The sequence below is a fragment of the Clavibacter michiganensis genome (assembly GCF_021216655.1).
Lineage (GTDB): Bacteria > Actinomycetota > Actinomycetes > Actinomycetales > Microbacteriaceae > Clavibacter > Clavibacter michiganensis.
Genome location: NZ_CP080437.1, coordinates 2883884 through 2938436, shown reverse-complemented (window position 1 = coordinate 2938436; position 54553 = coordinate 2883884). Strand labels below are relative to the sequence as shown.

General features: G+C 73.4%; 62 protein-coding genes and 3 tRNA genes (2 of these 65 cut by a window edge). 25 read left to right on the top strand and 40 right to left on the bottom strand.

Annotated elements, in window-relative coordinates:
- On the top strand, positions 1 to 85 hold the 3' end of the coding sequence (locus K0V08_RS13950) for an o-succinylbenzoate synthase (protein ID WP_079531542.1). 899 nt of this gene lie to the left of the window's left edge; the window shows 85 of its 984 coding nt (coding positions 900–984); the start codon falls outside the window, past its left edge; it ends in the stop codon at positions 83 to 85.
- A gap of 29 nt (positions 86 to 114) precedes the next feature.
- Here the strand turns inward: K0V08_RS13950 and ccsB are convergent, their stop codons facing one another.
- From ccsB to K0V08_RS13925, 5 genes are read right to left on the bottom strand one after another with little or no spacing between them, the layout of a single operon-like run.
- Positions 115 to 1140: a c-type cytochrome biogenesis protein CcsB gene (gene ccsB, locus K0V08_RS13945; protein WP_079531540.1), complete on the bottom strand. Its 1026-nt coding sequence runs from the start codon at positions 1138 to 1140 to the stop codon at positions 115 to 117.
- On the bottom strand, positions 1137 to 2783 hold the full coding sequence (resB, locus tag K0V08_RS13940) for a cytochrome c biogenesis protein ResB (RefSeq protein ID WP_079531539.1): 1647 nt from the start codon (positions 2781 to 2783) through the stop codon (positions 1137 to 1139). Before resB ends, ccsB begins: the two co-directional genes overlap by 4 nt.
- A complete protein-coding gene (locus K0V08_RS13935) occupies positions 2767 to 3507 on the bottom strand; it encodes a cytochrome c biogenesis CcdA family protein (RefSeq protein ID WP_079531536.1) in 741 nt (246 codons plus the stop codon). The genes resB and K0V08_RS13935 overlap by 17 nt, the downstream gene beginning before the upstream one ends.
- Positions 3508 to 4116, bottom strand: coding sequence for a TlpA family protein disulfide reductase (locus K0V08_RS13930; RefSeq protein ID WP_079531534.1), 609 nt, complete (start codon positions 4114 to 4116; stop codon positions 3508 to 3510).
- Positions 4116 to 4760: a histidine phosphatase family protein gene (locus K0V08_RS13925; RefSeq protein WP_079531531.1), complete on the bottom strand. Its 645-nt coding sequence runs from the start codon at positions 4758 to 4760 to the stop codon at positions 4116 to 4118. Before K0V08_RS13925 ends, K0V08_RS13930 begins: the two co-directional genes overlap by 1 nt.
- Before the next feature lie 315 nt (positions 4761 to 5075).
- On the opposite strand from K0V08_RS13925, the gene K0V08_RS13920 reads away from it, so the two are divergent.
- From K0V08_RS13920 to K0V08_RS13905, 4 genes are all read left to right on the top strand, one after another.
- Positions 5076 to 6119, top strand: coding sequence for a sigma-70 family RNA polymerase sigma factor (locus K0V08_RS13920; protein WP_079531529.1), 1044 nt, complete (start codon positions 5076 to 5078; stop codon positions 6117 to 6119).
- A gap of 231 nt (positions 6120 to 6350) precedes the next feature.
- Complete coding sequence (locus tag K0V08_RS13915) at positions 6351 to 6563, top strand: hypothetical protein (protein WP_043560512.1); 213 nt, start codon at positions 6351 to 6353, stop codon at positions 6561 to 6563.
- 107 nt (positions 6564 to 6670) lie between these two features.
- A complete protein-coding gene (locus K0V08_RS13910; protein ID WP_011931786.1) occupies positions 6671 to 9160 on the top strand; it encodes an excinuclease ABC subunit UvrA in 2490 nt (829 codons plus the stop codon).
- Between the two features lie 119 nt (positions 9161 to 9279).
- On the top strand, positions 9280 to 10107 hold the full coding sequence (locus K0V08_RS13905; protein ID WP_079531526.1) for a DUF2510 domain-containing protein: 828 nt from the start codon (positions 9280 to 9282) through the stop codon (positions 10105 to 10107).
- Positions 10108 to 10158: 51 nt separating this feature from the next.
- On the opposite strand, the gene K0V08_RS13900 is transcribed toward K0V08_RS13905, so the two are convergent.
- The 3 genes from K0V08_RS13900 to K0V08_RS13890 are packed head-to-tail and all read right to left on the bottom strand — an operon-like array spanning position 10159 to position 12523.
- The gene (locus tag K0V08_RS13900; RefSeq protein WP_079531524.1) at positions 10159 to 11076 is read right to left on the bottom strand and encodes a 5-oxoprolinase subunit C family protein; all 918 of its coding nucleotides are present in this window, start codon (positions 11074 to 11076) and stop codon (positions 10159 to 10161) included.
- Positions 11073 to 11693 (bottom strand): 5-oxoprolinase subunit B family protein, encoded by a 621-nt coding sequence (locus tag K0V08_RS13895; RefSeq protein ID WP_079531519.1) that lies wholly within the window; start codon positions 11691 to 11693, stop codon positions 11073 to 11075. The genes K0V08_RS13900 and K0V08_RS13895 overlap by 4 nt, the downstream gene beginning before the upstream one ends.
- Positions 11690 to 12523: a LamB/YcsF family protein gene (locus K0V08_RS13890; protein WP_079531517.1), complete on the bottom strand. Its 834-nt coding sequence runs from the start codon at positions 12521 to 12523 to the stop codon at positions 11690 to 11692. The genes K0V08_RS13895 and K0V08_RS13890 overlap by 4 nt, the downstream gene beginning before the upstream one ends.
- A 112-nt stretch (positions 12524 to 12635) precedes the next feature.
- On the opposite strand from K0V08_RS13890, the gene aspS reads away from it, so the two are divergent.
- From aspS to K0V08_RS13860, 6 genes are all read left to right on the top strand, one after another.
- A complete protein-coding gene (gene aspS / locus K0V08_RS13885; protein ID WP_079531514.1) occupies positions 12636 to 13946 on the top strand; it encodes an aspartate--tRNA(Asn) ligase in 1311 nt (436 codons plus the stop codon).
- A 175-nt stretch (positions 13947 to 14121) separates the two neighbouring features.
- Complete coding sequence (locus tag K0V08_RS13880; RefSeq protein WP_079531512.1) at positions 14122 to 15357, top strand: LCP family protein; 1236 nt, start codon at positions 14122 to 14124, stop codon at positions 15355 to 15357.
- The gene (locus K0V08_RS13875; protein WP_011931779.1) at positions 15350 to 15760 is read left to right on the top strand and encodes a hypothetical protein; all 411 of its coding nucleotides are present in this window, start codon (positions 15350 to 15352) and stop codon (positions 15758 to 15760) included. The genes K0V08_RS13880 and K0V08_RS13875 overlap by 8 nt, the downstream gene beginning before the upstream one ends.
- Before the next feature lie 177 nt (positions 15761 to 15937).
- Entirely contained in the window at positions 15938 to 16270 is a 333-nt protein-coding gene (locus K0V08_RS13870; protein ID WP_079531509.1) for a DUF7882 family protein, read from the top strand.
- 79 nt (positions 16271 to 16349) lie between these two features.
- On the top strand, positions 16350 to 16565 hold the full coding sequence (locus K0V08_RS13865; RefSeq protein WP_011931777.1) for a hypothetical protein: 216 nt from the start codon (positions 16350 to 16352) through the stop codon (positions 16563 to 16565).
- A 79-nt stretch (positions 16566 to 16644) separates the two neighbouring features.
- Entirely contained in the window at positions 16645 to 17280 is a 636-nt protein-coding gene (locus K0V08_RS13860; protein ID WP_079531507.1) for a DUF6518 family protein, read from the top strand.
- Here K0V08_RS13860 and K0V08_RS13855 read toward each other — a convergent pair.
- The 6 genes from K0V08_RS13855 to K0V08_RS13830 all read right to left on the bottom strand — a co-directional run bounded on the left by K0V08_RS13855 (position 17277) and on the right by K0V08_RS13830 (position 22470).
- Entirely contained in the window at positions 17277 to 18518 is a 1242-nt protein-coding gene (locus K0V08_RS13855) for a GDSL-type esterase/lipase family protein (RefSeq protein WP_079531504.1), read from the bottom strand. The two genes, K0V08_RS13860 and K0V08_RS13855, sit on opposite strands and share 4 nt — an antisense overlap.
- Positions 18515 to 19354: an alpha/beta hydrolase gene (locus K0V08_RS13850; protein ID WP_231689084.1), complete on the bottom strand. Its 840-nt coding sequence runs from the start codon at positions 19352 to 19354 to the stop codon at positions 18515 to 18517. Before K0V08_RS13850 ends, K0V08_RS13855 begins: the two co-directional genes overlap by 4 nt.
- Positions 19351 to 20664 (bottom strand): MFS transporter, encoded by a 1314-nt coding sequence (locus tag K0V08_RS13845; RefSeq protein WP_079531501.1) that lies wholly within the window; start codon positions 20662 to 20664, stop codon positions 19351 to 19353. The genes K0V08_RS13850 and K0V08_RS13845 overlap by 4 nt, the downstream gene beginning before the upstream one ends.
- 112 nt (positions 20665 to 20776) lie before the next feature.
- Positions 20777 to 21808, bottom strand: a complete 1032-nt coding sequence (locus tag K0V08_RS13840; RefSeq protein ID WP_079531498.1) for a LacI family DNA-binding transcriptional regulator — start codon at positions 21806 to 21808, stop codon at positions 20777 to 20779.
- A 61-nt stretch (positions 21809 to 21869) separates the two neighbouring features.
- Positions 21870 to 22172, bottom strand: a complete 303-nt coding sequence (locus K0V08_RS13835) for a Dabb family protein (protein WP_011931771.1) — start codon at positions 22170 to 22172, stop codon at positions 21870 to 21872.
- Between the two features lie 34 nt (positions 22173 to 22206).
- Positions 22207 to 22470, bottom strand: coding sequence for a glutaredoxin family protein (locus tag K0V08_RS13830; protein WP_011931770.1), 264 nt, complete (start codon positions 22468 to 22470; stop codon positions 22207 to 22209).
- Positions 22471 to 22547: 77 nt separating this feature from the next.
- On the opposite strand from K0V08_RS13830, the gene K0V08_RS13825 reads away from it, so the two are divergent.
- Entirely contained in the window at positions 22548 to 23300 is a 753-nt protein-coding gene (locus tag K0V08_RS13825) for an HAD family hydrolase (protein ID WP_167435182.1), read from the top strand.
- A 127-nt stretch (positions 23301 to 23427) separates the two neighbouring features.
- Here K0V08_RS13825 and K0V08_RS13820 read toward each other — a convergent pair whose 3' ends face one another.
- The 3 genes from K0V08_RS13820 to K0V08_RS13810 all read right to left on the bottom strand — a co-directional run bounded on the left by K0V08_RS13820 (position 23428) and on the right by K0V08_RS13810 (position 24509).
- Complete coding sequence (locus K0V08_RS13820) at positions 23428 to 23526, bottom strand: 30S ribosomal protein bS22 (protein WP_003792170.1); 99 nt, start codon at positions 23524 to 23526, stop codon at positions 23428 to 23430.
- A gap of 72 nt (positions 23527 to 23598) precedes the next feature.
- Positions 23599 to 23838, bottom strand: a complete 240-nt coding sequence (locus K0V08_RS13815; RefSeq protein ID WP_011931768.1) for a helix-turn-helix domain-containing protein — start codon at positions 23836 to 23838, stop codon at positions 23599 to 23601.
- Between the two features lie 122 nt (positions 23839 to 23960).
- A complete protein-coding gene (locus K0V08_RS13810) occupies positions 23961 to 24509 on the bottom strand; it encodes an ArsR/SmtB family transcription factor (protein ID WP_011931767.1) in 549 nt (182 codons plus the stop codon).
- A gap of 79 nt (positions 24510 to 24588) precedes the next feature.
- On the opposite strand from K0V08_RS13810, the gene K0V08_RS13805 reads away from it, so the two are divergent.
- Together K0V08_RS13805 and K0V08_RS13800 are read left to right on the top strand one after the other, a co-directional pair.
- Complete coding sequence (locus tag K0V08_RS13805; protein ID WP_011931766.1) at positions 24589 to 26013, top strand: TrkH family potassium uptake protein; 1425 nt, start codon at positions 24589 to 24591, stop codon at positions 26011 to 26013.
- Between the two features lie 62 nt (positions 26014 to 26075).
- Positions 26076 to 26744, top strand: a complete 669-nt coding sequence (locus tag K0V08_RS13800; protein WP_011931765.1) for a potassium channel family protein — start codon at positions 26076 to 26078, stop codon at positions 26742 to 26744.
- 46 nt (positions 26745 to 26790) lie between these two features.
- On the opposite strand, the gene proC is transcribed toward K0V08_RS13800, so the two are convergent.
- Positions 26791 to 27666 (bottom strand): pyrroline-5-carboxylate reductase, encoded by an 876-nt coding sequence (gene proC / locus K0V08_RS13795; protein ID WP_079531493.1) that lies wholly within the window; start codon positions 27664 to 27666, stop codon positions 26791 to 26793.
- A 131-nt stretch (positions 27667 to 27797) separates the two neighbouring features.
- Here proC and K0V08_RS13790 point away from each other — a divergent pair, with 131 nt between their 5' ends.
- Positions 27798 to 28715, top strand: coding sequence for a cation diffusion facilitator family transporter (locus K0V08_RS13790; RefSeq protein WP_079531490.1), 918 nt, complete (start codon positions 27798 to 27800; stop codon positions 28713 to 28715).
- Here K0V08_RS13790 and K0V08_RS13785 read toward each other — a convergent pair.
- On the bottom strand, positions 28712 to 29605 hold the full coding sequence (locus K0V08_RS13785; RefSeq protein WP_079531487.1) for a phosphotriesterase family protein: 894 nt from the start codon (positions 29603 to 29605) through the stop codon (positions 28712 to 28714). The two genes, K0V08_RS13790 and K0V08_RS13785, sit on opposite strands and share 4 nt — an antisense overlap.
- On the bottom strand, positions 29602 to 30009 hold the full coding sequence (locus K0V08_RS13780; RefSeq protein ID WP_011931761.1) for a carboxymuconolactone decarboxylase family protein: 408 nt from the start codon (positions 30007 to 30009) through the stop codon (positions 29602 to 29604). The genes K0V08_RS13785 and K0V08_RS13780 overlap by 4 nt, the downstream gene beginning before the upstream one ends.
- Before the next feature lie 52 nt (positions 30010 to 30061).
- Here K0V08_RS13780 and K0V08_RS13775 point away from each other — a divergent pair, with 52 nt between their 5' ends.
- Positions 30062 to 30595, top strand: a complete 534-nt coding sequence (locus K0V08_RS13775; RefSeq protein ID WP_011931760.1) for a CGNR zinc finger domain-containing protein — start codon at positions 30062 to 30064, stop codon at positions 30593 to 30595.
- Between the two features lie 27 nt (positions 30596 to 30622).
- Here K0V08_RS13775 and tadA read toward each other — a convergent pair whose 3' ends face one another.
- Entirely contained in the window at positions 30623 to 31072 is a 450-nt protein-coding gene (gene tadA / locus K0V08_RS13770; protein ID WP_011931759.1) for a tRNA adenosine(34) deaminase TadA, read from the bottom strand.
- A gap of 68 nt (positions 31073 to 31140) precedes the next feature.
- Between tadA and upp the strand changes: the two genes are divergently transcribed.
- The 3 genes from upp to K0V08_RS13755 all read left to right on the top strand — a co-directional run bounded on the left by upp (position 31141) and on the right by K0V08_RS13755 (position 33731).
- The gene (upp, locus tag K0V08_RS13765) at positions 31141 to 31779 is read left to right on the top strand and encodes a uracil phosphoribosyltransferase (protein ID WP_011931758.1); all 639 of its coding nucleotides are present in this window, start codon (positions 31141 to 31143) and stop codon (positions 31777 to 31779) included.
- 392 nt (positions 31780 to 32171) lie between these two features.
- A complete protein-coding gene (locus K0V08_RS13760; protein WP_011931757.1) occupies positions 32172 to 32966 on the top strand; it encodes a winged helix-turn-helix domain-containing protein in 795 nt (264 codons plus the stop codon).
- Between the two features lie 321 nt (positions 32967 to 33287).
- Complete coding sequence (locus K0V08_RS13755) at positions 33288 to 33731, top strand: MarR family winged helix-turn-helix transcriptional regulator (protein WP_231689083.1); 444 nt, start codon at positions 33288 to 33290, stop codon at positions 33729 to 33731.
- Here K0V08_RS13755 and K0V08_RS13750 read toward each other — a convergent pair.
- Positions 33728 to 35113, bottom strand: a complete 1386-nt coding sequence (locus K0V08_RS13750) for a glycosyltransferase family 2 protein (protein WP_079531485.1) — start codon at positions 35111 to 35113, stop codon at positions 33728 to 33730. The genes K0V08_RS13755 and K0V08_RS13750 overlap by 4 nt on opposite strands.
- 146 nt (positions 35114 to 35259) lie before the next feature.
- On the opposite strand from K0V08_RS13750, the gene K0V08_RS13745 reads away from it, so the two are divergent.
- Positions 35260 to 36786, top strand: coding sequence for a cryptochrome/photolyase family protein (locus tag K0V08_RS13745; protein ID WP_011931754.1), 1527 nt, complete (start codon positions 35260 to 35262; stop codon positions 36784 to 36786).
- Between the two features lie 42 nt (positions 36787 to 36828).
- Here the strand turns inward: K0V08_RS13745 and K0V08_RS13740 are convergent, their stop codons facing one another.
- Positions 36829 to 37920, bottom strand: a complete 1092-nt coding sequence (locus K0V08_RS13740) for a YihY/virulence factor BrkB family protein (RefSeq protein ID WP_011931753.1) — start codon at positions 37918 to 37920, stop codon at positions 36829 to 36831.
- A 230-nt stretch (positions 37921 to 38150) separates the two neighbouring features.
- Here K0V08_RS13740 and panD point away from each other — a divergent pair, with 230 nt between their 5' ends.
- On the top strand, positions 38151 to 38567 hold the full coding sequence (panD, locus tag K0V08_RS13735) for an aspartate 1-decarboxylase (RefSeq protein WP_079533642.1): 417 nt from the start codon (positions 38151 to 38153) through the stop codon (positions 38565 to 38567).
- A gap of 319 nt (positions 38568 to 38886) precedes the next feature.
- Here panD and K0V08_RS13730 read toward each other — a convergent pair whose 3' ends face one another.
- The 6 genes from K0V08_RS13730 to K0V08_RS13705 all read right to left on the bottom strand — a co-directional run bounded on the left by K0V08_RS13730 (position 38887) and on the right by K0V08_RS13705 (position 43622).
- A complete protein-coding gene (locus K0V08_RS13730) occupies positions 38887 to 39654 on the bottom strand; it encodes a lysophospholipid acyltransferase family protein (protein ID WP_079531482.1) in 768 nt (255 codons plus the stop codon).
- A gap of 96 nt (positions 39655 to 39750) precedes the next feature.
- Positions 39751 to 40785: an aldo/keto reductase gene (locus K0V08_RS13725; protein WP_079533640.1), complete on the bottom strand. Its 1035-nt coding sequence runs from the start codon at positions 40783 to 40785 to the stop codon at positions 39751 to 39753.
- A gap of 17 nt (positions 40786 to 40802) precedes the next feature.
- Positions 40803 to 41333 carry a hydophilic protein gene (locus K0V08_RS13720; RefSeq protein ID WP_227266963.1) on the bottom strand — a complete coding sequence of 177 codons (531 nt, stop codon included), beginning with the start codon at positions 41331 to 41333 and terminating at the stop codon, positions 40803 to 40805.
- Positions 41334 to 41457: 124 nt separating this feature from the next.
- A complete protein-coding gene (locus K0V08_RS13715; protein ID WP_079531480.1) occupies positions 41458 to 42366 on the bottom strand; it encodes an alanyl-tRNA editing protein in 909 nt (302 codons plus the stop codon).
- Between the two features lie 64 nt (positions 42367 to 42430).
- Positions 42431 to 43198, bottom strand: a complete 768-nt coding sequence (locus K0V08_RS13710; RefSeq protein WP_011931747.1) for a YidC/Oxa1 family membrane protein insertase — start codon at positions 43196 to 43198, stop codon at positions 42431 to 42433.
- Between the two features lie 103 nt (positions 43199 to 43301).
- Entirely contained in the window at positions 43302 to 43622 is a 321-nt protein-coding gene (locus K0V08_RS13705; RefSeq protein ID WP_174239472.1) for a DUF6412 domain-containing protein, read from the bottom strand.
- 142 nt (positions 43623 to 43764) lie between these two features.
- On the opposite strand from K0V08_RS13705, the gene K0V08_RS13700 reads away from it, so the two are divergent.
- The 3 genes from K0V08_RS13700 to K0V08_RS13690 are packed head-to-tail and all read left to right on the top strand — an operon-like array spanning position 43765 to position 45517.
- The gene (locus tag K0V08_RS13700; protein WP_011931745.1) at positions 43765 to 44181 is read left to right on the top strand and encodes a PadR family transcriptional regulator; all 417 of its coding nucleotides are present in this window, start codon (positions 43765 to 43767) and stop codon (positions 44179 to 44181) included.
- Positions 44178 to 45254: a hypothetical protein gene (locus K0V08_RS13695; RefSeq protein ID WP_079531477.1), complete on the top strand. Its 1077-nt coding sequence runs from the start codon at positions 44178 to 44180 to the stop codon at positions 45252 to 45254. The genes K0V08_RS13700 and K0V08_RS13695 overlap by 4 nt, the downstream gene beginning before the upstream one ends.
- Complete coding sequence (locus tag K0V08_RS13690) at positions 45251 to 45517, top strand: response regulator transcription factor (RefSeq protein ID WP_375232097.1); 267 nt, start codon at positions 45251 to 45253, stop codon at positions 45515 to 45517. Before K0V08_RS13695 ends, K0V08_RS13690 begins: the two co-directional genes overlap by 4 nt.
- Before the next feature lie 100 nt (positions 45518 to 45617).
- Here K0V08_RS13690 and K0V08_RS13685 read toward each other — a convergent pair.
- A tRNA-Arg gene (locus tag K0V08_RS13685) sits at positions 45618 to 45690 on the bottom strand.
- Positions 45691 to 45891: 201 nt separating this feature from the next.
- Here K0V08_RS13685 and K0V08_RS13680 point away from each other — a divergent pair.
- On the top strand, positions 45892 to 47247 hold the full coding sequence (locus K0V08_RS13680; protein WP_158218992.1) for an alpha-amylase family protein: 1356 nt from the start codon (positions 45892 to 45894) through the stop codon (positions 47245 to 47247).
- A 39-nt stretch (positions 47248 to 47286) separates the two neighbouring features.
- Here K0V08_RS13680 and K0V08_RS13675 read toward each other — a convergent pair whose 3' ends face one another.
- The 10 genes from K0V08_RS13675 to serS all read right to left on the bottom strand — a co-directional run.
- Positions 47287 to 47652 (bottom strand): hypothetical protein, encoded by a 366-nt coding sequence (locus K0V08_RS13675; protein WP_011931742.1) that lies wholly within the window; start codon positions 47650 to 47652, stop codon positions 47287 to 47289.
- Between the two features lie 91 nt (positions 47653 to 47743).
- Entirely contained in the window at positions 47744 to 48820 is a 1077-nt protein-coding gene (locus tag K0V08_RS13670; protein WP_079533636.1) for a Gfo/Idh/MocA family protein, read from the bottom strand.
- Between the two features lie 17 nt (positions 48821 to 48837).
- Positions 48838 to 49536, bottom strand: a complete 699-nt coding sequence (locus tag K0V08_RS13665) for a ThuA domain-containing protein (protein ID WP_079531473.1) — start codon at positions 49534 to 49536, stop codon at positions 48838 to 48840.
- Positions 49537 to 49705: 169 nt separating this feature from the next.
- Positions 49706 to 50773 carry a LacI family DNA-binding transcriptional regulator gene (locus K0V08_RS13660; protein WP_079531470.1) on the bottom strand — a complete coding sequence of 356 codons (1068 nt, stop codon included), beginning with the start codon at positions 50771 to 50773 and terminating at the stop codon, positions 49706 to 49708.
- Positions 50774 to 50834: 61 nt separating this feature from the next.
- Positions 50835 to 51380, bottom strand: coding sequence for a hypothetical protein (locus tag K0V08_RS13655; protein WP_227325020.1), 546 nt, complete (start codon positions 51378 to 51380; stop codon positions 50835 to 50837).
- Between the two features lie 68 nt (positions 51381 to 51448).
- Positions 51449 to 51540 (bottom strand) — tRNA-Ser (locus tag K0V08_RS13650).
- Between the two features lie 400 nt (positions 51541 to 51940).
- Positions 51941 to 53197 carry an LCP family protein gene (locus K0V08_RS13645; protein ID WP_079531468.1) on the bottom strand — a complete coding sequence of 419 codons (1257 nt, stop codon included), beginning with the start codon at positions 53195 to 53197 and terminating at the stop codon, positions 51941 to 51943.
- A 16-nt stretch (positions 53198 to 53213) separates the two neighbouring features.
- Positions 53214 to 53298 (bottom strand) — tRNA-Ser (locus K0V08_RS13640).
- Between the two features lie 173 nt (positions 53299 to 53471).
- A complete protein-coding gene (locus tag K0V08_RS13635; protein WP_079531466.1) occupies positions 53472 to 54293 on the bottom strand; it encodes an HAD family hydrolase in 822 nt (273 codons plus the stop codon).
- Positions 54290 to 54553, bottom strand: the final stretch of a protein-coding gene (gene serS, locus K0V08_RS13630; protein ID WP_011931735.1) for a serine--tRNA ligase. The gene runs 1017 nt beyond the window's last position; only the last 264 of its 1281 coding nucleotides appear in the window; the start codon falls outside the window, past its right edge; the stop codon is at positions 54290 to 54292. Before serS ends, K0V08_RS13635 begins: the two co-directional genes overlap by 4 nt.

Here is a 54553-nt window from a genome sequence, read left to right as displayed (position 1 = left end):
GGACGCCCACGCTGTCGACGCGGACCGCCGCGAGTGGTGGCTCGACCGGATCCGCCGCACGCACGCCGTGCTCGCCGGCGCCTGACGCGGTGGACGTCAGCCGGCCGGAGCGGACTACAGGCCGCTGTAGGTGTGCAGGCCCTTGAAGAACACGTTCACGACGCCGAAGTTGAACATGACGGCCGAGAACCCGATGATGGCGAGCCACGCCGACCGCGACCCGCGCCAGCCGCGCGTGGCCCGCGCGTGGATGTACCCGGCGTAGAGCACCCAGATGATGAAGGTCCAGACCTCCTTGGTGTCCCACCCCCAGTAGCGGCCCCACGCGCGCTCGGCCCAGATGGCGCCGGCCATGAGCGTGAAGGTCCAGAAGATGAAGCCCACGATGTTGAGGCGGTAGGCCATCGACTCGAGCGTGACGGAGTCGGGCAGCGTGGCGAGGAAGCGCATCTTCGCGGCCCGCGCGTCGGCGGCCAGCGACTCCCGCCGGAACTGCAGGAGCTGCACGCCGGACAGCGCGAAGGCCAGGGCGAAGAATCCCGTGCCGAGCGCCGCGACGAAGACGTGGATCACGAGCCAGTACGACTGCAGCGACGGCGGCAGCGGCGCCACCTCGACGCGGTACTGCACCACGGCGATGCCGAGCAGGATGAGGATGAGGCCGGTGACGAAGGTGCCGAGGAAGCGCAGGTCGCGGCGCGTGAGCACGATGAGGTAGACGCTGAGGATGAGCAGCGTGCCCGTCATCGCGAACTCGTACATGTTGGCCCACGGCACACGCGAGGCGGCGAGGCCCCTGAGCACCGTGGCGACCGCGTGCGCGACGAACCCGATGCCGAGCAGCACCATGGCGACGTTGAGGCTGATCGAGCGGCCGGCGGCGACGGGAGCGTCCGGACCGGAGACGACGCCGTCGCGACCAGACGACGCGGGCTCGCGCTCGATGGTGGCGGTGCCGCCGCGGCGGGCGGCGGTGGCGCCGACGGCGGAGGGCTGGCGTGCCGCGGCGGTGGCCGCGTCCGCCACGAGCGCGGACCGCCGCGCGAGGTCGAGGGCGAACGCGATGAACGCGGCCGCGTAGAGCCCCATCGCGACGAGGAGCGCGATGAGGGAGACGTCGTCGAGCATGGCCGTGTTCACGAGTGGAGCCTAACTTCTGCATCTGACACCGCGCCCGGCGCGAGGCCGGCCACGTGCTTGTCCGCCAGGGCCGCGACCGCGGCCTCCAGCGTGGGGTCCTCGCCGCGGGCGAGGCCCGCGTACTCGAGGGTCGTGGATCCGTCGGCCTGCGGCACGGCCTTGACCCACACGCGCCGGCGCGGCACGAAGAGGGACGTGAGCAGGCCGCCGAGCACGAGGATCGCGAACAGCAGCACCCAGCGCTGCGTCGGGTCGTGGTGCACGTCGAACGAGACGAAGCGCGGCACGGAGTCGAGGCTCACGCTGCCGAGGCCGTCGGGCAGGTCCATCGTCTGGCCGGGGGCGAGCTCGATGGACTGGACGCCCGTCTTGCCGCCGGTGAGCTGCGTGAGGTCCCCCGTGTCGAGCGTGTACACCGAGGTGGGCACGCCGCCGTCGATCCCGAGGTCGCCCGTGTAGACGTTGAGCGTCAGCAGCGGGTTGTCGAGGTCCGGGTAGGAGGAGAAGAACGGCGCCTTCTCCGCGCCCTGCGTCGGGTAGAAGAAGCCGAGCATGCCGACCTGCTCGCGCAGGCCGTCCGGCACCTTGACGACGCCGAGCGAGGTGAGCTTCGCGTCCTGCGGGAGGAACGGCACGTCGGCGCTGTAGACGACCGTGCCCGCGGGATCCCGCACCGTCACGTGCGGCGCGTAGCCGTTGCCGAGCAGGTACATGTCGGTGCCGCCGATGGCGAGCGGGTCGTTGACCTTGACCTCGCGCTCCTGCGGCTGGCCGCCCGGCACGTCGGCCGTCACGTCGGCCGTGAAGTCGAGCGGCTGGCCGATGGCGTTCGGGTTCTGCTGCTCGTACTGCACGTGCAGCGCGTTGAGCTTCACCCGGTAGGGGGTGAGCGACGAGTCGTCGAAGAACCGGCCCGGGTTGAACGAGTCGAAGGTGGAGAGCGTGTTGACGAACGACTGGCCCTCCACGAGCACCTTCTGCCCGGAGTAGCCGAAGCCGCCGCCGATGCCGACCGTGATGAGGATCCCGACGAGCGCGGAGTGGAAGACGAGGTTGCCGGTCTCGCGCAGGTAGCCGCGCTCGGCCGAGACCGAGAGCACGCCGCCCTCGGCCGACGCGTCGTCGACGAGGACCGTCCGGTAGCGCTGGCGCTTGAGCAGCGCCCGAGCCTGGCGGATCGCGTCGACCGGATCAGCGGTGGTGGTCCGCGTCGTGTACCCGGCGAGGCGGGAGAGCCGGGCCGGCGTCTTGGGCGGTGCCTGGCGCAGCGCGTCGAAGTGGTGCTTGGCGCGCGGCACGACGCAGCCGATGAGGCTGATGAACAGCAGCAGGTAGATGGAGGAGAACCACACCGAGCTGTAGGTGTCGAACACCTGGAGCTTGTCGAGCACCGGGTAGAGGTCCGGGTTGTCGGCGCGGAACTGCGTGACGCCGTTCGGGTCGGAGCTGCGCTGCGGCACGAGGGATCCGGGGATCGCCGCGAACGCGAGCAGGAGCAGCAGGAACAGCGCCGTGCGCATGCTCGTGAGCTGCCGCCAGAACCAGCGCAGCGTGCCCAGGAAGCCGAGCTTCGGCTGCGCGATGGGCGCCCCCTCGCGCGGCGCCTGCCGTGGGGAGTCGACGTGGTCAGATGGCCGGGACATACGAGGCGATCACCCCCTGGAGCTGGAGCATCCACGCCGACCAGAGCCCGGAGACCATGAGCACGCCGGTGATGACCAGCAGGGCTCCCCCGACGAGGTTGACGGTGCGGATGTGGCGGCGGAGGAACCCGACGGTGCGCGTCATCCACCCGAGGCCGAGGGCCACGAGGAGGAACGGCACGCCGAGCCCGATGCAATAGGCGACGCCGAGCAGCACGCCGCGGCCCGCGTCGGCCGACGTGAGGCTCATGGAGATGACGACCGCGAGCGTCGGGCCGATGCAGGGCGCCCAGCCGATGCCGAAGACGATCCCGAGCAGCGGAGCGCCCGCGAGCCCGGTCGCGGGGCGCCACGAGCTCTTCACCTGCCGCTGCAGGAACCCGAGCCGGCCGGTGAACACGAGGCCCATCACGATGAGGACGACCCCGAGGATCCGCGTGATGACGTCCTGCCAGCGCATGAGCCAGAAGCCGGCCGTGGCCGAGACGAGAGTCGTGACGATGAAGACCGCCGAGAAGCCGAGCACGAACAGGGCCGTGCCGAGGAGCAGCCGCCGACGCGTCGCGGATCCGCCCTTCGCCTCCGCCATGCCGCCGATGTACCCGAGGTAGCCGGGCACGAGCGGCAGCACGCACGGCGACGCGAACGAGACCAGGCCCGCGAGGAGCGCGAGCGGCACCGCGACGAGGAGCTGGCCGGAGAGGACCCCCTGGATCTGGTCCACCTACCCCGCCGCCTCGGCGACGGTGTCCTTCACCAGCGTGCGGAGCACGCCGGGGTCGATCTGCCCGAGCACGCGGGACGCCACGCGGCCCTGGCGGTCGAGGACGATGGTGGCGGGCACGGCGTTCGGCGCGATGGTGCCGGCGAACGCGAGCTGCATGGAGGTGTCCTCGACGTCGAGGACGGACGGGTAGGTGATGCCGTACGTCTTGTCGAAGGAGTCGACGTTCGGGCGCTGGTCGCGGGTGTTGACGCCGAGGAACCTCACGCCGTCCGCCGCGTGCTCCTCGCTCGCGGCCTGCAGGTCCTTCGCCTCGAGGCGGCAGGGCGGGCACTCGGCGTACCAGAAGTTGAGGACCGTGACGGATCCGCGGTAGTCGGCGGAGCTGATCTCCGTGCCGTCCGACAGCGTGCCGGAGAAGTCGACGGGGGCCGCGCGCTCGGCGAGCGGGATCTCCGTGAAGGTGCCGTCGCCGGCGATGTAGCGCTTGTTGTCGCCGGCCTTGAACTCGGCGGCCAGCGGATCCTCGGTGCAGCCCGAGAGGGCGACCGCGGCCAGCAAGGACGATGCGGCGGCGGCCAGGATGCTGCGACGGCTGACGCCGGGCATCAGACCGCCCCCTGGTCGACGGCGTCCGCGGCGAGCCCCGCGGCCGCGTCGATGTAGCCCGTCTCGACGAAGCGGTCGCCGACGCGCTCGACCGTGGTGATGCTCGACAGGGCGCAGCGGCGCTGGCGCGGGTCGTGGAAGAGGCGCTCGCCCGCGAGGGAGAGGTGCACCATCCATATGGGCAGCTGGTGGCTCACGATGACGACGTCGCCGTCGGGCACGGAGCGGTACGCGGCCTTCACTGCCTCCGCCATGCGCGCGGCGATGGAGCGGTAGGACTCGCCCCAGCTGGGCTTCACGGGGTCGACGACCAGCGGCCAGAGGCGCGGCGAGCGCGCGATGCGCGCGGGCGACGGGAACTTGGATCCCTCGAAGCGGTTGGTGGGCTCGATGACGCGCTCGTCGATGGCGACCTCGAGGGCGAAGCGCTCGGCCCAGGGGGCGGCGGACTCCTGCGCGCGCTGCAGCGGGGACGCGATGACCCGGTTGACCGGAGCACCCTCCTCCTCGAGCGCGCGCGCCGCGGCGTCCGCCATGCGGTGGCCGAGCTCGGAGAGGCCGTAACCCGGGATCCGTCCGTAGAGGACTCCGTGCGGGTTGTGCACCTCGCCGTGACGGACGAGATGGATTCGTGAGGCGACCACCCGTCAAGTGTAGGTGGCGAGGAGATGTACAACCGCCGAGGATCGGGCGCAACCCCCTGCGCTAATCATTCGTCCCCAATACGATCGGGTACACCGGTGGGGGCCGGCCTCTCGGGACCGGTGCCGACCGGATGTTACGTGCGTATACGAACGTTTGGGCCCCAAAGGAATCGCGCGCTAAGTTAGGCGCTCGAGGTCGTGATCCGGCCTCGGGCGGGAGCCCCGTGGAGCACGGGACCTCGCAGAGACCCCCGTCGAACGGACGCGGGCCCGCATGACGATGCCGTCCGCGACGGCACGGAAGGAACGGGCACCATGACGATGACACCGACCAGGCCCACGGCCGCCGAGACCACCTCCGACACCGAGCTCGACCAGGTCGAGTCCGTCCGTCCCGTCGATCCGTACGCGGACTCCGACCTCCCCGAGCCGTCGCTCGTCACCCCGGGCGCCAGCACCGACGCCGTCAAGGACTACCTCCGCCAGATCGGCCGCGTGCCGCTGCTCACCGCCGAGCAGGAGGTGACCGTGGCCCGCCGCATCGAGGTGGGCGTCCTGTCGCAGGAGGTCATCGACACCCGCACCGACCTCACGCCCGCCGAGCGCCGCGAGTACCAGACGCTCGCCCAGGACGGGATGCGCGCGAAGCAGCACCTCGTGAACGCCAACCTGCGCCTCGTCGTCAGCATCGCCAAGCGCTACACGGGCCGCGGCCTGCCGTTCCTGGACCTCATCCAGGAGGGGAACATGGGCCTCGTCCGCGCGGTCGAGAAGTTCGACTACCAGGCCGGCTTCAAGTTCTCGACCTACGCCTCGTGGTGGATCAAGCAGTCCATCACCCGCGGCATGGCCGACACGAGCCGCACCATCCGGATCCCCGTGCACACCGTCGAGCACATCAACCGGATCAACGCCGTGCAGCGCGAGCTCGCGGTGGAGCTCGGGCGCGACCCCTCCATGGAGGAGATCGCCCGCGAGTCGGACACGCCCGTCACCAAGGTGCGCTACCTGCTCGACCGCGCGCAGGAGCCCATGTCGCTGCAGGTCCTCGTCGGCGGCAGCGGCGGCGACGGCGACACCGAGATGGCGGACCTCATCGAGGACGCCGACGTCACGCAGCCCATCGACGTGGTGACGCAGCAGCTCATGGCCGCGCACGTCATGCGCCTCATCGACGGGCTCGCCGAGCGCGACGCCGAGGTCGTGCGGATGCGCTTCGGCCTCGCCGGCCTCGAGCCGCGCTCGCTCGCCTTCGTGAGCCAGCAGCTCGGCGTGACGCGCGAGCGCGTGCGCCAGATCGAGAAGAAGGTGCTCGCGAAGCTCCGCATCCCGGAGCTGGAGACGTACATCCGCGGCTGAACCGCCGCGTCACGGGAGGGCCGTCAGCGTGAGCGCGGGCGGCCCTCCGTCGTGCGCGGACGGGGCGGATGTCCGCGGGCGCCCCGCGATCCTCCGGATCCGCCCGGAAGAACGCCCACTAGTCGTTAGTGCGCATACAGTCGAGTTCCACCGAACGACAGGCGCCGGACGCGCATCCCCGTCCCGGCGACAGCACGCGGCTCGACGACGAGCCGCGGAGAAGGAGGAGCGATGGCTCTCACGCAGACCGCACCCGGCCAGACCGACATCCCCGGGATCAGCTGGTCCCCCGTCGCGGCGGGGCTCTGGGTCGCCCGACGCGGCGACGAGTTCGCCGGGCTCTCCGAGGAGAGGTGGGGCGCGGGCTTCCACGTCACCGACCGCCTCGGCCGCGACGTCGGGGACTTCCCGACGCTGCAGGAGGCGCGCGGCGCGCTGGGCTGACCCGCCCCCGGGCGGCGGCGGACCCGCCGGCCCGGGACCCGTAGCACCTCGCGGGTGCGCGCGCACGGGATCGACGATGCCGCGCGCGCAGGCCTAGGGTCGAGCAGGTGCCTTCCTCCGAGATCCACCCTCCCGCTGAATCCCCCGACGACCGGGCCGACGGCTTCGTCCGCGTGCGGGGTGCGTCCGAGAACACGCTGCGCGACGTGGACGTCGACATCCCCCGCGACCGGATCGTCGCCTTCACGGGGGTCTCGGGATCCGGCAAGTCGTCGCTCGCGTTCGGCACCGTCTACGCCGAGGCGCAGCGGCGGTTCTTCGAATCGGTCGCGCCGTACGCGCGCCGGCTGATCCGGCAGGAGCAGACGCCGCACGTCGAGAGCATCACCGGGCTGCCGCCCGCCGTCGCGCTGCAGCAGCGCCGCGGTGCGCCGAGCACGCGCTCGACCGTCGGCACCGTGACGACGCTCTCCAACTCGCTGCGGATGCTGATGTCCCGGGCCGGGACCTACCCCGCGGGCCAGGGCCGGCTCGACTCCGACGCGTTCTCGCCCAACACCGCCGCGGGCGCCTGCCCGGTCTGCCACGGCCTCGGCGTCGCGCACACCGTGACCGAGGGCTCGCTCGTCCCTGATCCGTCGCTCACGATCCGCGAGGGCGCCATCGCGGCATGGCCGGGCGCCTGGCAGGGCAAGAACCTGCGCGACATCGTCATCGCGCTCGGGTACGACGTGGACGTACCGTGGCGCGAGCTGCCGCAGGAGGCGCGCGACTGGATCCTGTTCACCGAGGAGCAGCCGGTGGTGCAGATCACCCCGCAGCGCGACCGCGTGGCGAAGCCCTACAACGGGCGGTTCTGGAGCGCGCGCTCCTACGTGCTGCACACGCTCGCCGACTCGGCGAGCCCCCGGCTCCGGGAGGCGGCGCTCGCGCACATGGTCTCGGGCACGTGCGAGCGGTGCGGCGGCAGCGGGCTGACGCCCGAGGCGCTGGCCGTGACCTTCGCGGGCCGCAGCATCCAGGAGCTCAACGCGCTGACGCTCGCGGACCTCGCGACGGCCATCGCGCCGACGGACGGCATGGGCGACGTGGCCGTGACCATCACGACCGACCTCGTCGCGCGCCTCGCCGTGCTCGTGGACCTCGGACTGGGCTACCTCAGCCTCGGCCGCGTCACCACGACGCTGTCGCCCGGCGAGATGCAGCGGCTCCGGCTCGCGACGCAGCTGCGGTCGGGGCTGTTCGGCGTGGTGTACGTGCTCGACGAGCCGTCGGCGGGGCTGCACCCTGCCGACGCCGAGCCGCTGCTCGAGGTGCTCGAGCAGCTGCGCGACTCCGGCAACTCCGTCTTCGTGGTCGAGCACGACATGGACGTCGTGCGGCGGGCCGACTGGATCGTGGACGTGGGGCCGGGCGCGGGGCAGGCGGGCGGATCCGTCGTCTACAGCGGTCCCGTCGACGGGCTCCGCGAGGTGGTGGCCTCGGCGACCCGGCCGCACCTCTTCCCCGACCTCGCGCCCGCCCGGGCGGAGCGCACGCCGCGGACGCCGACCGGGAGCATCCGGGCGACGGGCGTGACGCTGCACAACCTCGTGGACCTCGACGTGGAGATCCCGCTCGGCGTCATGGTCGCGGTGACGGGCGTCTCCGGATCCGGCAAGTCGACGCTCGTGAGCCGCGTGCTCCCGGACCTGCTGCGGGCCTCGCTCGCGCCCGACCGCGTGGTGGTCGAGCAAGCGGACGACGCGGACGAGGTCGACGACGCATCCGGGCCGGCGCGCATCGCCCGGGTGGAGGGCGCCGATGCGGTGGATCGGCTGGTCTCCGTCGACCAGCGCCCCATCGGCCGCACGCCGCGCTCGACGCTCGCGACCTACACCGGGCTCTTCGACGCGGTGCGGCGCACGTACGCGTCCACCGACGAGGCCCGCGCCCGCGGCTACGGCGCCGGGCGGTTCTCGTTCAACGTCGCGGGCGGGCGCTGCGAGACGTGCCAGGGCGAGGGATCCGTGACCGTCGAGCTCCTCTTCCTCCCGGGCTCCTACGGGCCGTGCCCCACATGCCACGGCGCGAGGTACGAGCCCGGGACGCTCGAGATCGAGCACCACGGGCGCTCGATCGCCGACGTGCTGGCGATGACGGTGGACGAGGCGCACGGATTCCTCCAGGACGTGCCGCTCGCCGCGCGGGCCCTCGCGACGCTCCGCGACGTCGGGCTCGGCTACCTGCGGCTCGGCCAGCCGGCGACCGAGCTGTCGGGCGGGGAGGCGCAGCGGATCAAGCTGGCCACCGAGCTGCAGCGGGCGCCGCGCGGCCACACGCTCTACCTCCTCGACGAGCCGACCACCGGACTCCACCCGGCGGACGTCGTGCTCCTCCTCCGCCAGCTGCAGGGGCTCGTCGACGCGGGCAACACGGTCGTCGTGGTGGAGCACGAGATGGACGTGGTGGCGGACGCCGACCGCGTGATCGACCTGGGCCCGTCCGGCGGCGACCAGGGCGGGCGGATCGTCGCGCAGGGCACCCCGCGCGAGGTCGCCGACACGGCCGGCAGCCGCACGGCGCCGTACCTCGCGCGGCGGCTCGACGCCTCATGAGGCCGTGCGCCCGGGACGGCGCGGGCCCAGCGCGACGTGGGTAGTCTGACGTCTTGGCGGTCGCGCCCCGGCGCCTCCGACGCCCTCCGGCATCCCGCACCTCTTCCTAGGAGCACCTCGTGAATGACTCGACCGGTACACCCTCCACGCCCGCGGGCTGGTACGCGGACCCCGCGGGATCCGACCGCCTGCGCTGGTGGGACGGCACGCGCTGGACCGACCACCTGACGGACGCGCCGGCGGCGAGCGCCGCGTCGACGCCCACGGGCCAGCAGGGCGCGCACGGTTCCGCGGAGCAGCACGCCGAGGCTCCGGCGTCGGGCCACGTCGCCCCGGAGGCCGCCGCCGCCGCGGTGCCGCCCGCCTACGGCCGGCAGGCGCCCGGGCAGCCGTACGGTCAGCAGCAGTACGTGCAGCAGCCCTACTCGCAGCAGCCGTACGCGCAGGCCGGGTACGCGACCCCGACCCCGCCTCCCACGCTGGCGGCGGGCACGTCCCCCTTCACCTGGCAGATCTGGGCCCTCGCGGCCCTGCCGGTCATCTCGCTCATCATCGCCCTGAGCCTCGATTACCGGAGCTTCCTCGACATGGGCCCCCGTGGACCTCGCGCCGACGTCGCGATCGCGTCCGCGCTCACCAACCTCGTCCAGTTCCTCGTCTACGCCGGGACGGTCGTCCTCGCGTACTTCGACTGGCGCACCCTCACGCGCCGGGGCATCGCGCGCCCGTTCCACTGGGCCTGGGCCTTCATCCCCGTCGCCGGGGGCGTCTACCTCATCGGCAGGTCGATCATCGTCCGCCGCCGCATCGAGGGGGCGCCGGCCAGCGCGCTCTCCCCCGTCTGGCTCTGGGTCGGCCTGAACGTCATCATCGCGTTCGTCGCCCTCGTGAAGGGCTTCGAGCTCGTCAGCTCGACGATGCAGATGTACGGCACCGGCCGCTACTGATCCGCGAGGCACCCGCCGCCGCACGTCCAGCGCCCCGGTCGGCGCGTCCGCTCACACGAAGCGGACGCGCTGGCCGGGGCGCAGCTGCGCGGCGAGGCGCACGTCGTCGCGCGCGACCACGCCGATCACCGGGTAGCCACCCGTCATCGGGTGGTCGGCGAGGAACAGGATCGGCCGGCCCGACGGCGGCACCTGGAGCGCGCCCGTGACGACGCCCTCGCTGGGGAGCTCTCCGGGGATCCGTCGCTCGAGCGGTTCGCCGTCGAGGCGGACGCCCACCCGGTCGGCCTCGGCGGTGACCTTCCACGCTCGGCCGAGGAGCGCGGACCAGGATCCGTCGATGAACCAGTCGAGGCGCGGACCGGGCGACGCGCGGAGGAGCACCTCCCCGTCGGCGGGCGCGGAGACGGCGAGCGAGTCGACCGGGGGCACGGGTCGGGCGGGCGCGGATCCGACGGGCAGCACGTCGCCGACCGCGACGGGCGCGGGCCCCACGCGGGAGAGCAGGTCGGTGGCGCGCGAGCCGAGCACGCGCGCGACGTCGATCCCGCCACGCACCGCGACGTACCAGCGGATCCCCGCGTCGGCCACGCCGATCTCGAGCGCGTCGCCGGCGTCGAGCAGCACGGCCGCGGCGTACGGCGCGGGCCGCGACCCCCGGCCCGCCGTGCGCACGAGCGGTCCGACCGCGCCCGTCACGGCGACCCACACGGCGGCCGTCGCGCGCAGCACCGCGTCGCCGAGCACGATCTCGAGGCCGGCCGTGCCCGGATCGTTGCCGACGAGGAGGTTCGCGTCGGCGAGGGCGCGGGGATCCAGGGCGCCGGAGGGCGAGACGCCGATGCCGCCGTGGCCGGGTCGGCCCGCGTCCTGGACGAGCATGAGCGGGCCGGTGCGCTCGACCACGAGGCCGGCCGCCGCGGTCGCCACCGCCCGGCGTCCGCGGCGAGGGGCGGTCGCGCCGCTCACGCCTCGACCTCGCGGAAGCGCACAGCGGATCCGGGTTGCAGCAGGGCCGCCGGCTCGCGCTCCGGATCCCACAGCACCGCCCGCGTCGTGCCGATGAGCTGCCAGCCGCCCGGCGAGACGCGCGGGTAGATCCCGCTGAACTCGCCCGCGAGCGCGACGGCGCCGGCCGGGACGCGCGGCCGAGGCGACGTGCGGCGCGGCACCTCGAGGCCCGGGACGCCCGCGAGGTAGCCGAAGCCGGGGGCGAAGCCGCCGAACGCGACCGTCCAGGTGCCGGAGGTGTGGCGCTCGACGACCTCGCGCACGCCGATGCCGAGGAGCGCGGCCACGTCGGCGAGGTCCTCGCCGTCGTAGACCACGTCGATCTCGACGGGCGCGCCGCCGCGGGTGCCGGCCTCGTCGGAGGGTCGGGCGGCGAGCGCCCAGGAGCGGGCGGCAGCGAGCGGGAGCACGTGCGGATCCACCGTGACGAGGATGCTGCGCGCGCCCGGCACGATGTCGACGACGCCGCGGGGCCGCGTCGCGTCGAGCACGGGCTGGAGGCGGAGCACCTCGTCGAGGGAGTCGAGGTCGAGCATGACGGCGGCGTCGCCGCACGGCAGGAGCCGGAGGGTCACAGGGCGCGCCGGTCGCGGGCCGGGAGGACGCGGTGCTCCGGGGAGGAGGCGGGAGCGACGGCGTCATCCTCCGCATCCGGCACCGGGCGGATCTCCACACCCGCCGCCTCGAGCGCGTCGCGCACCGCGCGGGCCAGCCCCACGGCGCCGGGGGTGTCGCTGTGCAGGCAGAGGGAGTCGGGGTCGAGCCGCACGACGGATCCGTCGATCGCGACGACCGTGCCCTCCGTCGCCATGCGCACCGAGCGGGCCGCGACCTCGGCCGGGTCGTGGATCACCGAGCCCTCCTGTCGCCGCGACACGAGGGCGCCCTCGGGCGTGTACGCCCGGTCGGTGAACGCCTCGACACGCGTCGGCAGGCCAGCCGCCGCCGCCAGCCGGAGGATCTCCGAGCCCGGCAACCCGAGCACGGGGAGCGTCGGATCCAGCGCCACGACCGCGTCCACCACGGCCTGCGCCTGCACCGGATCGTGCGCGATGCGGTTGTAGAGCGCGCCGTGCGGCTTGATGTACGAGACGCGGGCACCGACCGTGCGGGCCATGCCGCTGATCGCCGCCAGCTGGTAGAGCACGTCGCCCGTGAGCTCGGCGGGCGACGCGCCGAGGTCGCGCCGGCCGAAGCCCGCGAGGTCGCGGTAGGCGACGTGCGCGCCGACGGCGACGCCGTTCCGGGCCGCGCGCTCGAGCGCGTGCAGCATGACGAGGGGATCCCCCGCGTGGAAGCCACAGGCCACGTTCGCGCTCGAGACGACGTCGAGCATCGCGTCGTCGTCGCCGAGGTTCCAGCGGCCGAACGACTCGGCCAGGTCGCTGTTGAGGTCGATCTGCATGGCGTCTCCCCTGCACCGGGCGCGGCCGCCGCTCGCCGCGGGGCCGTCCCCACCAGGCTAGGCGGCCCGCGGGGCGACCGGCCCGACAGCGCCGCGGATAGACTCGACGACCGTGACCACCCGAACCCTCATCAAGAACCTGGCCGCCCTCGACGACGGGGACGTGGCCGTCTCCGGCTGGGTCGAGACCGTCCGGGATCAGAAGAAGATCCAGTTCGTGATCCTCCGCGACGAGTCCGGCGCGGTGCAGCTCACCTACAAGCGCCAGGGCGACGAGGACGCGACCGCCGACACCATCTCGGGACTCGCGGCCGGCACCTTCCTCACCGCCACGGGCACGCTCAAGCACGACGAGCGCGTGAAGCTCGGCGGCCTGGAGATCGGGCTGTCCGGCATCGAGGTCGCGGGCGCGGCCATCCCGGAGACGCCCATCGCGGCCGACTCCTCCATCGACAAGCGCCTCGACTGGCGCTTCATCGACCTGCGCGCGCCCCGCAACTCCCTCATCTTCCGCGTGCAGACCACGCTGGTCCACGCGCTGCGCACCTACTGGGTCGAGCACGACTTCATCGAGGTCTTCTCCCCCAAGCTCATGGCCACGCCCTCCGAGTCGAACGCCGAGCTGTTCAAGGTCGACTACTTCGACGGCGTCGCGTACCTCGCGCAGAGCCCGCAGTTCTTCAAGCAGATGGCGCAGTCCGCCGGCTTCGGCAAGATGTTCGAGGTCGGCCCGGCGTTCCGCGCCGACCCGTCGTTCACCTCGCGCCACGCGACCGAGTTCACCTCGGTGGACGCGGAGATCAGCTGGATCGAGAGCCACGAGGACGTCGCCCGCCTCCAGGAGGAGCTCATCGTCGCCGCGCTCACCGCGGTGAAGGAGAAGCACGGCGACGAGATCCGCGAGCTGTTCGACGTGGAGGTGACCGTGCCGAGCATCCCGTTCCCGCGGATCCCGCTGCTCGAGGCCAAGGACATCGTCGCGAAGCGCGGCCACGTGATCGACCGGGCGGACGACGACCTCGACCCCGAGGGCGAGCGCCAGATCGCGGCGCACGTCATGGAGGAGTTCGGCCACGAGTTCGTGTTCCTCACCGACTACCCGTCGACGATCCGGCCGTTCTACCACATGCGGAACGCCGAGGACCCGTCGATCACGAACAGCTACGACCTCATCTGGAACGGCGTCGAGATCACCACGGGAGCGCAGCGCGAGCACCGCGTCGACGTGCTCGAGGCCCAGGCCCGCGAGAAGGGCCTCGACCCCGAGGAGCTCGGCTCGTACCTCGACTTCTTCCGCTACGGCGTGCCGCCGCACGGCGGCTTCGGCATGGGCCTCAACCGCGTGCTCATGCTGCTGCTGCACCAGTCGAACCTGCGCGAGGTCACGTACCTGTTCCGCGGGCCGAACCGGCTCGCCCCGTAGGTCCTGCTCCACCGGACGGCCCGATCCCCTCGGCGGGGGTCGGGCCGTCCCGCGACCCGTTCGGGCGTGCGGATGTACATCGCTCGGGGGAACCGCCAGCGGCCCGCGTTCCGTAGCGTGGCGGGCACCGCCGATCCGACCGGGACGGCCGCATGCCCGACGTCGAGGAGCCCGCATGTCCCAGGAGACGCGACACGACCGGCGCCTCGCGCGCGGCATCGCCAGGCAAGGCCGGCTGCGGAGGCCGAGCGGCGTGCGCACCGCGGTGAAGGCCCTGGCGGCGGTGACGGCCGTGGTGATCGCGAGCACCGGATCCGTCGCCGCGTTCGCCGCATGGGACCTCGCCCGCACCGTGCAGGCGAACGCCGTGGACATCGGGGACGGGAGGGCAGCGCCGCCCTCCATCGGCGGGATCGACGGGGGCGCCGACATCCTGCTGGTCGGCGGCGACACCCGCGAGGGACAGGGCGATGGCTACGGCACGGGCAAGGACGTCCAGACCGGCAACCTCAACGACGTCACGATGCTCCTGCACATCAGCGAGGACCACACGCGCGCGACCGTCGTCTCCTTCCCGCGCGACATGCTCGTCGACATGCCCGCCTGCACCCGTTCGGACGGCTCGGAGGAGCCCGCGTCCTCGGGCGTGCAGATCAACGTGGCCCTCAAGCGCGGCGGGCTGCCCTGCGTCGTGCGGGCCGTGGAGGCGATCACCGGCCTCGAGGTCCCCTACGGCGGCGTCATCCAGTTCAACGGGGTCGTCGCGATGTCGAACGCGGTCGGCGGGGTGCCCGTGTGCATCGCGAAGCGGCTCCACGACCCCAAGACGGACCTCGACCTCCAGCCCGGGATCCACCCGCTCCAGGGGCGCGAAGCCGTCCAGTTCCTCCGCACCCGCTACGGCGTGGGCGACGGGAGCGACATCGACCGGATCAGCAACCAGCAGGTGTTCCTCAGCGCCCTCCTGCGCACCATCACGGCGACGGACACATTGACGAACCCGGCCGAGGTGTACGGGATCGCGCGCGCCGCGGTCGACAACATGGTGCTGTCCACGTCGCTCGACACCCCGGCCGCGATCGCGTCGCTCGCCCTCACCGTCAAGGACATCCCGCTGGACCGCTTCACCTTCGTCCAGTACCCGAGCATCCGCCTCGAGAACCAGCGCGTGGCGCAGGACGTCGCGAAGGGCGACGAGATGATCCGCCTCATCGCCGCCGACGTCGACTTCTCCCTCGCACCGGGCAGCACCGGCCAGGGCGTCGCGGCGCCGGAGCCCGCGGCCGGGGTGCCGACCACGCCGACACCCGACGCGGGCGCCGCACCCTCCGCGGATCCGTCGGCCCCGGCCGTGCTCCCCGAGGGCGTCACCGGGCAGACGGCGTCGGAGGAGACCTGCTCGAATGGCTGACGGGAGCCCACCCGCCCTCCTCCTCGACGGCACCTACGTCGTCGTCGAGGCGCGGGCCATGTCCGCCACGTGGGCGCTCTTCCAGGAGGCGGGCCCGCGGCAGCTCGTGGTCAGCGGGGTGGTCGCGGATCGCGCCGACCTCGACCGGTACCGGGACGCGCTCGGGATCGACGTGCGGTGCGTGCTCCTGACGGCGTCGCCCACGGTCGTCGAGGCGCGCCTGCGCTCCCGCGACGACGACGACCGGCGTGCCGCGCGCGACTGGCACCTGGCCCGCCACGCGGATCCCGCCGCGCGGCTCCAGGCGTCCGCCCTCGACGGGGCGGCGATCGCGACCGACGACCGCACCCCGCGGCAGGTCGCGCGCGCCGCGCTCGCCTGGCTGGACGCGGGCATCGGGTAGGCATCCGCGTGGAGACCGATCCACCACCCGGCAGATCCGCGTTTCCTCTGTTGCCGTAATATCTGCACCATCACTCGATGTCCTCACCCGCGGGTCGCCGAGACGTCGACGCTGCGGGATCCGCAGGATCCGCGCCCTCGACGGGGACCCAGGACGGGACACGGAGGAGGGCAGGGCATGGGCCAGCTGATCTTCGACAGCACCACCCGCACCACCATCGACGACCGCGCGCTCGCGCACCTGCAGATCGTGATGCTGAACAAGCTCCGCCGCCGGGAGAGCTTCGCGTTCTCGTGGAAGTACCCGGCGTCGGAGGGCGACGGGCGCAGCACGGTGTGGGTCGCCCCCGAGCTCCCGCTGCACTTCCGCTTCTCGGGCAGCCGGGTCCCCGCCATCAACCCCGCCTGGGTGGACCTGCTCATGGACAGCGCGAACACCGGATCCGGGCTGCACCTGGTGCCGGAGCCGCCCTACGGCTCGGCCGCGCACGCCGAGCCTCCCGCCGAGTGACTCCGTGCGCCCGGACGCTCCCCGCGTCCACGCCCGCGCCCCACCCGACCACGCCCGCCCCCGCACCCCAAGGACGCCCATGGCCCTCACGAACCTGCCGTACGACGACGAGGCGATCATCGCCGCCGCCGAGTCCGCGACCGTCCTCGGCCGGGAGGTGCGCGACGTGCAGGTCGACTTCGCGAGCACCAGCGTCTCCGACGACAGCGTCGCGCGCGTGACGGCGACGATCACGTGGACCGTGCCCGCCGACGAGGCCGTGCGGATCCTCGACGAGGCCCGGCCGCGCGGCTGACGTCATCTGCATCCCGGCGCGTACGCGGATGCACCGCTCGACCGACGACCCGGCGCCGACCGGCTGCGAGGGTGGGGCCATGACCCGACCCGACGCGTCTGCCGCACGCACCGCCGCCCGACCGCCCCGCTCGTCCTCGCGGTCACCCGCCCGCGCGACCCTCCTGGCCGGGCTCGGCGCCACCGTGGTCGTCCTCGCCCTCAGCCTCCTGGTGGGCGGCCTCACCAGCCCCGCGCAGGGCTTCCTCCCGGAGTGGATGAGCTCGCTCGCCAACTCCGCCGGCGGCTGGAGCATGCTCGCCTTCCTCGGAGTGTGGCTCTCCCGTGCCCGCCCGCTCCTCGGCGCCGTGCTGGGCGCGGTCTCCTTCGTCGCGATGGTGGAGGCGTACGGCGTGGTGAGCCTCTGGCGCGGGTACTTCCTCGCGGACCCGTTCTCGTCCATGTGGATCCCGATCGGCCTGGTCGCGGGCCCGTTCATCGGCCTCGCGGCTGCCCTCGTGCGGCACGCGTCGCGTCGGTGGACGATCGCCGGCGTCGCGGTGCTCAGCGCCGTGCTCGTCGCCGAGGGGATCTTCGGCCTCACGGTCGTCGCCGAGACCACCAGCCCGGTCTACTGGACCCTCGAGATCGTCCTCGCCGTCGGCTTACTCGCGGCGGCGGCGCTGCGGGGGCGTCGGACACAGGTGGACGCGTCGCCGGCTCCGCCGCGCGGCTAGGGGCGATCCGCCGCTGGCCGCCCGCCGGCCCGGAGCCCTCCCCGCGGCACCAGGCCGCCGTCCGCGAAGACGCGCGCCACCCACCGCCCGCCCATCTCCGCGTAGAGCTCGGCGTCCGGATGGAGCCCGTCGGGCAGCGCGTACCGCTCGACGTCGTCCGGTCCGTAGAGCGCGAGGCCGTCGAGGGGCGCGATCCGCTCGCCCGCCTCCCGCCGCACGCGCGCGACGTGCGCCACATGCCGGCGCGACTCCGCCAGCGTGAGCGCCCCGCGCGGGACGTCGGCGGGGTCACCCGCCGCGAAGCAGCGCACGGATCCGTCGTCGCGGAACTCGACCCCGGGCGGCCCGGGCACGTGCTCGCTGCCCGGCCAGAGGATCGAGGACGCGAGCACGATCGGCGTGTCCGGGTGGCCGCGCCGCACGCGGTCGAGGAAGCCGTGCAGCGCGGGCACGAAGGTGCGCTGGTCCATCGACCGGGCGCCCACGATGTTGATGCCGACGCTCAGCGAGATCACGTCGGCGGGCTCGTCGGCGATGGCGTCCGCGACGAACGGGTCGAGCATGCACTGGCCGCCGAAACCCAGGCCCACGAGGTCGAGTCCCGCCTGCCGCGCGGCGACGACGGGCCACGCGCCCGTCGGATCCGGGGCCTCCACGCAGTGGCTGATGGAGCTGCCGTGGTGGATCCAGCGCGGCAGCCCGAGCGGATCCGCGGCCCGCACGGGCTCTTCGGCCGTGACGCCGACGAGGTCCACGAGCATCCCCTGCGGCAGCCAGACGGTCACGGTCGACGGCCCGTGCCCGAGCCCGCGGAGCACGACGACGGACGGATCCCCGGACCCGACCGCCGTCTCCTCCGCCGCGTCGCCCGACGGAGGGATCCGGCGGACGACGTCGACCGGCGCCGCGACCGGCGGCAGGTCCACGCCGTCGACCTCCGCGACGAACGTGTTGCGCGGCCCCGGCAGCTCGTCGAAGCGGATGCGCGTGCAGCGCACCCGCAGCCGCACCTCGTCCGCCCGGGTCGTGAACCGGATCCGCACCCCGGCCGCCGTCGACACCTGCGCCCGCAGGAGCTCGCCCGCAGGCGGGAAGTCGCGCCACCTGGCCTCGGGCAGCCGGATCGGTCGCACGCCGCCCGGCACCGCCATCAGCCCGAGGTGCCCGTGGACGCGGACGGACCCGCCGTCGAGCTCGACGACCGCGCCGTCGCGCGCGGACGCGCCGATCCCGCTCACGCCTCCCCGCCCCTCGCGTGCGCCCGCACGAAGGCGACCGTCCGCTCGATGACCTCGTCGCGCTGCGGCAGCTGCGCCCAGCCGTGATCCGCGCCCTGCACGACCACCAGCTCGGCACGCTCGCCGAACGCCTCCGGCTCGAGGTAGCGCCTGGCGTAGTCGACGGGCACAAAGTCGTCCGTGCCGTGGAGCAGCAGCGCGGGACCCCGATAGCCGGAAGCGCGCGCGTACGGGTCGAAGCCGAGCGCGTCGTCGCGCATCGCCGGGCCCATCCGCTGCCCGGCGAAGTCGAACCAGCCGTCGGCGTCGAGCGACGCGAGCGAGCGGCCCTGGATCGTGCCCGCGCGGATGTCGTCGACGAACACGGCCGCCGTCGACCACATCGCGAGCGACCGGATCCCCGACCCCGCCCCGCCCTCGGCCGCGCGGCTCTCCTCCGCCGCGACCACCGAGGCCACGACCGCGCCGAGGCTCATGCCGACGAGGTGCACGTCGCCGGCGTCCACCTCGGGCAGCGCGCGGACGGCGTCGAGCGCGTGCCGGGCGTCCGCGACGTCGCCCATGACGGTCGTGTCGAGGAACTCGCCGTCGCTCTCGCCGTGGCCGGCGCGGTCGTAGGCGACGACGCCGATCCCCGCCGCCGCGAGCCGCCGGGCGAGGGCCACGAACACGCCCGTCGTCTCCATGCGCGACCCGCCGAACCCGTGCATCAGCACCGCGGTGGGTCGCGGGCCGGGACCCTCCGCGAGGTGCTGCGATCCCCGGAGCGCCAGCCCGCGCACGCGCGCCTCGAACGGCCGGATCCGCATGGTCCCCGACCCGCCCGTGCCGCTCACGCGGCCGCCTCCACGGTCCGCACCGACGCGGTCGCCGGCACCTGCTCGTCCTCCACGTCGAAGGCGGTCCCCGTCGCCCGGCGGAACCCGATCCAGCCGACCAGGAACCCCGCTGCCGCGACCACCGTCACCCCGACGTAGACCCCCTGCGGGTTGAGCGCGAGGAGCGCGGGCGTCACGGCGTTGAGCCCCGCCGTCGCGAAGCGCGCCACCCCGTAGACGGTGCCCTGCGCGGTCGACCGGATGAGGGTCGGGAAGGACTCCTGCGTCCAGACCTTCATGATCGTCTCGAAGCAGAACGCGCCCGCGAAGGTCGAGAGCACGACGGACACGACGAGCGTCGGCAGGCTGAAGCCCAGCACGACCGGGATGAGGTTCGACGCCACGACCACGACGGATCCGATCACGAAGTACGGCATCCGGAACCGCGTGTCCGCGACCGACATGAACCACAGGGCGCCGAGCACCGCGGCCGGCATCGCGAGGATCGTCCACGACTGGTACTCGTCGACCGCGACGCCGGCGACGCTCACGGCGACGTACGTCCCGAAGCTCCCCGCCACGCTGATCGCGAGCGAGGCGAGCGTGTAGTACACGAGCAGAGTCACGAAGGGCCGGCGGTAGGCGGGCCGGCCGAGGTCCCGGATCCGCCCGCGCTGCGCCCGCACCGTGCGCGTGCCGTGCGCGCGCTCGGCCCGCGCGACGAGCCACGACGCCGACTCGGGGATGGTCGCGCGCATCAGCAGCACGACGAGGCCGACGATCCCGAAGGCACCGAACATCACGTGGCCGCCGGTGGGGCCGGCCTGGCCGAAGAGGATCCCGATGACGACGGCCAGGAGGATCCCGAACCCGCCGAGCAGGTTGGAGAACACGAGGATCTTGCCGCGGTTCCGATCGGTCGCCGCCTCCGAGATCGTCGCGAGCGCGACAGGCAGGTCCGCGCCGACGCCGAGGCCGATGAGCGCGATCCCCGGGAGCAGCACCGCGGACGAGACGCCGAGGAACGGCGTGGCCGAGCCGATGACGATGAGCGTCATCGTGACGAGGAACACGCGGCGCCGGCCGAACCGGTCACCCGCCCACCCGCCGAGGAGGGAGCCGGCCGCGACGCCCGCGGTGAGCACGGCCGTGAGGTAGCCGACCTCCGCGCCCGAGAGTCCGGGCCCTCCCGTGGGCGGCGCCAGGAAGAGCACGAGCGCGATGCCCACGCCCGTCGTCGCGGCGGCGTCGACGAACGTCGCCATCCCGCACACGAAGCCCACCCACCAGGCGTTCGGGCCCCTGAGGGCACCATCGACAGCAGTCATCCCATACTCCTTCGTATGCGTCGTGAGATCGCGACCGGTCGGGTACCAGGCGCGCGGACAGGATGCTACAACGATCTAGCTGGAAAGCGCACCCCGGGTCCCGGACGCCAGGTCACCGCACCGGCCCGATCGATCCGCCCGGCACGAGCGCCATCGGCACGCGGTGCACGGCGGGCTCCGCCGCGCGGTCGAAGAGCAGCTCCACGGCGAGGCGGCCGAGCTCGAGCTGGGGCAGCGCGACGGAGGCGAGCGGCGGATCCAGCGCGCGGCTGATCGCGCTCCCGTCGAACGCGACGACCGAGACGTCCTCGGGCACGCGGAGGCCCGCGCGGTGCAGCGCCTGGTAGGCACCGGCGGCCACGGCGTCGTTGGCGCAGACCAGCGCCGTCGGGCGGGCGCCGGTCGCGAGCAGCCGGGCGACCGCGTCCCGCCCGTCGTCCGTGTCCCAGTCGCGCTCCACCTCCTGGACGCCGGCCAGCTCGACCCCCGCGTCGGCGAGCGCGCGTCGGACGCCGGCCAGCCGCTCGGCGAGCGCGACCGGCGCCCAGCCGCGCCAGGCGGGTCCGCCGGTGACGCCGTCGGGGAGGCTGCCGACGAACCAGATCCGGTCGAGGTGGCCGAGGTCGAAGAGCGCCCGGGCGGCGTCGTATCCCGCGGCCTCCTCGTCGGGCACCACGGCATGGGCGGCGCCCGACTCGGGCACGCAGTTGAGCAGCACGTGCGGCACCTGGTCGAGCAGCGCGGGCGTCCGCACGACGCGCGTGAACATCGACGCGTAGAGGACCCCGTCGATGGTGCGCCCGAGCAGGCTCTCGAGCAGCTGCTCCTCCTGCCGGTCGTCGCCCTGCGTGTCGACGGTGAAGAGGATCGTGTCGCGCTCCCGCAGCGCGTCGAGCGCCCCGCGCACCATCGAGTTCGCGTGCGAGGTGCTGCTGACGAAGTCCGAGACGAGCGCCACCGTGCCCGAGCGGCCGGTGCGCAGCGTCCTGGCCGTCATGTTCGGGCGGTAGCCGAGCTCGTCGGCCGCGTCCCGGATCCGCGCGATCGTCTCCGTCGAGAGCCGCTGGTCCGTCCGCCCGGTGAGCGCGAAGGACACCGCGGAACGCGAGACCCCGGCGCGCTCCGCCACCTGCGCGAGCGTCACGCGCCGCCTGGGCGCGGGCACCGCCGCGGCTCCGCGGGACGCGCGGTCGTCTCCGCTGACGTCAGACCTCGAAGTCGACCGACGCCGCGGATCCGACGAGGCTCCGCACGAACGCGGCGACGCGCTGGTGCTCCGGGTGCACGTCGTACGCGTCGAGCGCGGCGCGGTCGTCGAAGTCGGCGATGAGCACGACGTCGTGGCTGCGCGCGGATCCGACCACGTCGCGCCCCAGCTGGAACGACCGGATGCCGGGCACGAGGCCGGGCAGCGTGCCGAGCGCCTCGGTGATGCGGGCGGAGTCGCGGTCCAGGGCGGCGGGATCGCGGTCGGCGAGCTTCCAGGAGACGACGTGGCGGAGGGTCATGCGACGACCCTATCCGTGGCCGCCGCCTCCGGGCTCAGCGCGCGTCGAGCGCGGCGCGGAGCCGGTCGGCGTCGATGCGCCAGTAGTTGTGCACGCGCCCGTCGATGAGGAGCACCGGGATCTCCTCGGCGAACCGGTCGGCCAGCGCCCGGTCGTCGAGGATGCTGCGCTCCTCGAGCGTCACCTCGCCGGCGCGCGCCGCGTCGAGGCCGCCGAGCACCTGCGTCACGACCTCGCGCGCGTCGTCGCAGAGGTGGCAGCCGGGCTTGCCGACGAGGGTGAGGACCGTTGCGCTCATCCGCCCAGCGTATGCGAGGCCGCGCGCCGCTCCGCGCGGGATCCGGGCCCAGGAGCGTCGCCTACGCTGGCCCGATCATGGTCGAGCAGGCGGGCACCCCGATCCTCGCGTTCTTCGACGTGGACAACACCCTGATCCACGGCGCGAGCGTGTTCCACCTGGTGCGCGGGCTCCGCGCGGCCGGCCTCCTCACGACGCGCGACATCGTCGGCGCCGGATGGAAGCACGCGCGCTTCAAGGCGCGCGGCGAGAACGACCGGCACCTCGCGTCGGCGCGCGCCCGCGGCCTCGAGGTCGTGACCGGCGTCACGGTGGCCGACATGGCCCGGCTGGCCGACGAGATCTACGAGCGGCACACCGCGCCCATGGTCTGGCCCGAGACGCTCGGCCTCGCGCAGGAGCACCTCGCGAAGGGCCACCAGGTCTGGCTGGTCACGGCGTCGCCGTCGTTCCTCGCCGACGTGATCGCCCGCCGGCTCGGCCTCACCGGCGCGCTCGGCAGCGCGCTCGAGGTGCGCGACGGCGCGTACACGGGCCGCCTCGACGGCGAGTTCCTGCACGGCGCGCACAAGGCCGCCGCGGCACGGGGGCTCCTCGCGCGGACGGGCGCGGACGCCCGCGAGTGCTGGGCGTACTCCGACTCCCGGCACGACATCCCGCTGCTCACGCTCGTCGGGCACCCGGTGGTGGTGAACCCGGACCAGGCGCTCGCGGCGCACGCGCGCGGATCCGGCTGGCCGTCGATGCGACTGCGGCGCCAGAGCATCCGCGACGCCCGCAGGCGCGTGCGCCGCGAGGCCGCGCAGACCGACGGGTCCGCCGGGCGCTGATCCGCAGGCCGCACCGCGCCCGACGCCGGCAGGGCGGGGCACCCCTCTACCGACGAAGAGGACGCCGCCCCGTCACCGGGTCGGCGTCCTCTCCATCACGTGCTGCGCCCTCGTGGACGCGTCCGCTCTACTTCTTGTTGCGACGCTGGTGGCGCGTCTTGCGAAGCAGCTTGCGGTGCTTCTTCTTCGCCATGCGCTTGCGACGCTTCTTGATCACTGAACCCATAGGGGCACCTCATCTGTTGCCGGACGGAACACGCGGGTTCTGGTGACCCGCGGAAAATAGCCTCAGAGGAGTCTAGCCGACATCCGACATGCCGGAGTGACGCGACGCCTCGCCGGGCTGGCCGGGCAGCGCGTTCGACGGGTCGATCGCGGCGAGCACGGCGGACTCGGGCACGCGGAACGAGCGGCCGAAGCGGATGGCAGGCAGGTCGCCCGAGTGCACGAGGCGGTAGACGGTCATCTTGGAGACGCGCATCATCTCGGCCACCTCGGCCACCGTGAGGAATCGGACGTCAGACAGGTCACGCGACATGGGCGGATCGACTCCTCGTTCTGCGTGACCGGCTCACGGACCTCATGGCCCCCGCGATGCGGGCGCTGGTGCGCGATTCTAGGGGCCCGGATGGACGCGTGTCCATCGTGTCACATCCTGCATCACGCGTCCCGCGAGTTCCCCTGCTTCCGAGCGCGCAGCCGGCCGAGCGACGCCTGGCCCGCCGAGCCGGCGACGCGCGTGGCGTCGTGCACGGCGGCGGCCGCCTGGTAGCGGGTGTCGGCCCAGATGCGGCCGAGGGATGCGGCGAACGGGTAGCCCGACGGATCGCCGTCGTCCTCCCCGTCGGGATCCGCGGACAGGCCGCCGCCGAGCAGCCCCGTCTCGGGATCCGCGTGCCCGCCGTCGGGGCCCGCGTCGTCCTGGCCGTCGTCGACGAAGGGCGCGACCCAGGCGTCCAGCGCCTCGAGCGGGGCCGGCTCCAGGCGGTAGTAGCGGTGCTGGCCCTCCTCGCGGACGGAGACGAGGCCGCTGTCGCGCAGCACGCGCAGGTGCTTCGACACCGTCGGCTGGCTGATCCCGAGCGTCTGCACGAGCTCTGAGACGCTGATCTCGCCGGTGGGCGCCTCGGGCACCGCGCGTCGGTCGAGCAGCACGCGGAGGAGGTCGCGTCGCGTCGGATCCGCCACGACGTCGAAGATGTCAGCCATCCCCGAAGGGTATTCCGTCTCGCGCTCGCAGTACCATGGCGATCCGGGCCAGGCGGCCTTCCGAAGCGGACAGGGGACCATGCGCGTCAGGCCGGATCACGGGCGTCCCCTCCTCGGGCGCATCCGCGACTTCCTCGACTACTTCGCGCACTCCACGCCGGCGCGCTTCGCGATCCTCATCTTCGCGGCGCTCGTCCTGACGCTCACGACGATCCTCATGCTCCCCGGCATGACCTCGACGGGCGACACCGCGCCCTTCGCCGACGCGCTCTTCACGGCCGTCTCCGCGATCTGCGTCACGGGCCTCGCGACCGTCGACATGGCGACGTACTGGACGCCGCTCGGCCACGCCTTCATCGCGCTCGGCGTGCAGATCGGCGGGATCGGCGTGCTCACGCTCGCGTCGATCATGGGGCTCATCGTGTCGCGTCGCCTCGGCCTGAAGGCGCGGCTCATGGCGGCGAGCGACAGCAACCCGCTGCGCATCCACCACGGACCGGTCGCCGAGGGCCAGGCCGTGAAGCTCGGCGAGATCGGCACGCTGCTGCTCACGGTCGCGATCAGCGCGCTCGTCATCGAGCTGTCCATCGCGGCGCTGCTGTTCCCGCGGATCCTGCTGGAGGGGATCCCCGTCGGCCAGGCCGCGCTCGACGCCTTCTACTACTCGCTCATGGCGTTCACGAACACGGGCTTCGTTTTCAGCGAGGCGGGCTTCGAGCTGTACCACCAGGACTACTGGTTCCTCAGCCTGCTCATGATCGGCGTCTTCCTCGGCAGCATCGGCTTCCCCGTCATCTACGCCGTCTACCGCGGGTGGCGGAAGCCGCGGCGCTTCTCCGTGCACGTGAAGCTCACGCTCTGGACGTCGCTCATCCTCATCGTGCTCGGCACGCTCGCCTACGTCGTGCTCGAGTGGGACAACAAGAAGACCTTCGCGCTCATGGATCCGGTGCAGCACGGCTTCCAGGCGCTGTTCCTCTCCGTGATGACGCGCTCCGGCGGCTTCTCGACGCTCGACATGGCCGACTTCGGGAACGCGAGCCTGCTGGTCACCGACATGCTCATGTTCATCGGCGGCGGATCCGCGTCCACGGCCGGCGGCATCAAGGTCACCACCCTCGCGATCCTGTTCCTCGCGGCGTTCGCCGAGGCCCGCGGCAGCGAGTCGATGGAGGTCTTCGAGCGCCGCATCCCGAGCGACGTGCTCCGCCTCGCGGTGAGCATCGTGCTCTGGGGCGCGACCACCGTGGCGCTCAGCAGCATCGTGCTGCTGCAGATCTCCGGCGAGCGCCTCGACTACGTGCTCTTCGACGCCATCAGCGCGTTCGCCACCTCGGGGCTCAGCACGGGCTTCACGGCCGAGGCCTCGGATCCCGCGAAGTACGTGCTCGCGGCCACCATGTTCCTGGGGCGCGTCGGCACCGTCACGTTGGCCGCCGCCCTCGCCGCGAGCACCCGCCGGCAGCTCTTCCAGCGCTCCGAGGAGCGGCCGATCGTCGGCTGAGCCGGCCGGCCCCGCATCCGCATCCGTCCTTCACCGCATCCACCGCAGGAGAGAGGCCCCTCATGGGCGAACGCATCCCCCACAACGCCCCCGTGCTCGTCATCGGGCTCGGCCGCTTCGGCGCCGCGACCGCCGGCCAGCTCGCGCGCCTCGACCGCGAGGTGCTCGCCATCGACGCGAGCGAGGGCCTCGTGCAGAAGTGGTCCGACCGCGTCACGCACGCCGTGCAGGCCGACGCGCGCAACATCGAGGCGCTGCAGCAGCTGGGCGCCAAGGACTTCTCGATCGCGGTCGTCGCGGTGGGGTCGTCCATCGAGGCGAGCGTGCTCATCACGGCGAACCTCGTGGACCTCAAGATCCCGCAGATCTGGGCCAAGGCCATCAGCCAGTCCCACGGCAAGATCCTCGAGCGCATCGGCGCCAACCACGTCATCTACCCGGAGGCGGAGGCGGGCGAGCGCGTGGCGCACCTCGTGTCCGGTCGGATGCTCGACTTCATCGAGTTCGACGACGACTTCGTGCTCGCCAAGATGTACCCGCCGAAGCCGATCCGCGGCATGACGCTGCTGGAGTCGGCCGTGCGGAGGAAGCACCGGATCACGGTGGTCGGCGTGAAGACGCCAGGGAAGCCCTTCACCTACGCCACCTCGGAGACGCTGGTGTCGAACCACGACCTCATCATCGTGTCGGGCACCTCGGCCGACATCGAGAGGTTCGCCTCGCTGTCCTGATCCGCGGGCGCGGGCGCGGGCGCGGGCGGATGCGGCTCCGGAGGGCTCAGCCGGCCGCGAGCTCGCGGGCCCGGGCGAGCGCAGCGTCGGTGGCGCGGTCGAAGAGGCCCGACAGGTCCGCCGCCTGCAGCACCTCCACGGCCCGCTCGGTCGTGCCCTTCGGGCTCGTGACCCGGCGGCGGAGCTCAGCGGGCTCGTCGTCCGACACGGCCAGCAGCTCGACCGCGCCGCGGAAGGTGCCCTGCACGAGCACGCGCGCCTCGTCCGGGCTGAAGCCCTTGGCCTCGGCGGTGCGGGTCAGCTCCTCGATGAGGAGGAAGACGTAGGCGGGACCGGATCCGGAGATCGTGCTGAGCGCGTCGATGCGCTCCTCGGGCACCTCGACCACGTCGCCGACCGTCGCGAACACCGCGCGGGCGAGCGCCAGGTGCTCGGGGCCGGAGCGCGTGCCCGCGGCGAGCCCGGTGACCCCGCGGCCGACGAGCGACGGCGTGTTCGGCATCGAGCGCAGCACGGCCACGTGCGCGGGCAGCAGCGACTCGAAGGTGGCGATCGTGACGCCGGCGGCGACGCTGATCACGAGCGCACCCGGATCCAGGTCGTCCGCGATCTCGCGCAGCAGGTCGGGCACCATGTGCGGCTTCACGCCCACGACCACGACGCGCGCGCCGCGGACCGCGCGCCGGTTGGCGTCGGCGTCCTCCTCGACGCTCGACGCGGCGACGCCGTCCCTCTCGCCGAGCGCCTCCGCGCTGGCGGCCGACAGCGTGGTCACGCGCACGTCGCCGTCCACCTCGACGCCCGGCTGCAGGAGGCCGCCGAGGATGGCGCCGTTCATGGATCCGGTGCCGAGCATCGCGAGCGACGGGAGGCGGACAGCCCTGGCGGGAGCGGACGGGGCGGGGCGGGAGGCGTCGGGCATGCCTCGATCCTAGGGACCGGGTGCCGCCCGGTCGGGTGGTCGGCGGCGACGGCCGCGTGGCTAGGCTGAGGCGACCGGGGCACGCGCGCCCGGGCGGCCCGAGCCGCCTCGCCGGTCGAGGAGGTCCGGCCTTGAGCGAATCCCACGGCAGCAAGGCGATCCTCGCCGCCCTCGCCGCCAACGTCGGCATCGCGATCACGAAGTTCGTCGCCGCGTTCTTCTCGGGCTCTTCCTCGATGCTCGCCGAGGGCGTCCACTCGCTCGCGGACTCGGGCAACCAGATCCTGCTGCTCATCGGCGGCAAGCGCGCGAAGCGCCTCGCGGACGAGGAGCACCCGTTCGGCTACGGACGCGTGCGCTACGTCTACGCGTTCATCGTCTCGATCATCCTGTTCTCGGTCGGCGGCGTGTACTCGCTGTACGAGGGGATCCACAAGATCGAGCACCCGGAGCCGCTCGACGTGCCGTGGCTGCCGATCGTCGTGCTGCTCATCGCGATCGGGCTCGAGTCGTTCTCGCTCCGCACGGCGATCAAGGAGTCGAACCCGCTGCGCGGCACGCAGACGTGGGTCCAGTTCGTGCGCCGCGCCAAGAGCCCGGAGCTCCCCGTGCTGCTGCTCGAGGACACCGCGGCCCTCTCCGGCCTCGTGTTCGCGCTCCTCGGCGTGACCGCGTCGATCGTCACGGGCGACGGCATCTACGACGGCATCGGCACCCTGCTCATCGGCGTGCTGCTGGTGGCGGTCGCCGTGATCCTCGGGGTCGAGATGAGCAGCCTCCTCGTGGGCGAGGGCGCGTCGAAGCCCGACCTCGCCGCCATCCGCGCCGCCATCACCGCGGGCCACGAGGCCGAGTCGATCATCCACATGAAGACGCTCTACCTCGGCCCGGACGAGCTCCTCGTCGCCGCCAAGATCGCGATGCCCGCCACGAGCTCGCTCGGCGACGTGGCCGCGGGCATCGACGCGATCGAGCGCCGCGTCCGCGAGGCCGTGCCGGTCGCCCGCGTCATCTACCTCGAGCCCGACGTGCGGGTCGCGACCCGCTAGGTGATGACCGTGGCGACGGCCCAGGCGCGACCGGGGTTGTCGCGGAGCACGGCGCGCATCGCCGCGCCGCCGACCCGGACGTGCAGGGGCGGCACCACCGAGGTCAGCAGCGCCGCCGGACCGCAGCCGTGCGGTTCCGCCCGAGCCGACGCGGTCGTCGTGTCCGCGCCGAGGAGCACCCTGCCCATGCGCCCGTCGGCCGCGAGAGCGCCTAGGAGCCGCGGGAGCCGATCGTGCGGATCCGTATGCCGCGGGGACGGCGCGTCGAGGCACACCCACGCGCCCCAGCCGGCGGCGTCGAGGACCGCGCGGTCGTCGGGGTTCCGGCCCAGGTGCCCGAGCACGACCGAGGAGGCCGCGACGCCGCCCGCGGCCAGTCGGCTGAGGACCGGTCGCGCACCGGCGCCGCCCTCCAGGTGCACAGCGACGGGGACGCCGGTGGCACGGTGGTCGAGCGCGTCCCGCTCGTCCACTGGGATGGATCCGGACACCACCGCGACGCCGACCTTCACGAGCCCGCAGCGCCGGTCCCGTACATCGCGCACGAAGGCGTCGGCGAGCCCGTCACCGGACAGCGCCGTCGTCGACGACCCCCGCGCATAGAGCGCAGCCCGATGCCGACCCGTCGCGGCCACGACGTGCACGCCGGTGCGGCTGCTGATCAGGGCCAGCTCCGTCAGGCTCCGCCCGAGCCCCCGCGGCGTCCACTGCACCACGGTGCCGCCGCCGACCCGGCGGAAGGCACGGAGCTCGCGCTCGGCCGCGTCCGCGTCGTCGAGCCCCTCGCCGGGCAGCGCGGGCGAGGAGAGGAACAGGTGATCGTGCGCGTCGACCGCCCCGAGGCCGTCGGGCTCCATGTCCCCGAGCAGGGTGCGGATCCGCCCGCTCACGCCGAGCCGTCGTCGCCGGCGGGCGCGTCGACCGCCTCGCCCCGGCCCGGTAGCAGCCGCAGCGCCGACATCACCCGCGGCAGGCCGACGTACGGCACCAGGTGCACGAGAGCCTCGGCGACGTCCGCCGGGCTCATGCCGATCCGGATCGACGTCGCGAGGTGCCCTCGCAGCTGCGGATCCACCCCGCCGAGCGCCGTCAGCGCCCCCACGATGAGCAGCTGCCTGTCGCGCGCCGACAGCTCGCCGCGCTGGTAGGTGCCGCCGAACACGGCCCCCACGATCCACTCGTCGAAGCCCGGCGCGGTCGCGTCGACCGTCGCCCGCCATGCCGCGGTCGTCTCGGGATCCTGGAGCTCCGCCAACCGCGCGCGGCCGGCCTCGGGGTCGAACGGCATGCTCATGCGGGCTCCTCGGGATCCAGTGACGTAACGGCTCATCCGTTACACTCGGAGCATGGCAGATCAGCGGGAGTTCCGCATCGACGGCGGCGCGACCTGGCTCAACCTCCTCGCGACCCGCGGCCGCAGCTTCGGGGCACGCCCGGTCGAGCGCCTGGCCGACCCTGAGGCGGCCCACCGCTGGCTGGCGCTCATGGGCTGGGCACCGACGGCCGCCGTCACCGAGACGCAGCGCGAGCGGCTCGTCGCGCTGCGCGAGGCACTCCGCGACCTGGCGATGGCGGCTGTGTCCCGAGCGGAGCCGTCACCCACCGCCGCAGACCTGGTCCACCGCGCCGCGGCCGGTCACCCCCACCCCCTCGACTCCCCCGCGGCACCCGTCGAGGAGGCCATCCGCGCCATCGCCACGCAGGCGCTCGTCACCCTCCGCGGCCCCGACCGGCTCCTGCTCGCCGAGTGCGCGGAGTCCGACTGCCGCTGGGTCTTCCTCGACACGTCAGGTCGGCGCCACTGGTGCCCTGCGCCGGAGTGCGCCTCGCGCGGCCGGGTCCGCGCCCACCGCGCGCGTCAGGCGGCATCGAGCGCCTGATCCCGCCGCCAGCCGGCCGCCCCGGCCTCAGGCGCCCGCGGAACCGCCCCGCCGCCCCGCGAAGAAGCCGTCCAGCAGCGCCGCGCACTCCTCCGCCGCGACGCCGGCGAACACCTCCGCGCGGTGCGGCAGCCGCCGGTCGCGCAGCACGTCGTAGAGGGATCCGGCCGCGCCCGCCTTCTCGTCCCATGCGCCGAACACGACGCGCGGCACCCGGGCCGCGAGGATCGCGCCGGCGCACATGACGCACGGCTCGAGCGTGACGACGAGCGTCGTGCCCACGAGGTGCCGGTCGCCGGTCACCGCCGCCGCCTCGCGGAGCGCCTCCACCTCGGCGTGCGCGGTGGGATCCTGACGGGCCTCGCGGAGGTTCCGCCCGCGCCCGATGACGACCCCGTCCGCGTCCACCACGACCGCGCCCACGGGCACGTCACCGGTGGCCGCGCAGGCCCGCGCCTCGTCGAGCGCGACGGCCATCCAGCGCTCGTAGTCGCCGGGGACGGGCAGGTCCAATCGCGATCCCCCTTGCTGGTTGAATGGAGCCTATGCGAGTCCACGTAGCCGACCACCCGCTCATCACGCACAAGCTGACGGCGCTGCGGGACCGCACCACCCCCTCCCCCGTCTTCCGCAGCCTGGCCGACGAGCTCGTCACGCTCCTCGCCTACGAGGCCACCCGCGACGTCCGGGTCGAGACCATCACGGTGCAGACCCCGGTCGCGCCGGCAGAGGGCCTCACCCTCAGCGACCCGAAGCCGCTCGTGGTCCCCATCCTCCGCGCCGGCCTCGGCATGCTCGACGGCCTGATGCGCCTCATGCCCAGCGCCGAGGTCGGCTTCCTCGGCATGGTGCGCAACGAGGAGACGCTGCAGCCGGACATCTACGCGGAGCGCCTCCCCACCGACCTGTCCAACCGGCAGTGCTTCGTCGTGGACCCGATGCTGGCGACCGGCGGATCCCTCATCGCCGCCATCGAGTACCTCTTCGACCGCGGCGCGGTCGACGTCACCTGCATCTGCCTCATCGCCGCGCCCGAGGGCCTCAAGGCCGTCGAGGAGGCGACCGCGGGCCGCGAGGTCACCATCGTCCTGGGCGCGCTCGACGAGAGGCTCGACGAGGTGGGCTACATCATCCCCGGCCTCGGCGACGCCGGCGATCGTCTGTACGGCACCGCCGCGCACTGACCCGCGCCTCGGCTCTCCGGCGCCCGCTCCCCTCGGGGGGGCGGGCGCCACTGTCCGACCACGCACGATTCCTGCGCGTCCCGCACGATTCCGGCCGCGCCTGTTGACACGGGCGCACGGATCCGTGCAAGCTCTCCCCATGACTCTGAACGCGCACGTCCTGACCTCCTCCGAGGCCTCGGGAGTCGCCGGCATGATGATGCCCGGCCGTGTCGCGATGTGCTGTCGAATGTCGGCCTGACCCGCCGCCTTCGCCTGAGCGGTCCCGCGACGCATCCGTCGCCGACCCTCCCCGCCGTCTTCGGCGCATCCGCCCCCTGAGGCGTCTCGCACTCCCCTGGGTCCCGCGCACTCCAGTTGCGCCGCACCCGCATCATCACAAGGACTCCGCCATGTCGCTCGCGACCATCGACCCCGCCCGCACCTCCCTCCGATCCGCTCCCGCCGCGCCCGTGCTCCGGGCGGCCGCCCCCCTCGCCCCGCCGCTCCGCCGGCCGCAGGCCGTCCCCGCTCCGGCCACGACGTCGGCCGCTCCCGCTGCGACCGCCGCGCCCGCACGCCCGGCCCGCCTCCGCGCCGTGCCCGAGGGCACCGAGGCACGCGGCTTCGCCATCTACGTCGGCCTCGACGAGCTGAAGGCTGCCGCCGCCGGCACCGACCTCGGCACCGTCGTCGCCGCGCTCAAGCGCCTGGCGTCGGAGCTCGCCCCCGGCGTCGAGACCCACGCCGCCGTCGCCCTCGCCCCCGAGGGCGCGGGCGGCCGCGACATCGACGTGGTCCGGCTCGCCCTGCAGGATCCGGCCGCCGTCGCCCAGCACCGCGAGCAGCCCGAGGACGACGTGCGCGTCGACGGCGGCGTGACGGTCGACCTGTCCCGCAAGCGCGTCGTGCTCGACGGCGAGACCGCCCCGCTCACCTACAAGGAGTTCGAGCTCCTGCAGTACCTGGTGCTCCGCGAGGGACGCACCATCGAGCGATCCGAGCTCATCGCCTCGCTGTGGTCCGCCGCGGACGGGGACGACGTGCCGAACGAGCGCACCATCGACGTGCACGTCCGCCGGCTGCGCTCCAAGCTCGGCCGCTACGAGGAGATCGTCCGCACGGTGCGGGGCGCCGGGTACCGGTTCGACCGGCACGCGGACGTCGCCGTCCACCACGCCAGCACGCAGTCGCCCGACCTGTTCTGAGGCGGCCGCCGGCGCTCAGCCCGTCCTTGCGGAGCTGTCGGTGATCTCCCAGCACATCGGGCTGGTTCTGGGTAGCGGGGCGTTACGGGATCGTTATACAGTCTTCTCGTCCCCACCGTTTGCTGTGGCGGTGGAGACGGAATGTGATTGCAGGACACTCCTGGTGCAAGGGAGAGGGCCGGCCCCATGCCTCTGGGGTCGGCCCTCAGTCATGTCCGGCACAGTTCCGACCCGACCGTTCCGCGCGGCGCCGCTCAGTAGACTCGCCACCACAGAGTGCGCCCGACCGTCATCGCGTCGCGCACGGGACGAGGAGGCCTGGTGGGCGAGACAGCGGACGCCGTGCGGGCCTGGGAGTCGCTGTTCCGGGCGCAGGTCAGCGTCATGCGCCGCCTCACTGCCGAGTTCCCCAGCCGCGAACTCTCCTTCAACGAGTACGACGTGCTGTTCAACATCTCGCGGCAGCCCGAGGGGCGCCTCCGTCTACGAGACCTCAACCACCACGTGCTGCTCACCCAGCCCAGCGTGAGCCGCCTCATCGACCGCCTCGTCGTGCGGGGCCTCGTCGTGAAGTGCGGCGACGAGAGCGACGGGCGGGCCACGATCGTGCGGCTCACCGATGCCGGCGACGCGGCCTTCCGCGCGGTCGCGCGCGTGCACATGGAGTCCATCGCCTCGACCGTGGGCGGGGCGCTCACGCCGGACGAGCTGGACACGCTGCGCGCGCTGACCGACAAGCTCCGCGGGAGCGTCGCCGAGGCCTAGGCCTCGGATCCACCCGCCGCGCTCGGACGGGCGAACGGCCCGCCATGGGCGACGAGCAGACGCAGCAGGGCCATCACGAGGTCGGCGGCGGTCACGACGCACGCGGCCCAGCCGACCATCGTGGTGAGGCCGGCCGCGGCGGGGCCGCCGACCTCGGCGACGGCGAGCACTCCGACGACGACCAGGGCCACCGCTGCGGCGGCGACGGCGTCCACCCGGGAGAAGGGCGGCACCGTCTCGGCCGCTGCGGGTCCGCGCCGGCGGCCACGGTGGGCCATCCGGTGCAGGCCGTCGCGTATCCGGGAGACGCCGTACGCCGCCTCCGCCGCCTCGAGCGGGAGGAACGTCGCGCCGAAGAGGACGTCGGCGGCGGTGCGCTCGCGGATCCGGCGGAGGGTGCGGATGTGCAGGGGCAGCCGCACGACGACGGGGATGGCCCACCACCACGCGGGCTCCAGCATCCCCTGCATCCCGGCGGCGGCCAGGTACAGCGCCACCAGGGCGTAGGCCAAGAAGCGGAGGACGGGCCCGACGCCGATGCGGAGGGACGCCAGGCGTGCGCGACGCCGGTCGCCGACGTCGGCGGGCGAGCCACCGCGCGCGAGCCGGGCGACGTGCGCTCCCCACCGGTCGCGTCGCTCGCGCATCATGCCCCAGGTGACGGCGGTGTCGACCCGGGCGCGCGCGCCGGGGACGAGGGCCGAACGGTCGTCCCCGGCCAGGAGATCCGTGAGGATCCCCTCCGACGAGGCGGCCGACGAGGACGGCGCGTCAGCCGCGGGCAGCCGCAGGAGCGTGGCCGGCGCGAGCGGGACCGGGCCGGTGAGGCCGAGGTCGATGCCGGTCTCGACGGCGCCCATGGCCCAGTGGCGCTGCAGGAGCTGGAGCGCACCCGCGAGGGGGCCGTGGGATCCGCTCGGTCGCGGATCGAGGCTGGCGGACACCGAGCGGGCACCCGGATCCCGCTCCAGGGCGGCGGCGAGGAGCTGGAGCACGTCCGGCTTCAGCTCGGCGTCGGGCGCGACGAGCAGCACGCGCCCCGCGTCGTCGACCAGCCGCAGGGCGAAGCCGTAGGCGGACCGGAGCGAGCCCTCGCGCGGGCCGCGGTCGATGACCGTGACCGTCGTGGCGGCATGACCCGCGTCGGCGAGGGCGTGCGCGTGGCGTCCGTTGAAGGTCCGCGCCACGGCGAAGGTGTCATCGCGGCTGCCCGCGACCACGACGACCACGCGCGCCGGCGGCATGGTCTGACCGAGGATCGACGTCAGCGTGGCCGCGATGGTGGATCCCGCGTCGCCGGCCACCACGACCGCCGAGACGGCGTCGCGCGACGACCGACCGGGGTGCTCGGGCGGGGGCAGGGGCGTGCTCTGGTTGTCCATGGGCCTCTCGACGACGGCGGGTCTCGGGTGGGCGGTCGGACCCGGACGGACGCGCACTGCCATGTGCGATATTACGTGCCGCCGGGCGCCGTGCGCGAAGCGACCTCGCGCCGGTCGGCCGCGTGGCGCCGTCCTAGGCTCGATCCATGAGCGACGACGACGCCCCCGACCACGGATCCGCGGACCGGGAGGGCGCCGAGGAGGCGCACGGCCCGAGCATCGTGTGGCTGCGCGACGACCTCCGCGTGGCCGACAATCCGGCGCTGCACGCGGCCGTCGAGCGGGGCGAGCCCATCGTCGTGCTGTACGTGCTCGACGAGGAGAGCGACGGGATCCGCCCGCTCGGCGGCGCCGCCCGCTGGTGGCTGCACATGAGCCTGTCGCGCCTCGCGGAGTCGCTGCGGGAGCTCGGATCCGACCTGGTGCTGCGCCGCGGGAAGGCCGCCGACGTCGTCGACGACCTCGTGCGGGAGATCGGCGCGGGCGCGGTGCTGTGGAACCGGCGCTACGGCGGGGCCGAGATCGCGGTCGACACCGCCATCAAGAAGGACCTCGGCGACCGGGGGCTCGACGTCCGCAGCTTCCAGGGATCGCTGCTGGTCGAGCCGTGGACGGTGACGAACAAGCAGGGCGAGCCGTTCCGCGTGTACACGCCGTTCTGGAAGGCCGCGCAGGAGCGGGAGGAACCGCGGAAACCGCTGCCCGCGCCGAAGGAGCTCGACGCGCCGCGGGAGGCACCCCGCTCGGACGACCTCGACGGCTGGGGGCTGCTGCCGACGAAGCCCGACTGGGCGGCCGGCCTCCGCGAGTCGTGCGATCCCGGCGAGGCAGCCGGCCTGCAGCGCCTCGAGGACTTCGTCCACCACGAGCTCGAGGACTACGCCGCCCAGCGCGACGAGCCCGCGGCGATGACCACGTCGCGGCTGTCGGCGTACCTCCGCTGGGGCGAGGTGAGCCCGTTCCAGGTGTGGCACCGGATCCAGCGCACGCGCGGGAAGAAGGTGGGCGGCGACGAGGTCAATGCCACCAAGTTCCTCTCCGAGCTCGGCTGGCGCGAGTTCAGCTACCACCTGCTGTACCACCAGCCGGATCTCGCGACCCGCAACTTCGTGCCCCGCTTCGACGCGTTCCCGTGGGACGAGCCGACCGACGAGACGCTCGGCGCGTGGCAGCGGGGCGAGACGGGGGTGCCGCTCGTCGACGCCGGCATGCGCGCGCTCTGGAAGGACGGCCACCTGCACAACCGCGTGCGCATGGTCGTGGCGTCCTTCCTCATCAAGAACCTGCTGATCGACTGGCGCCACGGCGAGCAGTGGTTCTGGGACACGCTCGTGGACGCGGATGCGGCCAACAACGCGGCGAGCTGGCAGTGGGTCGCGGGATCCGGCGCCGACGCCGCCCCCTACTTCCGCGTGTTCAACCCCGTGCTGCAGGGGCAGAAGTTCGACCCGTCGGGCGAGTACATCCGCTCGTACGTGCCCGAGCTGGCGCACGCGCCGCGGGACGTCGTGCACGAGCCGTGGAAGGCGATGGGCGACCTCGTCGCGAGCGCGGAGGACGGCGCGGACGACTCGGACGACGGCGGGCTCGCGGCGTACCCGGCGCCGATCGTCGACCTGAAGGAGTCCCGGCAGCGGGCCCTGGCGGCCTACGACGAGATCAAGGACCGGTGACGGACGGGCCCGCGCGATCGACGTGCGGGCCCGCCACGCGGATCAGGCGCCGTCGCCCGCGTCGTCGCCGCGTCCGAGGCGCTCGGCGCGCTCGTGGCGCTCGCGGATCCCGCGTCCGCGCTTCACGTCCTCGCGCTCCGCGGCGGCCTTCTTGTCGCTGACGACGGTGTCGCGCGGCGGCAGCTGCAGCGTCTCCTCGGCGGCGATGCCGGCCTGGAGCTGTCGCCCGCGCTCGAGCTCCGCGTCGAACTCGGCGCCGAACAGCAGCGCGAGGTTCGCGATCCAGAGCCACAGCAGGAACACCACGACGCCCGCGAGCGCCCCGTAGCTCTTCGCGTAGCTGGAGAACTCGGTGACGTAGAAGGCGAAGCCGACGCTCGCGACGACCAGCACGACGAGAGCGATGGCGGCGCCCACGCTCATCCAGCGGAACTTCGGCTGCTTCGCGTTCGGGGTCGCGTAGTAGAGGATCGCGATGAGCAGCACGATCGCGAACGCGAGCACGGGCCACTTGGCGATGGACCACACGATCTGCACGGTCGGGCCGAGGCCGAGCGCCTCGCCGATGGCGTCGGTGACCGGGCCCGAGATCGCGATGATGAGCGCGCACACGAGCAGGATCACGATGCCGATCAGCGTGACGGCGAGCTGCATGGGCTTGAGCTTCAGGAACGGGCGGCCCTCGGGGATCTCGTAGATGCGGTTCATCGCCCGGGTGAACGCGCCGACGTAGCCGGAGGCCGACCAGATCGCGAGAACGATGCCCGAGACGAGCGCGAAGCCGGCGGCGGGCGACTCGACGAAGCCGGTCAGGATCGGCTCGATCAGCGCGAGGGCGTCCGCGGGGGCGAAGCCGCGCAGCAGGTCGAGGACCGCCGTCACCGTCTGCTGCCCCTGCCCGAACACCCCGAGCAGCGAGATGATCGCGATGAGCGCGGGGAACAGCGACAGCACCGCGTAGTACGTCAGCGACGCCGCGATGTCTGTGCACTGGTCCGAGCCGAACTCGCGCACGGTCTTCCGGAGGACGTACTTCCAGGAGGGCTTCTCGATCTCCGTCGGGGAGTCGGGCTTGCGCGCGTCGTCCTCGTCGGGACGGTCCTCGATCGTGCCGGCCGTGTCGCGTCGTGCCACTGGTGCCTCCGTGCTGTCTGCGGGTCGGGTCCCCGTCCCCCCAGAGTGGCCCGCCCCGGCGGGAGCGCATAGCCCGCCTGCGTCTCGTACACTCGCCCGGGGGCCTCGCGCCGAGGATCCGGCACCCGCCGGAACATCCGCGGGCCGCCGCGCGTTGGGCTGTCGTGATCGCCTGCGCGATCGTCGTGCTCCGCCTCCGCGCGCACGGACCCGCCCGCCGAGGAGCACGCATGCTGCGCACCATGATGACCGCGAAGATCCACCGCGCCACGGTGACGCACGCCGACCTGCACTACGTCGGCTCCGTCACCGTCGACCGCGACCTGCTCGACGCCGCGGACATCCTCGTGGGAGAGCGCGTCAGCATCGTCGACGTGACCAACGGCGCCCGGCTCGACACCTACACGATCGCGGGCGAGCGCGGCAGCGGCGTGCTCGGGATCAACGGCGCGGCCGCGCACCTCGTCGACGTCGGCGACGTGGTGATCCTCATCGCGTACGGCCAGATGACGACCGAGGAGGCCCGCGCGCTCGAGCCCCGCGTGGTGCACGTCGACGCCGGCAACCGCATCCGCGCCGTGGACGCCGACCCCACCGCGCCGCCCGCGCCCGGGCTCGAGCGCTCCCCGCTGGCCGAGCCGGTCTGACCGGAGCCGTTCCGCCAGAGGCCGTCCGCGCGAGGCCGTCCGCGCGAGCGACCGAAAGGGCCCGCAACTGTAGCGGGTCCCCCAAATGACGGACACAAGCGCTTCCCCCCAATACGGGGTACATTCCCGTGCCTGCGGGGAGAACCCCAGCATGCGCGGCTACCGTGTAGTCATCCGGTACGGCTCTTCGGGTGAGCGGTACCGCACCAGCCGGTTCGTCTGCGGGTAACAGACGTTCACGTGCGCAGATCGGCCCGGGCCTCGAAGGCCCGGGCCGATCTCATTCCCCCGGCGGTCCCGAGAGTCGACGGCCCTCGCGTCAGCGCCCCTCCGCGCGGCGCCGCGCGTCGCGCTCCGCGTCGGCCGCGGCGGCCTCCTCCGGCGTCGGCGCCGTGCCGCCCAGGTGCCTCGGCTGCCACCATGCGCCGCGACCGTCCACCGGGTAGGCGGACTGCAGCCCGTCGACCAGCTCCTGCAGCTCGACGCGCAGGGCCTCGGTGACCTCGCGCGGATCCGCGTCCGGCGCCACGGGGATCCGCTCGCCCACGCGCAGGTGCACGGGCACCCCGATGCGGTCGCGCATCCGGATGCGGTGGTTCTTCGTGAGGAGGCGGTGGCCGCCCCACACGGCGACGGGCACGATCGGGACGCCGGCCTCCGCCGCGAGCCGGGCCGCGCCGGTCTTCAGCTCCCGGACGCGGAACGACGCGCTCACTCCCGCCTCCGGGAAGACGCCGATGAGCTCGCCCGCGCGCAGGGCGGCGACGGCGTCGGCGTAGGCGGCAGCCCCGGCGGTCATGTCGACCTCGATGTGGCGCATGCGGCGCAGGACCCAGCCGACGCCGGGCTGGTCGAACGCGCCCTTCTTGGCCATGAAGCGGATCCGGCGCCGGTCGTGCAGCCACGTCGCCCACTCGACGAGCGCGAACTCGAGGTAGCCGAAGTGGGTCATGGCGATGACCGCGCCGCCGGTGTCCGGGATCCTCTCGCGGCCATCGGCGACGAGGCGGAGGCGGAGGGCTCCGAAGAGCGCGCGGCCCAGGATCACGGCGGTCCCGTACACGGGCTCCCGGGTGCGGCGGCTCATGCACCGAGCCTACGGGGGCGGGATCGGCGGCGGCCGGGAACCGACCCTCCGCGGATCGGTCCCGGCTCGCGGCTCGCCACCTCGGGGCGGATCGACTCAGCGCCGGCGGCGGGCGGGATCCAGCCAGTAGTTCGCGAAGCCCGTGTCGGCCGGGTTCACGTTGAGGCCGGGCGGCACGATCTCGTCGATCCGGTCGAGCGTGGCGGCGTCGAGCTCCAGGTTCGCGGCATCCAGCTGCGACTCGAGCTGCTCCATGGTGCGCGGGCCGATGATCGCGCTGGAGACCGCCGGGTGGCGCAGCACGAACGCGAGCGCGAGGTGCACGAGCGGCACGCCGAGCTCGTCGGCGAGGGCGCCCAGCTTGTCGGCCGCCTCGAACTTCGGGTCGGCCGGGTCGTAGCGCGACGGGTCGCGGTCGTTGCGGTGCGTCTTCGGGATCTCCTGGCCCTTGCGGTACTTGCCGGAGAGCCATCCGCCGGCGAGCGGGCTCCAGACGAGCGTGCCCATGCCGTGGCGCTGGGTGGTGGGGAGGAGGTCGGCCTCGATGCCGCGGGTGAGCATCGAGTACGGCGGCTGCTCGGTGACGAACCGCGCGGTGCCGCGCTCGCGCGCGACCCACTGCGCCTCGACGACCTGGCTCGGCTGGAAGGTCGACGAGCCGATGTAGCGGACCTTGCCGGCGCGCACGAGGTCGGTGAGCGCGCCGAGGGTCTCCTCGATGTCCGTGTGCTCGTCCGGCCGGTGCATCTGGTACAGGTCGATGTAGTCGGTGCCGAGGCGGCGCAGGGAGTCCTCGACGGCGCGCATGATCCAGCGGCGCGATCCGCCGCGGAAGTTCGCCTCGGGCTTCATCCCGTTGAAGAACTTCGTGGCGAGGATCAGGTCGTCGCGGCGGCCGGACTGCGCGATCGCCTTGCCGACGATCTCCTCCGACTCGCCGTACGCGTAGATGTCGGCGGTGTCGATGAAGGTGATCCCCGCGTCGATGGCGCGGTGGATCACGCGGATGGACTTCTCGTGGTCGGTCTCGCCCCAGGCGCCGAACATCATGGTGCCGAGGCAGAGGCGCGAGACCTCCACGCCGGTGCGGCCGAGGTACGTGGTGGGCTGGTCGGTGGACTGCTCTGTCATGAGCGCCACGCTACGCGCTAGGCGGAGGGGCGACCCTCGGCGGCGTCGGCGGTCGCGACGTCGGACTCGGTGGATGCACCGGGCTCGACGGTGGCCTGCGCCTCGTCGTCCATGGTCTCCAGCGTGATGTCGGCCTCAGGGGCCTCCTGCCCGTCGGCGTCGAGCGGCACGATGTAGTCGCCGAGGCGGCGGCGGGCCGCCTCCTCGCGCTGCACGCGGATCCGCTCGAGCTTCTCCTCGCGCAGGCGCAGGCGCTCGGTGTCGACCTCGACGCGGCGCACGGTGACGCCGCGGGTGGGGCCGGCGGCCTTGGCCGGCGTGGTCTTGCGGCTGGGCTCGCGCTTCGCGGCGTCGCTCGCGGGCTTCCGCGACGGGGCGGTGCCCGACTTCGCGGCCGCCGAGGCGGGCTTGGTCGACACGGCCGGCGGCTTGCCCGAACCCGGGCAGCGCTCGTGGTTCCGTCCGTGGTCGAGGATGTTGCCCGTGGCCATGCCGACGGGGTTCGCCTTGCCGCAGACCGAGCACTTCGTCGCGGGGGTTGCTGCCACGTTCGATACCACTTTCCATCGCCGCGCCGTCGCCGGACCGAGGATGCCGGTCGGCCGGACGGCGCCTGTCCACGCTACCCGACGCGGGAGGTGCGGGGATACCGGAGTCCCCCGACCAGGCGTATCAGGCGGGGACGCAGGTGGTGCGCATCCGCACCACGACGGCGCCGTCGGCCTCCTCGACCTCGAGGTCGATCGTGATGGACGCGAGCTCGTCGAGGCCCGCGAGGTGCGTGCCGCCGCAGGGGATCCGCGCGGTGCCGCCCGGCAGCTCGCAGACCCAGGAGCGGCGCGAGGTGAGCAGGTCGCCCTCGCGCTCGATCCGCGCGGCGGCGCCCGAGGCCACCCAGCCGGCGAGCGTGGCGTCGACCGCCTCGCGCACCTCGTCGAGCCGCTCGACGAGGGCGGCGGGCACGAAGCCCTTCTTCCGGAGCGACTTCCCGAGGCGGTACGTGTCGACGGAAGACCACGGTCCGATGCGCGAGGTGGCGATCGCGAGCGCGTCGAACCCGGGGGCGCCGAGCGCGTCCGTCGGCACGTCCTTGGTCCACGCGTCGGCGAGCGCGCGGTCGAGGGCGAGGGAGGCGAGGTGACAGCCCGTGTGGCCGGCGCTCAGCGCCCGACGGTGCTCGGGATCCACCGCTACCTCGACGGCGTCGCCCACGCGGACGTCGGCGTCGCCCGCCACGACGTGCACGGCGACGAACGACCAGCCGTCCGCGCCCTTCTTGACCGGGACGTCGGCGCCGACGTGGAGCGTCGCGTCCTCCGCAGGATCCGTCGACGCCGCGCCGACGACGCAGTCGAGCACCTCGATCCCCGCGCCGCGCACCCGCAGCACAGCGCGGTCGGCGGGCTGGTCGGGCCAGGCCGCGTCGACGGGGTGGCACGCGGTCGCGTCGAGCACGACGGCGAGCGTGCCGTCGGCGAGGTCGTCGACGCGGAGGACCTGACCCTCGGAGGCGACGGATCCCGCCGGGTAGGTCACGCGCGTGGGCGGCAGGGCGACGGCGCCCGCGGTGGTGGAGGTCATGGCGGCTCCCGGCTCGGTGTGCCTCGATCCTCGCAGACGGGGTGCGGCGGGACGGCCGGCTGGATCATGCGGCGGCCGTCCCCCGGGATGGCGCGCGGCCGAGGACGCGCCGCAGCGCCGCGCGCTCGAGGAGCGTCCACGCGGCGCTCGACAGCAGGTACAGGGCCGCGGCGAGCGGGGCGATCCCGGCGAAGACGACCGTGACGAACGGCAGCACCCGCATCATGGCGGTCATGCCCGCCATGCCGGGGAGGGCCGGGTCGACGGGTGCGGGCGGCCCCTGGAACCGCAGGTCCGCGCGGCGGCGCACCTCGATCACGATCGCGAGCAGCCCGAGCACGACGACGGAGACGACGAGCGGCGTGACGCCCATGGCCGCCGCCGACAGCGCGCTCGACCCCAGCGGGATCCCCGCGAACGGCGCCGCCAGCAGCGCATTGGCCTCGCCGCCGATCCGCGCGTGGGCGAACAGGGCGTAGACGGCGGCGAGCACGGGCGCCTGCGCGAGCGTCGGGAGGCAGCCGGCGAGCGGCGACGCGCCCTCGCGCGCGTACAGCTCCTGCGTCGCGCGGGACAGCTGCTCGGGCTTCCCGGCGTGACGGCGCCGGAGCTCGGCGAGCGCGGGGGCGATCCGGCGGCGCTGGATCTCGGCGCGCACCTGCGCCACGCCGACCGGCACGAGCAGGGCCCGCACGCCGAGGGTCAGGAGGATGACGGCGACGCCGGTCGCGGAGGCGCCGGCGAGGGGATGGATCAGGTCGGCGAGGCCGACGACGAGCTGGGACAGTCCGTCGAGCACGGCTCGGACGGGGGCGATCGATGTGGGGTCCACGGGGTTCCTTGCGACGAGAGCGGAGGGGGTCCGTCTGGTCGTCGCATGCGGGCGCGCGCCGGGTCCGTGCCGCGCGGTGGCGGCGGACCCCTGCTGGTCGCGGTCAGGCGGCCGGGAGCGGCGCAGGCACGACGACCTGCATCCGGCGGCCCGGCGCCCGGGAGCGCTCGTGCCCGTCCGCGTCCGGGTCGCTCGAGGAGACGAGCACCGGGAGGTCGACGTCCTCGTCCGGGCCGAGCGGCGGCGCGGCGGATCCGATGAGCCCGCGCGCGGCGGCGATGCGCACGAGGGCGATCGCGGCGGCCACGGAGGCGGCGCCGAGGAGGGCCGCGAGGAGGATCGCGGGCGTGACGCCCGCGCCGCCCAGCACGACGTCGCCCACGAGGGCGAGCACGCGGCCGAGGGCCTCCAGGACGATGGGCATGCCCGACGGTAGCACCGGGCCCGGCGCGAGCACGAGGGTCGGCGCGCCCGCTCATCGCCTCCGTCGCGGACACCGCCGTGCACGGCACTACGAGGTACCGCGCATTGCGTGATACTGTGCGACGCATGAGAGAGATCGACTGATGGACACCACGCAGCTCCTCAAGGGCGCGCTCGACACCGCGGTGCTCGCCGTGGTGCAGCACGACGACGGGTACGGCTACGACATCGTCCGGCGCCTGCGCGACGCGGGCCTCGGCGACGTCGGCGACGCCTCCGTCTACGGCACGCTCCGCCGCCTCTACGCGGCCGGCGCCCTGTCGAGCTACGTCGTCCCGTCCGAGGGCGGACCGCACCGGAAGTACTACGCGATCAACCCGGAGGGCCGCGAGCTGCTCGCCGGGCAGCGCGCCACCTGGGCGGCGTTCGCGACGGCCATGAGCGGGCTCCTCGGCGAGCCGGCCCCGGCGCCGACCCACCGCAGCAGGAAGGCCGGTGCCACCGGCGAGGGCCCCGTGCCCGCATCCGTGAACGTCCGCACGATCGGAGAGAAGCCGTGAACACCGCAGATCCCACGCTCGACACCCGCATCCGGGCATTCGCGGCCGCCGTGCGCGACCGCCTCGCCGACCTCGATCCGGAGGACGTCGACGACCTCACGGGCGGCCTCGAGGCCGACCTGCAGGAGGAGGCCGCGGATCACGACGGCGCCCTCCAGCTCGGCGACCCGGTGCGCTACGCCGACGAGCTGCGCAGCTCGGCCGGGCTGCCGGAGCGGGCGGTCGCGGCCGCCTCGACCTCGCCCCTGGCGCAGCTGAGGGAGACCGTCCGCGAGCGCCTCGGGGAGCTGCACGCGCGGATCTGCGCGAACCGCGAGCTCTCCGCGATCCTCGACCTGCTGATCGTCTTCCGTCCGGTGTGGTGGCTGCTGCGGGCGTGGGCGGGCTACCAGATCGCGGTCATCGTGCTCTCCATCTTCTTCGGGTCCTCCAGCTCGTTCGTGGTGCTTCCCGGCGGCCCCGTCGGCTGGATCCTCCTGATCCCGCTCCTGGTGGTCAGCGTCCAGTGGGGACGCGGCGAATGGGCGGCCAGGCCCTCGCTACGCAGCTTCCGCTCCGCGGTGAGCGTCGTCACGGTCCTCGCGCTCGTCGTGCTGATCCCGGTCGCCATCGAGCGCTCCAGCAGGGGCGACTACGTCGACCACTCGTCGTCGCCGAGCAGCTCCTACGTACCGCAGGAGCTCACCCTCGACGGCAAGCGCATCAGCAACGTCTTCGCGTACGACGCCGAGGGGAACCTCATCGACCGCGTGCAGCTCTTCGACCAGGACGGCGAGCCGCTGAGCGTGGTGCCGCCCGCGCTCGCGGAGGTGGACTCCAGTACGGGCGAGCAGCTCGAGCCGAGCACGGGCGCCTGGAACGCCTTCCCGCTCTCGCTCCGCGACGCCGGGCGGATCGGGCACCTGAGCGTCGAGGAGATGGGGTCCGGCCGCCCTCCGTTCGCGAAGGCGCTGCCGCTGCCCGCACTGAAGGGCTCGACCTCCACGCCGACCCCGTCCGCGACCGCGACGCCCGGATCCACTCAGGAGGAGGGCACGCCCTCGCCCACTCCCACCCCGGAGCCGACGCCGTGAGCGCCCTCGTCGACCACGGCCACGCGGCGCACGGGATGGGCGCGGACCTCGCGCGGCTGACGGCCCGCGAGCGGGAGATCCTCGTGCTCGTCGCCCGCGGCCTGTCGAACGCGGAGATCGCCGGCCGGCTGTTCCTCGCGCCCACCACCGTGAAGACCCACGTGAGCCGCACGCTCGACAAGCTCGGCGTGCGCGACCGACTGCATGCCACGATCTGGGCGTACGAGAACCGCGTGGTGGAGCCGCTCGCGTCGACGCGCTGAGGGGCCGGATCCGCTCCCTGCCCCGGATACGCGAACGGCCCGCCAGTGGCGGGCCGTTCGGCATTCTGTCTCAACCAGAGAGATGCACCCGGAGGTGCTGTGCGCCCGGAGGGATTCGAACCCCCAACCTTCTGATCCGTAGTCAGATGCTCTATCCGTTGAGCTACGGGCGCAGTCCTGCGGCGATGATCCCCGCGAGCGGCGATCAGGCCGGGAGACAGACTACATGCTGCGGGGCCGCCCCGCGAATCCGCGCCGCCGACGCACCGCCGCCGCCCCGCCGCGCCCCTCCCGCTGTCCGGCGGAGCCCGGCCGACGGACGCCTCGACCCCCGCTCATTAGGCTTGATCGACCCGAACCGCGAGGAGCGACCCTTGGCATCCTGGACCGACCACGTCGTCTGGTGGCACGTCTACCCGCTCGGCTTCACGGGCGCGCCGCAGACCCGCGACGACCTCGCCGGACCCGTCGGCGGATCCCCCGCGCATCCCGACGCGCCGCCCGCCCACCGCATCGACCGCCTCCGCGCGTGGCTCCCGTACCTCGTCGACCTCGGCGCCAACGGCCTGCTGCTCGGCCCGGTCTTCGACTCGGAGACCCACGGCTACGACACCCGCGACCACTTGACGCTCGACCCGCGACTCGGCGACGACGCCGACCTCGACGCCCTCCTCGCCGACGCCTCCGCGCGCGGCGTGAGGGTGCTCCTCGACGGCGTCTTCAACCACGTGGGACGCAGCCACCCGCGGTTCGCGCAGGCGCTCGCCGACGGCCCGGGATCCGAGGCCGCCTCCTGGTTCCGCTGGGACGGCGCCGGCGCGCCCGTCGGCTTCGAGGGCCATGGCGCGCTCGTCACGCTCGACCACGACTCCGAGGCCGTGCGCGCGCACGTGGCCGAGGTGATGATCCACTGGCTCGACCGCGGCATCTCCGGCTGGCGCCTCGACGCCGCCTACGCCGTCCCCGCGTCGTTCTGGGCCGCGGTCCTCCCGCGCGTCCGCGAGCGGCACCCCGACGCGTGGTTCGTCGGCGAGATGATCCACGGCGACTACGCGGGCTACGCCGCCGAGTCGACCATCGACTCGATCACCGCCTACGAGCTGTGGAAGTCCATCCGCAACTCCTTCGCGGAGGGGAACCTGTTCGAGCTCGACTGGACGCTCACCCGGCACGCGGAGCTGCTGCCGTCGTTCACGCCGCAGACCTTCATCGGCAACCACGACGTGACGCGCATCGCGTCGGCGGTGGATCCGCGTCACCTCGGCCACGCGATCGCCCTCCTGCTGCTGCTCCCCGGCATCCCCTCGATCTACGCGGGCGACGAGCGGGGCCTCACCGGGGTGAAGGAGGACCGCGCGGGCGGAGACGACGCCGTGCGCCCCGAATACCCGGCCTCGCCCGACGACCTGCGCGACGACGAGCACGCCGCGCGGATCCGCAGCCTGCACCAGGAGCTCGTCGGACTCCGCCGGCGGCACGCCTGGCTGGTCGACGCCCGGATGGAGACATCCGGCCTCACCAACACCGCGCTCACCATCACGCTGCGGCCGTCGGGCACGGGCGCGGCCGGCGGTGTGGCACCGGGCTCGCCGGGCGCGCTGCGCCTCGTGCTCAACATCGGGGACGAGCCCGTGGAGGTCGCGGGCTCGCCCGACGGTCGAGAGGCGGGCGACGTCGCCGGCGACGGACGCGTGCCCGGGCACTCCTGGGCGGTGCTGGCCGGCGCGTAGCCGGAGCCGGGCCGCGATCCGCGACCGCACTCGGTCGGGTCAGATGGCGCGGTGCGGCCATCCGTAGACCTCGGCGAGGAGCGCGGCGCGGGCGGCGTGCGCCGCGGCCTCCTCCTGCGCCTCGGCGTCCGGGTCCTCGTCCGCCGGAGCGAAGTGCCCGTCCGCGATCTCCGGCTCGTCGTCGTCGAACGGCCGGTGCGTGAGCGGCCACTCGACCGCCGTGAGCGGAGGCCATACTGAGGGGTCGGTGACGTCCGCCTCACGTTCCCGCGGGTCGTCGTCCGCATCCGCCTCGCACGCATCGGCGCCGAGGAGCTGCGCGTCGGCCGCATCCGGCTCCACCGCGCGCAGCCCCTCCCCGTCGCCGTACGGCGCGAAGAGGAATTGCGAGAAGTGGCGGGTCACGGCGTCAGGCTAGTAGTCCGCGGCTCCCAGGAACGGTCCGATGGTCGGGTTGTGGAAGGCTGCCCACTACCTGTTCGCGGACGCCCTCAGATCAGTCCCCCGAGCGTCCCGGTTGCCCCAGCGGGACGGCCTCCGGACGCCCCACGGTGCTCCGGATCTCGCCCGTCGCGCCGGGGTCGAGGATCGCGTCCATGACCTCGAGCACGTGGAACGCGAGCTCGCCGGATGCCCGGTGCGGGACCCCGCGACGGATCGCGTCTGCCATCTCCGCGAGGCCGCAGCCGCGGCCCGCGTCGACGAAGCCGGCGCTCGGCTCGACGTCCGTCCACTCGCGGTCCGCGGACGTCGCGACCTGCACGGGCCCGGAGAAGTGGTTCGGGTCGGGCACCGAGAGCGTGCCTGCGGTGCCGTACACCTCGATGTTCGGGATCCGCGTGGCCCAGACGTCGAAGCTCATCGTGACGGTCGAGACCGCGCCCGACGCGTGCGCGAGCACGGCGCTCACGTGGGTGTCGACGGTCACGGGGATCTCGCGCGACTCCGGGTCGGAGGCGGCCGACCGTACGCGGTCGGAGCGCAGCGACGCGCCCTGCACGCGCGTGATCGGACCGAGCAGCGTCACGAGCGCCGTGAGGTAGTACGGCCCCATGTCGAAGAGGGGGCCGGCGCCGGGCTGGTAGTAGAAGGCGGGCGCCGGGTGCCAGAGCTCGTGGCCGGGCGCGCCCCAGAAGGCGTTCGCGGCGACGGGCTTCCCGATCGTGCCGGCGTCGAGCACGGCGCGGGCCGTCTGGATCCCGGTGCCCAGCACGGTGTCCGGCGCGGATCCGACGCGCAGGCCCTTCTCCTCGGCGAGCCGGAGGATCGGCTCGGCCTCCGCGGGACTGAGCGCGAGCGGCTTCTCGCCGTACACGTGCTTGCCCGCCTCGAGCACGCGGAGGTCGACCTCGGCGTGCGCGGCGGGGATCGTGAGGTTCAGCACCGTGTCGATCCGCGGGTCGGCGATGAGGTCGTCGACGCTCAGCGCGTCCACGCCCTGCGCCTCGGCCACCGTGCGCGCGCGGTCGAGGTCGAGGTCCGCGACGGCGACGAGCCGCACGCCCGGCAGGGTCTCGAACGCGGCGAAGTACTGCTCGCTGATCTTCCCGACCCCGATGATCCCGAGGGTCATGGCGTCCTCGTCGTGCGTCAGCGTGCTGCCCACAGGAGGCCCCTCTCGATGATGGTGCGGACGTTCGGGTCCTCGACGACCTCGATGCGGTGGCCGGGGGCGGAGACGAAGATGCGGCCCTCGCCCCACTGGCGGGTCCAGATGGCGGGCGCGGTGACCGGGCGGTGCCACGGATCCCACGGCCGCACTGTCTGCGTCGTGGTCGCGAGCACGTCGTTGTACTCGTCGCTGAGGATCCAGTACTGCTCGGTGACGAGGTCGAAGTCCGCGATGCCCTGCGTGATCTCGTGGGTGCGCCCGAGCTCGGTCATCTCGACCGTGTAGGGGATGTAGTTGTCGGACTGCTCGCCGGTGCGCTCGGCCGGGTCCTTGCCCGCGTGGTGGGCGAACTGGCCGCCGATCATGTGCAGGTAGTCGGCCGTGTTCCGGTAGGAGTCGGCGATGCCCCCGTGCCAGCCGGCCATGCCGGTGCCCGCGACGACGGCGGCGTACAGGCCGGCCATCTCCTCGGGCTCGATCGTGGTCATGGTGTTGGCCTGCACGATGAGGTCGGTGGCAGCCATGACGTCGGCGTCTGCGTAGACGGCGGAACCCTCCTCGACGCGCACCTCGAATCCGTTCTCCTCGAGGAACGGGATGAACAGGCCCGTGGTCTCCACGGGCATGTGGCCGTCCCAGCCTCCGCGGACGACGAGCGCCTTCCGGGCGGCGGTCACGCGAGCGCCGTCCGGGTCGGGCGAGCGCGGGGCGGGCGGGCATGCGTGCGGGGGATCTGCATCACTGGCGACTCCTTCGTCGGGCGCGGCCGGGCTGCAGCCGCGCGCCTCGAACGCTACGCACCGGCGGCGAGGCGGGGCAAGGAGGGCGCCGCCGATCCGAAACGTTTCACTCGGGTGACGACACCGCGCCCGTCGCCGGCGCGGCCGTGCTCGCGCGGACCACGAGCGCCGTCGCGAGGTCGAGCCGGGTGGGCTCCTCGCTCCGGCCCTCGCGGATCCGGAGCACCATGCGCGCCGCGGCCTCCGCCATCTCGCGCACGGGCTGCCGCACCGTGCTGAGCGCGGGCGAGACGATGCGGGCGAACGGGAGATCGTCGTAGCCGAGCACGGAGAGGTCCTCGGGGATGCGGATCCCCCGCTCGCGCGCCGCCTCGTAGAGCCCGAGCGCCTGCTCGTCGTTGCCCGCGAAGATCGCGGTCGGTCGCTCGGCACGGTCGAGCAGCTCGCCGCCCGCGCGGTGCCCGGCGGTCCGCCCGAAGTCGCCCTCGACCTCGACGAGCGAGACCCCGGATCCGGCCGCCTCGAGCGCGCTGCGGAATCCCGACATGCGGGCGCGCGAGTAGAGGCGGTGCGGCGGGCCGCTGATCGCGCCGATCCGCCGGTGCCCGAGCCCCAGCAGGTGCTCCCCCGCGGCGTGGCCGCCCTCCCAGTTGGTGGATCCGACGGCCGGCACGTCCGCGGCCGGGGACCCCGCGGGATCCACCACGACGAACGGGATGCCGCGGCTGCGCAGCTGGCGCTTCTGCGCGGGCGCGAGGTCCGAGAACACGAGGACGAGGCCCATCGGCCTCCGCTGCATGACGCCCGCCATCCAGTCGCCGTCGAGCTCCTGGTCGCGCCCGTGCTCCGTGACGATGACGCTCAGCGCATGCTCGCGCGCGACCGCCGAGACCCCGCGCAGCAGGTCGACGGAGAACCCCGTGTCGACGACCTCCAGCACGATCTCGATCAGCGCGCCGTGCGGCCGCTCGGCCCCGCGCCTGCTGTAGCCGTGCAGCTCCATGAGCTCCTCGACGCGGGCACGGGTCGCCGGGGAGATGCCCTTGCGCCCGTTCAGGACCTTGCTGACGGTGCCGATGGACACGTTCGCCTCGCGCGCGATGAGGCCGAGGGTGGTGCCGGAACCGTGCTCGGGGGCCGGCGGCCGCGGCGCATCGGGAAACATGTCGGTCATGGGGGCGATGCTAGGCCGATGCGCACGCATCGATGCGGGCCAGGCTCGGGGAGCGGCGCCCCTAGGGGACGAGTCCGGGCACGGCGGCCACCGCGTCGTCCACGGACGGCCTCCTCGGCGGGACGTTGGCCGGATGCACGTCCAGGTCGCTCGCGACCTCGACGGAGACGACGCGCGGGGCGAACGCGTCGCCGTGCACGACGATCCAGCTGCCGACGAGGAGGAACGCGTCGTCGCCCGCGGTGAGCGGTCCCGTCACGTGGAACGCACCGTAGGCGGGCTCGTCGAACGTGACGCGCGCCACGGTGCCGTGGTGGAGGTCGGCCACGGAGCCGGGCAGACCGCCCTGCGGCGGGACGTCGTCGCCCGGGCGGACGGAGAGCGCCTGGATCTCGCCGGCGGCGCCGAGCGCGGTGTCCGCGACGACCATCTGGCCGTTGGACGCGACGCGGACCGATCCATCGACGGCGTAGAGGCCGTATCGCGGGGAACGGATGACCACGCTGACCGGATCACCGGGCGACAGCGCGGACAGCGCGTCGCGGATGGCCTGCACATCGCGCCGAGAACGGCCCGTCGACAGCTGGTCGAGCATCTGGCGGTCCATCCGTCGAGCGTACCGGCCCACGATCGCGGTCATGGACGGAGCGGCAGCGAGCCGGGGCGACGGGAAGATGGCGGAGACGGTGGGATTTGAACCCACGGTACCCATACGGGTACTCCACCTTAGCAGGGTGGTGCACTAGGCCGAACTATGCGACGTCTCCAGACGTACCCGTCCACTGTACCGGACGCGGCGACCTGGTCACATCCCCGCGCACCGGCGGGCGGGCCCGAACGGGGGGTGCCGTGCGGTTGTCCCCCATTCGACGGACACGTAGTGTCTGTCTCGACGCGTGTGCCGGACCCGACCGGCTTACCCCGCGCGTGTCGATGTGTCAGCCCAGAGATGTCCCGCTCGCCCACGTGGCCGCGGCCCCGGATCCCCCGAACCGGCGCCGCTCACCCTCACGCACGCGACGACGTCGCGAGCCCCCCGTGGGCGAGAACACGAGATTCTCGTCCGGCGGAGGATTCGGGTCGAAAGCTGAACGAGATAGACGGGTCCTCGCTGCATAGGGTGTGCGGCGGGGATCCGTCGCCCTCACCTGATGCGGACCAGACACCTCACTTGAACGCCTTCGAGCACGTGACCGTGCCGGCGTCGGTGCCGGTGATCGCCTCGGGCAGCACCGTGGGCGAGGAGGCAGCCGGCTGGGATCCGTCGCCCGCAGCGGGAGCGCTCGCCGACGGAGCCGGGGTCGACGCGGCGGGCTGCTCCGTGACCGCGCCGAGTCCCGTGTTGCCGGCCTTCACCTCGAACGGGGCGTCCGTCTTGAGCAGCTGCATCAGCTGGTCGCCGTCCGTCTTCAGCGGCTGGACCTTGCCGGCGTAGACGCCGGTGCCCGCGGTGGTGCCCGGGTACTGCAGGAAGTGCACCTGGTCGAGCGGGATGTCCTTGAGGGCCAGCGCCATGGACGCCATGGTCTGGTAGTCGAGCGAGGTCGAGCGCTGCATGTTGTCCACCGCCGCCTTGGCCAGGCCGTATACGCGCGTGGGATCCGACAGCGTGCTCGACTGCTTCATGGTGCGCACGAGCGCCGAGAGGAAGACCTGCTGATTGCTGATGCGGGCCAGGTCGCTGCCGTCGCCGACCGCGTGGCGGGTGCGGAGGAACTGCAGCGCCTGCTTGCCCTGCAACGGGGTGACGCCCGCGGGGAGGTCGAGGTCGGTGCGCTTGTCCTTGAGCGGGCTCGCGAGGCAGACGGGCACGCCGCCGACGGCGTTGGACATCTCGATGACGCCGTTGAACTCGATGAGGGCCGCGTAGGGGATGTCGAGGCCGGTGAACTGCGCGACGGTCTTCGCGACGCACGGCAGCCCGCCGTCGGAGAGCGCCGTGTTGAGCGGTGCGGCGGCGATGGCGGGCGCGGTGCCGGATCCGTCGCTGCGGGCGCACGCGGGGATGGGCACGACCATGTCGCGCGGCAGGCTGACCACGCTGGCCTGCGAGTGGTCGGCCGAGACGTGCAGCACCATGTTGACGTCGTTGAGCGCGCCGTCGGTCTTGCCGTAGCCGTCGCCCTGGCCCTGTCGCGTGTCGGATCCCGCGAGGAGCACGTTGAACCCGCCGTCGAGCGCGCCGACGCCGACCGTGGTCTGCTCGGTGCCGTCGCTGATGTCGACGGTGTTCGCCTGGACGGACTTGTTCAGATCCCACAGCGCGATGGTGCCCACGGACAGACCGCTGACGAGCAGGACCGCGACGCCCATGGCGATGCCCTTGACGATCGTGCGCGCCGCGCTCGGTCGTCCCAGCCGGCCGTGGCGGGCGATGACGGGGACCTTCGCGGTCCGCCGGGGGCGCAGGGGCGCGTCGCTCATGCGGATCCTCTCCGGGCGGAGGGCGTGGGATTCGAACCCACGAGACATCTCTGCCCACCAGTTTTCAAGACTGGCTCCATCGGCCGCTCGGACAGCCCTCCCGATGCGCGCCCTCCCGCGTGGCGGGCGACGTGCGATCGATGAGGATCCTACCGGTGGCCGGTCGGCCCGCGGTGGTGCGGCCGGGTGACCGCGCGGGATGCGCCACTCTTGCACGCGGCGGATCAGAGCGGGCTGAACTCTCCCCATGCGGGGAATCGGTCGTCTGCGGACGTCAGAGGCGGGAGAGGACCGCGGCAGCGCCGTTCTCCGTGATGGGGCCCGTGACCTCGGTGGCGACGGCGATGACCTCGGCCGGCGCCTGGCCCATCGCGATGCCGCGGCCGTGCTCGCCGGCCCACTCCAGCATCTCCATGTCGTTGCGCCCGTCGCCCATGGCGATCACGTGCGTGCGGGCGACGTCGTGCAGCTCGCGCACGCGCTCCATGGCCGTGGCCTTGTTCACGCCGTCCGGCGCGATGTCGAGCCACGCGGTCCAGCCGATGGAGTAGCTGACGCGGTGGAGCCCCATGCGCTCGACCACGTCCTGGAAGTCCTCCAGGTCGTGGCCGGGCGAGATGACGACGACGCGGGTCGCGGGCACGTGCAGCAGGTCCTCGAACTCGACGTGGCGACCGTTGGCCTCGAGCGCGCCGTCCGGGAAGTCGCCGCCGGAGTAGAGGTACACGCCCTCCTCGTCCTCGACGGCGTAGCGGCCGCTCGCGAGGTGCGGGCGGATCCGCTGCAGCACGTCGGCGGGGTCGAAGGTCTCGACGAAGCGGCGCGAGTACCCGGTGGGGGCGTCCGCGTCGCGCTCGAGGACGATCGCGCCGTTGGAGCACACCATGTACCGCGGGTGGATGCCCAGGCGGTCGACGATCGGCAGGGTGTCGGCGACCGAGCGGCCGGTGGACGGCATGACCAGATGGCCGATCTCCTCCATCCGCCGCACCTCGCGGATGACCGACTCGTCGAGCGAGCCGTCCTCGCCGAGGAGGGTGCCGTCGATGTCGAGGGCGATGAGGAGGCGGTCGGCGTCGGGCACCCGCGGGGTCATCGGGCGGCCTTCGCCGCGGCGGGCTCGAGCACCTCGAGGCCGCCGAGGTAGGGCCGGAGCGCCTCGGGCACGCGCACGGAACCGTCCGCCTGCTGGTGGGTCTCGAGGATCGCGACGATCCAGCGCGTGGTCGCCAGCGTGCCGTTGAGCGTGGCGACGGGCGAGGTGCGACCGTCCTCGCCGCGGAAGCGCGTGCCGAGGCGGCGGGCCTGGAACGTGGTGCAGTTCGAGGTGGAGGTGAGCTCGCGGTAGGCGTCCTG

Bases quoted from the DNA above. Each gene is read 5' to 3' on its own strand.
- resB (WP_079531539.1), bottom strand. From the start codon at position 2,783: ATGTCCCGGCCATCTGACCACGTCGACTCCCCACGGCAGGCGCCGCGC.
- K0V08_RS13930 (WP_079531534.1), bottom strand. From the start codon at position 4,116: ATGCCCGGCGTCAGCCGTCGCAGCATCCTGGCCGCCGCCGCATCGTCC.
- K0V08_RS13920 (WP_079531529.1), top strand. From the start codon at position 5,076: ATGACGATGACACCGACCAGGCCCACGGCCGCCGAGACCACCTCCGAC.
- K0V08_RS13915 (WP_043560512.1), top strand. From the start codon at position 6,351: ATGGCTCTCACGCAGACCGCACCCGGCCAGACCGACATCCCCGGGATC.
- K0V08_RS13890 (WP_079531517.1), bottom strand. From the start codon at position 12,523: ATGCAGATCGACCTCAACAGCGACCTGGCCGAGTCGTTCGGCCGCTGG.
- K0V08_RS13880 (WP_079531512.1), top strand. From the start codon at position 14,122: ATGTCCCAGGAGACGCGACACGACCGGCGCCTCGCGCGCGGCATCGCC.
- K0V08_RS13875 (WP_011931779.1), top strand. From the start codon at position 15,350: ATGGCTGACGGGAGCCCACCCGCCCTCCTCCTCGACGGCACCTACGTC.
- K0V08_RS13870 (WP_079531509.1), top strand. From the start codon at position 15,938: ATGGGCCAGCTGATCTTCGACAGCACCACCCGCACCACCATCGACGAC.
- K0V08_RS13865 (WP_011931777.1), top strand. From the start codon at position 16,350: ATGGCCCTCACGAACCTGCCGTACGACGACGAGGCGATCATCGCCGCC.
- K0V08_RS13860 (WP_079531507.1), top strand. From the start codon at position 16,645: ATGACCCGACCCGACGCGTCTGCCGCACGCACCGCCGCCCGACCGCCC.
- K0V08_RS13845 (WP_079531501.1), bottom strand. From the start codon at position 20,664: ATGACTGCTGTCGATGGTGCCCTCAGGGGCCCGAACGCCTGGTGGGTG.
- K0V08_RS13835 (WP_011931771.1), bottom strand. From the start codon at position 22,172: ATGACCCTCCGCCACGTCGTCTCCTGGAAGCTCGCCGACCGCGATCCC.
- K0V08_RS13830 (WP_011931770.1), bottom strand. From the start codon at position 22,470: ATGAGCGCAACGGTCCTCACCCTCGTCGGCAAGCCCGGCTGCCACCTC.
- K0V08_RS13825 (WP_167435182.1), top strand. From the start codon at position 22,548: ATGGTCGAGCAGGCGGGCACCCCGATCCTCGCGTTCTTCGACGTGGAC.
- K0V08_RS13820 (WP_003792170.1), bottom strand. From the start codon at position 23,526: ATGGGTTCAGTGATCAAGAAGCGTCGCAAGCGCATGGCGAAGAAGAAG.
- K0V08_RS13815 (WP_011931768.1), bottom strand. From the start codon at position 23,838: ATGTCGCGTGACCTGTCTGACGTCCGATTCCTCACGGTGGCCGAGGTG.
- K0V08_RS13810 (WP_011931767.1), bottom strand. From the start codon at position 24,509: ATGGCTGACATCTTCGACGTCGTGGCGGATCCGACGCGACGCGACCTC.
- K0V08_RS13805 (WP_011931766.1), top strand. From the start codon at position 24,589: ATGCGCGTCAGGCCGGATCACGGGCGTCCCCTCCTCGGGCGCATCCGC.
- K0V08_RS13800 (WP_011931765.1), top strand. From the start codon at position 26,076: ATGGGCGAACGCATCCCCCACAACGCCCCCGTGCTCGTCATCGGGCTC.
- proC (WP_079531493.1), bottom strand. From the start codon at position 27,666: ATGCCCGACGCCTCCCGCCCCGCCCCGTCCGCTCCCGCCAGGGCTGTC.
- K0V08_RS13780 (WP_011931761.1), bottom strand. From the start codon at position 30,009: ATGAGCATGCCGTTCGACCCCGAGGCCGGCCGCGCGCGGTTGGCGGAG.
- K0V08_RS13775 (WP_011931760.1), top strand. From the start codon at position 30,062: ATGGCAGATCAGCGGGAGTTCCGCATCGACGGCGGCGCGACCTGGCTC.
- tadA (WP_011931759.1), bottom strand. From the start codon at position 31,072: ATGGCCGTCGCGCTCGACGAGGCGCGGGCCTGCGCGGCCACCGGTGAC.
- upp (WP_011931758.1), top strand. From the start codon at position 31,141: ATGCGAGTCCACGTAGCCGACCACCCGCTCATCACGCACAAGCTGACG.
- K0V08_RS13760 (WP_011931757.1), top strand. From the start codon at position 32,172: ATGTCGCTCGCGACCATCGACCCCGCCCGCACCTCCCTCCGATCCGCT.
- K0V08_RS13750 (WP_079531485.1), bottom strand. From the start codon at position 35,113: ATGGACAACCAGAGCACGCCCCTGCCCCCGCCCGAGCACCCCGGTCGG.
- K0V08_RS13745 (WP_011931754.1), top strand. From the start codon at position 35,260: ATGAGCGACGACGACGCCCCCGACCACGGATCCGCGGACCGGGAGGGC.
- panD (WP_079533642.1), top strand. From the start codon at position 38,151: ATGCTGCGCACCATGATGACCGCGAAGATCCACCGCGCCACGGTGACG.
- K0V08_RS13730 (WP_079531482.1), bottom strand. From the start codon at position 39,654: ATGAGCCGCCGCACCCGGGAGCCCGTGTACGGGACCGCCGTGATCCTG.
- K0V08_RS13725 (WP_079533640.1), bottom strand. From the start codon at position 40,785: ATGACAGAGCAGTCCACCGACCAGCCCACCACGTACCTCGGCCGCACC.
- K0V08_RS13715 (WP_079531480.1), bottom strand. From the start codon at position 42,366: ATGACCTCCACCACCGCGGGCGCCGTCGCCCTGCCGCCCACGCGCGTG.
- K0V08_RS13705 (WP_174239472.1), bottom strand. From the start codon at position 43,622: ATGCCCATCGTCCTGGAGGCCCTCGGCCGCGTGCTCGCCCTCGTGGGC.
- K0V08_RS13700 (WP_011931745.1), top strand. From the start codon at position 43,765: ATGGACACCACGCAGCTCCTCAAGGGCGCGCTCGACACCGCGGTGCTC.
- K0V08_RS13670 (WP_079533636.1), bottom strand. From the start codon at position 48,820: ATGACCCTCGGGATCATCGGGGTCGGGAAGATCAGCGAGCAGTACTTC.
- K0V08_RS13660 (WP_079531470.1), bottom strand. From the start codon at position 50,773: ATGACCGACATGTTTCCCGATGCGCCGCGGCCGCCGGCCCCCGAGCAC.
- K0V08_RS13655 (WP_227325020.1), bottom strand. From the start codon at position 51,380: ATGGACCGCCAGATGCTCGACCAGCTGTCGACGGGCCGTTCTCGGCGC.
- K0V08_RS13645 (WP_079531468.1), bottom strand. From the start codon at position 53,197: ATGAGCGACGCGCCCCTGCGCCCCCGGCGGACCGCGAAGGTCCCCGTC.
- K0V08_RS13635 (WP_079531466.1), bottom strand. From the start codon at position 54,293: ATGACCCCGCGGGTGCCCGACGCCGACCGCCTCCTCATCGCCCTCGAC.